Consider the following 54,607-nt stretch of genomic DNA (forward strand, 5'->3'; position numbering starts at 1 on the left):
AGTCTTGGTCCCGTAATCACGTTCATAAAATTGACTTCCTTGAATTTCTTCTAAGGTCCGTCACTAAGCACATCTCCGATTCCTTCAAACTGCTCGGCTGTTTCTCGAACTGCCGTTCCGACCGGTTCGCTTTCGTTTCTTTCGTTTCGGCTCTCTCGTTCGGAGGTGAGGCCAATTATAGAATTTTCGGGAGGAATGTCAAGGCATTTTCTCAAAAAAATTTCACTTTTTTTCACTTTTTCCGCAAAGAACTAAATTTACTCACTATAAAGCACATCTTATCAACATTCAATCCACAACTTTCTTTCTGCAGCCAGCCATATATTTTTCAAATAGCCGAGATTTTACTTCCCGCTTCGATTAAAAATTCGACTTTTTATCCTCTCCGCCAGGGATTTTAAGGCCTTTTTCTCGATTTTTCTGGTTTTCTCACGGGAGAAGCCGCATTTTTCTCCAATTTGCTCCAGAGATGGTCGTTTTTCCTGACCATAATGAAGCTGAAGGACCTTGCGGGAGTCTTCGTCCAGGTTATTGACGCACTGATTCAGGAAACGAATGGTTTCCCGATGGGCAAAATGTTGTTCTGGATTTTCTCGGTTGTCAGGAATCTCCAGGTCACAGACAAAATTCGGATTGCGCGATGCTGTATTGGAAAGGGTAAGTGTAGACGATTCCAGATCGTGCAACGTGCGGCGACGTTTCGCAAGACTGTCGGGAATGCGAACAACTTCACTATGGCATTCCACGCATTGACTCAAGTACTTCTGAATCCAGGGGCGAGCGTAGGCATCGAAGGGTACGCCACGATCCACCTCGTAACTATCGAGAGCACGCAGCATTCCCTTGGCTCCTTCCTGAATCAAGTCCGAAGAATCCTGATTGTGATGACCATATTTTCTCGCCATGCTTTTCACTAGAGGCATATACCGAGCGGCGATTACGTTACGAACGGATTCCCACTCGCTATAGGTTTTCTGCAGCTGACTCCACCAGCCATGACTAAGACCATGTTTCGCACAGGCTTCGTAAGTGAGGCTACGGACATTCCAGAGAAAGTCAAGCATCTGACGGTTCGTCCGGAACGATAATTGTGATCCGTCATCAACATTGTCTAGGCGGCAAAATACAGCTCCTAGATTAAAGATTTCACTACGCAGGCTAACCAGCCGTTCAAAAGATACACTCCGACCCATACTCCTAATATGGCAAAAACCTCCTGCCGATGGCAAGAGGTATTTTGTATAAAATAGTTGCTTTAATCCCCATTTCATAAAATAAGGTTACTAAACAAGTTTGCTAAAGCTCTTTAGTAACCTACTTTACAAACAAAGTAAATATAGAATTTAATTTTTTTGATAAACAAGGTTACCAAAATACACCCATAGGGAACTTTAGTAACCCGATTCTTAAAAAATATAGAAAGCTTACTGCACGGCCCTTACATCACCTGTAATTGATTTCGCAAAATCTTTTTCCAGAGAGTCCATTTCATTTTTCAAATTTTCCGATGCAACTTTGTTCAGGGAATCAAGTTCAGCTTTCATTTCGGGACTTATTTCGGGACTTTCAATTTTCATGGCCTTCTGAAGACCTTGAGTCGATCTTATTAGGGAATCTGCAGAGAGAACGGCTCGCGGCCTTTTCGTGAGTAAACGCCCTGTCGTCTCCGCCTTCATAATCGTCTTGAAATCGAGAATCCAGATTTCGGTGTCGGAACCTGCACGGACAGGAGGGCCCCAGGAATCTACACCGGAACTGACCAGCCAATGAGTTTCGCTTAAAGTACCTTCGCCATAAGCCAAAGGCCAAATCCATTTGATGAGAATGTTGCCCGGGAAGAATTGTCCATCGTGAGTGTGGCCGGAAAGAGCGAAGTCCGGACGGGACTTGCCATATTCATCTTCGATGCCCTTGGGCTGGTGGTCCAGAAGAATCCAGGGGACGTCATGTTCCTTGTTGGTCAAGCTTTCTGCCATAGGGCTACCCACCGCAAGTTCTTCCAGAGTTTTGCGAGGTTCGTTGAAGACGCGGGCCTTCTGGAAATCCCGACGTCCCGTAAAGCAGGCCGTCGGCTTTCTTGCCGGGAGACAGGCGGTAGAATCGTCCAGAACAATCCAGCCATTCCTGCGGAGGAAACCTGCTGGATCGGAACCGGAACGTTCCATGTACACTTCATGATTTCCCTCGATGGCAACTGCGGCAATCCTTGCAGTGGAGGCAAGCTTTTGAATCAGAGGGTCATAACCTTCTGCCGTCAGGACGGAATCATGAACGTCGGCGAAGTCACCTCCAAAAAGAATGAAGTCCGGCTTGATGGAATCGCACTGGGCGATAAGGCGTTCCAGCTTTTCCTTCTTGAAAAGCGGGTCAATGTGAAGATCGCTGAAGAACACCGCCTTGAAATTACGGAAACTGCTGGGAGCTACAAAACTTGGATGGAGCGTCACGGGAACTTCCAAAGTGCGGGTCTTGTAATCGTAGTGATTGGGAATGCCATAGGCGAGAAGACCTGCGGTCAACAGGACGGTAGCGGCAAGGATCGCACGGGAGCCGTTGCGGAAAAAATTCGTCCTGTATTGAGGGTGGCCTTTTTTCGCCCGAAGCTTCTTCCAGACGAAACGAACGCCAAAGAACAGGTCCCACAGAAGATACATCCAGAGAGCCTGACATAGCCAGATAACCATGAAGCATTGCACTGCTGCAAAAATTTGGGAATTGCTTCTAGCCAAAAAGAAACTGGCAAAAGTCAAAATGATGGGAAGTCCTGCAATCAACACACCCTTATTGCCTGTAGCAACTTTGCGGATGTTTAAGTACAGAACTAGAACAGCGGTAATGGGAAAAATCAAGAAAAACATTGTTTTCTTAATTTACTAAAATTTTTTGAAATGTTATACGCACTGACTGCAATATTGGTCGCCTTGATTGTTTATGGAATCGTTCGTGGGCATAGCCTGCGAGAAATTTCAGGAATGGCATGGTCCGGCGTTGGAGTGGCAAAGAACATTTTTATCGTCATGCTAATGGTAGGCGTCATGACTGCCCTATGGCGAGCCTCGGGTACAGTCGCCTATATTGTGAGCGTGACCTCGGGGGCATTGCAACCTGCATTTTTTCTCCCTGCGGCATTCGTGCTGAACTCCCTACTTTCCGCCCTGACGGGAACGTCTGTAGGAACTGCGGCTACCATGGGTTCTATCTGCATGAGCGTAGGATGTGCCATGGGAATCTCTCCGGCGGTATGTGGCGGTGCAATTCTCTCGGGAGCCTTTTTCGGAGATCGCTGTTCTCCCGTTTCCACAAGCGCTCTTTTGGTAGCACAGGTGACGGGAACGAACATCTATGACAATATCCGCGGGATGATCCGTACCTGCATTTTGCCTTTCGTCTTATCTCTTGGAATTTTTGCAGGAACAGGCTACTTGATGGAAAGTGCCTCTACCGCAACAAACGTGACGGATATTTTCAGCCAGTTCTACAATCTTCACTGGACATTACTTTTCCCTGCAGCAACCATTTTGATTCTCGCCTGCCTAAGGGTAAACATTAAGCTGAACATGGCCATCAGCATTTTACTATCTGCGATTCTGGCGTGGAGCATGCAAGGGATGGCTCCTGAAAAGATTTGCGAAACCATGATTTTTGGTTATTCCGCTCCTGAAGACATATCAGAAATGCTCTCGGGCGGTGGGCTTTTAGGAATGCTGAAAATGTGCGGGACTATCCTCATTTCCTTGACCTTTGTAGGACTTATCAAAGGCACTGGCATTCTTGAAAAAGTGAAAGTACTCATTTCCCGACTGAGCCACAGAATTTCCCCCTTCGGCTGCACGCTGTTCACAGCCATTCTTACTAGTATGACCAGCTGCAATCAAACCATGAGTATTGTACTCACTAACGAGATGTGCGAAAGTGTAGTAACCGACAAAAATAAAAGAGCCCTCTTTATAGAGAACTCTTCTGTAGTCGTAGCGGGAATTATTCCCTGGAGCATGGCAAGCCTTGTTCCTCTGGGAGCAATGGGCGCACCCACCAGTAGCGTACTGTTCGCAGCTTACCTGTATCTGATTTTCATTTTCCAGTGGATTACTGAAAAACGAAACTAGACTCCGTAACGATTGAAGGCATCGTTTTCATCTAGAATCTTGAAATTCACGATATACTGCTTCTTGGTGTTAGGATTGTTGTATTCCACCAGTTCAATCACCCACGCATTTTTTTCGCACTGGACCAAGAAACCGGTACGTTCCAATGTGCCGATAGTCTTGGAGCCCAACACCTGAAAATTAAACGGTTTACCATACTGACTGGACAAATTCTGGAAGACATTGGTGTACTGCATCTTCACATTTGCCACATTCACATTTCCGGCAATGAAGGGGCTGTTATCCAGAACAGCGTCAAAGGCTTCATTGAACTTTTCCACTTTCAGGAAGTCAACCATCTTCTTGACGCAATCGCTGGAATGGGGGCCAGCAAAAGCAAAAGAGCAGAGACAGAGAGATAAAAGAATAGATTTGATTTTCATAGTTCCTCCTTATTTTGCGTAAGCTTTAAAAATATCTTCTTCAGTGACGTAACGAATATCGCCAAAACGGTGCTTTCCGTCGTCGCCAACGTACTCATGAATTTCGAGCATCCATGCGGACTTTTCGCAGTTAATCTGGAAAACAATCTCTTCCATATTCTTGGCAAGGGTACGGGTACGCCATTTCGTGAAACCTAGAGGTTTTCCATGCTGGCGGGTAAATTCCTTCATCTTCCCAGCATAAAAAACAACTGCATTGTTCTTTGCCGCATCGGAATTTTCAAATGCATAAACATGATCCATCAAGGAAGATGTTGCATCCTCATACTTTTGTTTTTTTACAAAATCAACGAATTTTGCCATTTGCTTTTCAGCCAATTCCCCTGCGCAGGAAAATGCTGCAGCAAATAAAATGAAGTAAAGAATTTTTCTCATAAGACTCCTAACGTTTTCCATAATATATCAAAATTATTTGCTATTCAGGATGTAGTCCAGAAGACCATCGCAGCCTTCGTTCACATCACGCCAGGTAGCATCAAAATTTCCGGTATACCACGGGTCAGCCACATCGCCGGGGCGATTTGTCCAATCCATCATGAGAGAAATTTTCTTGCGGTCATGCTCAATGTTGGCAGATGTCGCAGTGACATCGCGGGAGGTTTCGTAAGCATAGTCTGCTGCACTGATATTCCAGCGGAGATTTCGTAGGTTGTTACGATCCATCAGGACGATGTAATCATAATAGTCATAATCCCGTTGAGTCATCTGACGGGCAGCGTGACCGCTGCAGTCAATACCTTTTGAGTTCAGCAGACGACGTGCAGGCGGATAAACCGGGTTGCCAATTTCTTCTGTGGAAGTGGCGGCAGAGGCGATTTCAAAATCCGCGGCAGTCAGACCGCAGCTCTTTCCGCTGGCGAGTTCTGTGCGGGCAGGTCCCGCGCAGCTCCTACCGGATGGGCCGAACATTTCTGCCACCTTGTGCTTCATGACGAATTCCGCCATAGGGCTTCTGCAGATGTTTCCGTGACACACAAAAAGAATCTTGACCATAACGTAAATTTAAAAATCGAAACTACAGTTCGATGGTTTCCTCATCGCTCTTGATGAAATTTTCAAGACGTTCCAGGACAAGGGCGGAATCCACACGGGCGTCTGCACGAAGGGAACATTCCCATATGACGGCAACCCGGATGCCCATCAGCGAAAGCTGGTGCTGCGTTTTTATATCTCGAACGATGTTGTTATCGAACTTATTATTCCAGAAATCGGAATTGGACTTGGGACGGCTGGTGAGCTTGCAGCCATGCTGATGCCAGAAGCAGCCGTTCACGAAAATAGCCACCCCATATCTCTGCACGAAAATATCCGGAGTACCGGGCAGATCTCGCCTGTGAAGGCGGTACCTAAATCCTGCGTGAAACAAGGACTTACGAACAATCACTTCCGGCTTCGTATTTTCCGAATGCACCGCCCCCATCATCTGGGAACGTGTCATAGGCTTTTTCTTTTTCACTCTTGCAGCCACTACATTTCCCGTTGATATTTCCAATAGTAGAACAGCGACCAGGCTGCCCAAAAAACGCACAGCACCATGCCCACATAGCCTATGGTATAGACCACACTTGCAATCGTATCGTACTTCAGCAACAAGCCTGTTTCTGACAAGATGAAATTCCAGTCATGAAAACCATAAGGGGCTTCCGCACCCGTGCCACCGCTAATAAGCATTAAACGCATGTGGAGAGCGTCATCAATGTAGGGAGCCACATCGATGAAATTTTCGAAGGCCCACCAAAGTCCCACAGAAGCACCCAACAAATCACGGGGCTTGATCCATAGTGCAAAACAAAAAACCATGGGCATGATAATCTGAAACAAGGATCCGCCGAGGGATGTGATAATTTCGTTCTTTAAGAAACCGAAAATGATATGGCCACTTTCGTGTACCGGCAAGTTCAGGCAGTGGAGATATTGCGCAATAGGAGCATCATACCCGCTGCGGAAAAGTTGCACCGTGAAGAAAATCATGGCAAGCCACAAAATGACGCGCAGGGTAAAGAACTGCTGACGCCCCAAAGGTCTCGGATAGAATAAAAACTGCAGGACTGCGGGCCAAGTATCAGAATCTCCGAGACGCATTTGCGAAAACCTGCTACGCTTTACCGTAACAAGATTCAATTGCACAGGATCCGTAGCTTTCTGCTTCATCACTAAAATAAAGATAAATCTTTTTTAATTTTTAGTTATGAAAGTTCAAGAACGTTTTTTAAAGTACGTCAGTTTTACAACCACCTCCGACGAAAATTCGGCAACCTGCCCCAGTACCGATTGCCAATTTGCGTTAGGAAAGTACCTTGCGCAGGAACTGGCAGAAATCGGTCTTCAGCAGGTGAAGATTGACGAGCACTGCTACGTGTACGGAATGCTTCCCGCAACCGCAGGCCACGAAGAGGATACGCCCATCGGTTTCATTAGCCACATGGATACTTCCCCGGATTTCTCCGGCGTAAATGTGAAGCCACAGATTATTGAAAATTACGAAGGCAACGATGTGGTTTTGGAAGGTGCAGGGCGCGACGAACAGGGGCTCGCCAAAATGGTGCTGAAAGTCGCAGACTTCCCCACTTTAAAAAATTTGAAGGGACGCACCCTCATCACCACCGACGGCACCACATTGCTGGGCGCCGACGACAAGGCGGGCATTACAGAAATCGTTACCGCCATGGAAGAGTTGGCAGAAACGGATCGCCACGCAGAAAGCCGCGGCTACGAGAATCTTTCTGGCCATGGCGACATCTGGGTTTGCTTTACGCCCGACGAAGAAATCGGCCGCGGCGCAGACCTTGTGGATTTGAACTACATGAAGGCAAAGTACGGCTACACTGTGGACGGCGGCTACGAAGGCGACATCGCTTACGAGAACTTCAACGCCTGCAGCGCCAAGTTTACCGTTCGCGGCAAGAGCGTGCATCCGGGCGAAGCCAAGGGCATCATGAAGAACGCAAGCCTCATGGCTACAGAAATCGCCATGGCCCTCCCCGCCGATGAAACTCCCGCCACTACCGAAGGCCACCAGGGTTTTTATCACCTGACAGACATGAAGGGCGATGTAGAAAACGCAACCCTCTGGTACATTGTCCGCGATCACGACAAGAAGCGCTTTGAAGAACGCCAGGAATTCTTGCGGAAAATTGCCGCGGAGTTCAACGAAAAATTCGGCGAGGGCTCGGTAACCCTCGAGCTAAAGCATTCCTACAGCAACATGCTGGAAGTCATCGAAAAGTGCCCCGAAGTTCTGGAACGCGCCCGCAATGCCATCGAAGCTGTTGGCGTTGAGCCCGTCAGCGAACCCGTCCGCGGCGGCACCGACGGAGCCAAGCTCAGTTTCATGGGGCTGCCCTGCCCGAACCTGGGTACCGGCGGCTACGGCTACCACGGTCCCTTTGAACACGTCACCGTGGAAGGCATGGAAGCTGTTGTGAAAATTATCAAGAAGATTGCATTGGGATAATCGCGAACTCTTCACTGGAAAACTACAGTCCAATGTCGTCCTTGAATTTCTGGGTGAAGATATCCTGAATCATTCTGTATGGAACGATTACAGAGACTCTGCCATCGGCATGGCATGTGCCAGGCAGCGCCCATGTGTCAAACACGAACTTTACCCCTGAAAGAGTCAAGGCGGGAGTAAAATTGCCTTGGAACTGGTTTGCGGTGGCTTCACGGACTGCATCGCGATCTATTTCACGCTTATTCGTTCCTCGCAAATAGAAATTATAGATTACGTTATCTGCAATCATTTCAACCAGTTTTTCTCTAAAGCCGGGAACAAAAACAGCGGTGTCCACTACATAGGGTTCATCTACTCTGACAATAGTATAATATTCTTCACCAGGTCCACCATTGCCACCACAGCGGGAGTCAACGATTTTTTGAAATGACATCCATCGTAAAGCCTTTGCGGTGGGCATGGCGTAAAAATATCCCGAGCACATCTCAACTTCATCGCGCCACTTTTTCCCGTATTCAGCTTTAGCCCGGGCCCACCAATCATGGGTCCTTTTTACCTCCCTGTTCATTATCTTTTCCAATGCCTTTTGTATGGATTTTCGATTCACCTTCTTAGGCGCATCCTCCCCGAAAAACATGGAAAACACAAGTCTGTCAAACTTGGAATCTTCCAACAAATCTTGTGGATAGATGAGAGGATAAACCAACTGGTAATTTCCCCAAAAAGAGGAATCCTTATATGATGCGTGGAAGTTTTCAGAAAACATCATCCACGATTCAAAACTGCGCATAAGCGCCGAGGAATCATTAAAGTACTGAGATTTTGATTCCGGTTCATTGGCTGTCGCAAATTCTGTTGCTGATTTTATCGTTGCGGAGGAATCCACCAGCGCATGATCATCGGCGGAAACAGATAATCTAACACCCCAAAAACCTATTAAAATAGATACAAAAAATATGGTAAAGAATGTGACTAATTTTTTCTTGCTCATACTAAAATACCTCTATAGATGAAAAGTTCTGCAAACTAGTATATCACCAATAGTATATCGTCAGCTTTTTGAAATTTGTCAAATCAAAAATTCAACATTTTTATATTTGAAATTCCATGCGAATCCTTCAGATCAACAAGCTCTTCAATATGCTGGGAAATTTCCAGACGAATCATCGTGCTGGGATTCTTATCGCGGTCATCCTCTTTACGCTTCTCGCAGGTGCGGGAATTTTACGCTTCGAGTTTTCCTTTACCAATGACGGCTGGTTCCTTGAGGGGGACGCCGCAAAAGTCAACGCAGAAAAGTTCCGTAAGCACTTCGGGAACGACGCCAGCGTGGTTATGCTGGTCACCGCGCCAAGCGTCCGCGACTCCGCCATCATGGAAATGCGGGACACCCTCTCCCGCTACATGCTCTCGAACATCCCGTTTGCAAAAGAAATCCACACCATCGAAAATTCCAAAGGTACCGAAGCCCTCCTCCACCTGAGTCTGGAACGCTACAGCGACCCTGCGAATGACGCTGCAAAAATCGGCCGCGCCGTAGCCGACCTTTTGGAACGTCCCGAGTTTCAATCTGATCGCTGGGACTTGAATGCCGGCGGCGAGCCCTATCTTGAAGTTTCGAAAAACGATTCCTCCATGCCTCAGGCCGCACGCTCCGTTGTCATCGGTGTGTTCATCATGATTTTCTGCCTGGCGTTCTTTACCCGTAACAAGTACGGCGTCATGATTCCCTTCATGGCCACCGCCTTCGCCATGGCATCCGTTTTCGGCATTTGCGGTTGGCTGGGCGTCAAGCCCAACTTTACCTTGTTCACATTACCCATGATGCTTGGCATGGCTTTAAGCGTTGGCTACTCCATCCATTACATCAACAGTTTCAAGCAGGCCTACCAACGACTGAACGATCGCAAGCCCGCTCTCGTCGAAGCTGTCACGGAAACGGGCTGGCCCATTTTCTTTACAGTGATGACTACCGTTGCCTCCATGCTTTCCTTCCTGTTCGTGGATATGCCGGTGCTGAAAATCGTAGGGTCTATTTGCGCCGCCATGGTTTTCGCCGTTTACCTATACGTGATTATTCTGGTGCCGATCCTTTATAGCTACGGTCCCCAAAGCCGCAAGACGCCGAAGCCCCGCGACGAACGCCTTGAAAATTTCCTGGAAAAGCTCGGCACCAAGGCTCTGAATTTCAAGTTCCCCATCGTCCTCATTTCCATCGTCATTGCAGTGGTCAGCGCCATCGGCTGCAAAGATCTTAAAGTGAACATGGATTATGTGGAAATGTTCGGCACCAAGTTGCCCTTCGTGGAACGCCTCGTGAAGCTTATGAATTCCGAACTGGCCAACGTCTATTCCTACAACATCATGGTGGACACCGGCGAGCCCGACGCCTTCAAGAATCCAGAAAACATGCTGGCCATGGATAGCGCTTCCGCAGACCTTTCCAGCCTTCCGCTGACAAAGATTTCCGAAGGCAAGGCCCGCGTCATGATTGGTGGCGTCACCGATGATTTCAGCATGGCCTACATTCATGTGGAACTGAAGGAATGGAATTCCAAGCAGGTGGACATCGACATCGATAGCGCACAAACTCTAGTCCGCAAATACTTCCCCAAGGCTGACGTTGGTGTAGAAGGTTATGCCGTGGAACAGTCCTCCATGAACAACAAACTGGTGGAAGGTGAAATCAAATCCGTGTGCATTTCCTTCGTGGTAATTGCGCTGCTTTTGATTGCCTCTTTCATGAGCATCAAAACAGGTCTTATCGGCATGATTCCCAACGTGGCTCCCATCCTCGTAATTGGCGGAGTCATGGGTGCCTGCGCCTTCAGCATGGACATGATGACCATGATGGTGATCCCCATGGCTATAGGCATTGCGGTGGACGACACCATCCATTTCGTGAACCATTCCAAACTCTGCTTTGAACGATGCGGCAACTACCGCGAATCCATTCTCGCCACCTTCAGAGACGTGGGCAAGAGCATGGTCAGCACCACCATCATTCTCTGCATGATGTTCCTCGCCTACATGGTCAGCCCCGTCACCATCTTCTTCAGAGTGGGCCTCATGGCAACCATCGGACTTGTCACCGCATTGGTGGCCGACTTCACCATCACACCAGTGCTGATTATGCTGACGAAACCGTTTGGAAAGGAAACTGCAAAATGAAAACTCTCGTCCTCTACATTCACGGAAAGGGCGGGAACATCGCAGAGGCAGAACATTACAAGCCTCTGTTTCCTGATTGTGAAGTCATGGGTTTTGATTACAAGGCAGAAACTCCTTGGGCTGCCAAGGACGAATTTATCAAATTCTTTGATTCCGTCTCCACAGGCTTTGATCAAGTCTATCTCATCGCTAACAGCATCGGCGCTTACTTTTCAATGACGTCTCTTGGCTCAGCCAATATCGCCAAGGCCTATTTCATTTCACCTATGGTGAATATGGAAAAGCTGATTTGCGATATGATGATGTGGGCTGGCGTTTCAGAAAATGAACTCCGCGAAAAGAAGAACATCGCAACGAATTTCGGAGAAACCCTTTCCTGGGAATACTTGAGCTACGTTCGCGAAAATCCCATCCAGTGGAATGTTCCCACCAAGATTCTTTACGGCTCCAAGGACAATCTTGTCTCCTTAGAAACCATCACCAAGTTTGCTAATAAAATCAATGCGCCTCTCACCGTTATGGAAGGCGGTGAGCATTGGTTCCACACCGACGAGCAAATGAAATTCTTAGATGAATGGATAAAGAACGGCAAATCATTTGCTTAGGATCATCCATGTTTTTTTATTCAACAAAAAATCATTTCCATTCAATGGAAATCTTTCTTTTCTTTGCAGCACAATCTGTCAGGTAAGAATCAATTAAAGTCTGATAAGGAATTCCCTGCTCCTTGGACATTTTCTTGAAATACTCAATAGTAGACGCATTCAAACGAATGGTAATCTGTTTTTTCAAGGCTGCAGCATAAGGATTCCTTACTGCCTTCATTTTTTCAAAGTCATATTCTTTTTTCATGGTTCATCTCCTTTGCGAGCATTCCAATAATATTGAAATTCCTTCTTTGTCGCTTTTCGAGCACTAATTATTCGATTTACAATTACGTCATTGTCAGCAATAACCCGTTCTGTGTAAACCACAACCAAAGTTCTCAACTCAGAAGATAGACCAATAAGAATTGAACGATCTTCATCTCTAGAATGCTCTACGTCAAAGAAAACTCTCGCATGTTCATCTTCAAAGCAGCTCTTTGCCTCTTCAAACGAAATGCCGTGTTTCTTTTGATTTATACCATTCTTTTTTTCGTCCCACTCGAAATCTATTTCCATAATAGACCTCGCTGTATAACTACAATATAATTACATTTTAATTTTAGAGCAAGCTCACAAGATAAAAAAGCCATAGCATATATCTCCTTTATGATGACCAGCCTATTTCCCTAAGGAACAGAATCAATTATTTCACCCTCTATTCTCAAATTTCTCCTGGATTTGCTTGACTTCGGGAATCCGCTGCTTACGGGCTACCGCCAGGACCTTCTCCTTGTCGGAGCTGAGGAGTAGACGCTCGTAAAGCTGCGAGTGAATCTGGCGTTCAAGTTCACGGCTAGTCCACGCATTGTTGATGGCCTCCAGCTCATAATACTCGCGCTTGTCTGGATCTTCTATCTGAATTAGATCGCGATATTGAGTCCAGTTCAATTGTGAACGCACTGCGTTCACAATTGGATAAAGGGTGTAAAACTTGCGACAAAAAGCCAATTGACGATACGAAAATCCACGCTGCGAACAGCGTTCTGACGGGACTGCTCAATAATTCCTCGAATTTCCTGGACAAACTTTTCGTTGACACGCGAAAACACGGCATCGCTGCCGGATACTCCATTCCTTATTTTCATGAGAGATGTTGAGGGAACCCCTTTGTTCCCAGCTCTACGTGCACAGTCAAGAGGCTCGCCTCCTCTCTCAGGTTCTGCGGAGATGTCCAATGCGACACGCTCCCACGACTTGCAGCAGAGAATTTATGATGCCCTACGTATAGGGATTAGCAATGTGCAAAATATAATCTATGCGTAAATCATTTGCAAGACACTGTCGTTATGCAGTCAACGATGCAATTGCGAACACACTGTATTCGCAATCAGTGAATTTGTTATATTCCTAAAAAACTGTAGGCTTAAATGAAATTCATTCTTTTTCTTATTGCACTAGCCTTGATTGCTTGCTCAAATTCAGGTATTCGAAAATACCCGAATGGTCAATTAGTACAGCAGGGTTTCAGAGAAAATGGTGTGGAAGGCGTTGATAAATTTTACCCATCCGGCGCCCTTATGGAGCACAATGAATTTCATGGGGCAGACCGTAGCAACTCAACTATCACTACCTACTACGAAAATGGTTCTATGGAATGCAAGGGTTCTTTCGCGAAGGGAATCCAACAAGGCGACTTTCTCTGCTATTTCCCATCGGGAGCATTGCACGTTTCTGTTAGTGAAGACGGTCATGTAAAGCAATTCTACGAATCAGGCATTCTACTTCAAGAATACTTTATAGAAAATGGCAAAGTGGAAGGAGACTTCATCAGCAATTATCCGGATGGTAGGTTACAATACAGATGCAAGTACAAAAATGACCACGAAATTTCCCGTGAGACTTTTTACAAAGATGGTCAGGTAAAAACCGAGTCAAAAGAAAGTAACGGCAGCAATCCGAATAATCAAAAGACAAGGCCAAATATTCATGTAAGCTACTCATTTCATTCTAATGGGATGCTGGCTCGAAAGGCAATTTTTATTGCAGGACGTTCCGTAGGAAAGGAGTTCAGTTATTCAACTGATGGTAAAATAAATGCCGAAAGGATTTTTGCCTTTAGTGTCCAACAAGGGTTTCAACGAGAATACTATCGCAATGGAAATCTTAGAAATGATTTTGTCATTTACCTTTCGGAATCAGGCAACCACTATGATACCTACTACCATAAATTATTTGACGAAGATGGAAATCTTAAATACTACAAGGATTCCTTGACCGAAAAATTTTTCTATGAAAACGGAAACCTAAAATCGCTAAAAGATTCCACAGGAGAATATTCATATAACGAGGATGGATCGCTAAAAAAAGAAATCGTAAATGGAATTGTACATTGGATAGACAGGGATTGGAACGATTCCTCCAAAATATGCGAATCCTGGAAAGACTCCCTGAACAACGAATACAAAGGCAAATGCACCAATGCAAAAGGCGCTATCATAAGCGAATTCTTTGAAAAAGGAAGAATCGATAACGCGACGGTACCCATTCAGAAAAAAAGAATCTATTCCGATAATGGCATCCTAATTTTTAGTTCTGAAAAACAAGATAGTCTGGTAAAGGAAACAGACTTTTACGAAAGCGGTAAACTTTGGATTCAAAAGGAATACTACCTAGAAGGATACAGGCGCAAACTGATTTACTTCAAGGAATATTCCGAAGATGAAATCACAATTCGCGATTACCAGGTTATCGAGGTAGACGGGGTGCGCAAGGCCATTTGTCACTTCAAGGACTTTGAGGGAAATGATGTTGAAGTTCCTCCACGTCGTCGTAACAGACCTTTTAGTATGCAGGACGAAGTGAATGGCTGCATTCGCAAGGAAAGACCGAAGTACGAATACGTGGACAAGTGCGAAGTTTATTAGGAAACATTAAAATGCAATGAAGCTACCGGGAAATTCTCGGTAGCTTTTTTACATCCGATGCTAGATCCTCGCCTGCGCGAGGATGACACAACGGGGCAAGGACTTTGCGAGTACTATCCCAACTGTCCGGGAAGTACTTTCTTTTCCTTGGGCGGGAACTGCTTATCGAATTCATCGGCGTCGGCTTCGTTCACGAAGTACGCTTCCGGATCGCGATAGCTTCCGCGGATGCCGTCCAGAAAACCGGGCGTCAATTCCTTGATGAGGAAGTAAGGCGCGTCTCCATCGGGGTCGTCTGCGTAGCGGATGCCTTTGGATGTTGCAGTCACAAAACCGCACTTGCCGTAGAACTGGATGTTACCGCACATGGCGATACATCCGGCACCCATTTGGCGGGCACGTTCCAGGGCGTAGTCCAACAGCATCTTGCCAAGGCCCTTGCGTTGCATATCCGGACGAACGCTGATTGGGCCGAACGTCATCATACGCAAATGCTCACCAGTGTCCACCAGAATTTCGCTCCAAGCAAACATCACATGGGCGAGAATTTCACCGTCTTTCTCCAGCACCAGGCTCAACTCCGGAATAAATCCAGGGTTACTCCTGTAGCAGTGCAGCACGTAATGCTCAAGACATCCGGGACGATAAACGTTCCAGAAAGCCTCGCGGGTTAAATTTTCGACAGCAGAGAAATCGGCAGGTTGTTCCTGTCGGATAGTATATTCAGAATTAATAGACATTGTTTATTTCCTTTTTTAGTGTGAAAGGATACGAGTCACGCCACCCGGCGCAACCCGCATTAAACAATGTCCCAGTTTTGGGTTCGACCGAAGTCGAAATTATGGATTAAGAACATCCAACTCCGTAATAAAGGTTCGGTTATAATATACTCATTTTTCAAGGGAGTGGTCACAATCCTGCCGTAATTTCTACATTATTCATAAACACAATCGGCAACTTCCAAGGCGCCACGAGAGGATTTTATGCAGACTAAGGAATTCAGAACCAGTGGCACCTGCGCCAAGCTCAGCTTCATGGGACTCCCCTGCCCCAACCTGGGTACCGGTGGCTACGGCTATCACGGCCCCTTCGAACACGTAACCGTCGAAGCCATGGAATCCGTGGTGAAAATCATCAAGAATATCGCATTGGATTAATAGCAAATTGACGGAAACTGTTGGTGGGATAATTTAGTGAATATGAAAAATTGTCTAGGCACCTGGATTTTGCTGGTTACTTTTTTGATTGCACTGTCCGCTTGTGGTGATGAAAAAAGTACCGCAGTTGAACCTGATGATTTTTTGGAAAGTTCTTCCAGCATTTCCGAAGTATTGTCATCCTCTGAAAAGACTCCGGAAAGTTCATCCTCTCAAATCAAATCGTCTTCATCTAGTAGCAAAGTGCAGGAAGAATCTTCATCAAGTGAAAAAGACATTGTTGAAGATGTTTTATCATCATCTAGTGCACTGGTGTGGACCAACGATTCTATTCAAACAGCCTTAACGGAAATAGGCGGCGAGTGCGAAGATTGGGGTATTGCAAAATATCGAATGTGGATGGATGAATACAAAACTTTCTACACCTGTTATAAAGGAGTTTGGTATGTGGGAAGTCTTGAAATAGACAAGTATCCTTGGGATATACCTAATGAATCATGGTTTAGTCCTAAGATAGAGTATGGACAGATGACGGACAGTCGTGATGGTCAAGTTTATAAAACCGTTGTAGTTGGCAATCAGACTTGGATGGCAGAAAACTTACGCTACGCCGATAGTGTTGCAACACCCAGTCTCAAGGGAAATAATTGGTGTTTAAAAGGCGATTGGGAATCCTGCGATATTGTGGGGCGTTTTTACTCCTGGTCCGCAGCTGTAGATTCTGTCAAATTAGTGAATGAAAACGAAAAAGCCCTGGATTGCGGAATGGGAAAAACTTGTGGTCTTAACGGATATGTCAAGGGAATTTGTGATGAAGGGTGGCACTTGCCGACTCTTGAAGAACTGGAGGATTTTTTAGCTAGTGCAAAAGTCATCGGCGGCGGATCCTTTAATGACTTTAAAGCATTGAGGAGCTCTGTTGGTTGGGACTATTGCCGTGGCGATAAAATGAGCGGTACGTCTTTTGGAGATGAAACCAATACAAATACTTCGGGATTCTCTGCACTGCCTACGGGTTTTCGATTTAACGACGGTAATTATGAAGGCACAGGATGCGGCGCATACTATTGGGCTTCATCCGAGATGAGTGAAAACTACGCTGTAAGTCTGTATATAACCAGTACTTTCAATAGTGCAGGGCGTGATCTCAAGTCAACAAAAAGCTGGGGTCTAAATGTTCGATGCGTGAAGGATCATTAAAAAAGGTTACCCCCACATTGTGCCGGGGTAACCTGATTTTTATTAGCGCTATTTCATGCTATCAGAGCAGCTGTCCTGGCAGTACCTTCTTTTCCTTGGGCGGGAACTGCTTATCGAATTCATCGGCAGCGGCTTCATCTACGAAGTAGGCCTCCGGATCGCGATAGCTTCCGCGGATGCCGTCCAGAAAACCGGGCGTCAATTCCTTGATGAGGAAGTAAGGCGCGTCTCCGTCGGGGTCGTCTGCATAGCGGATGCCTTTGGATGCTGCAGCCACAAAACCGCACTTGCCGTAGAACTGGATATTACCGCACATGGCGATACATCCGGCACCCATTTCGCGGGCACGTTCCAAGGCATAGTCCAGCAGCATCTTGCCGAGGCCCTTGCGCTGCATGTCCGGACGGACGCTGATGGGCCCGAAAGTCATCATGCGCAAATGCTCACCAGTGTCCACCAAAATTTCGCTCCAAGCAAACATCACATGGGCGAGAATTTCGCGACGCGGTTCTACTCCAGCGGCAGTCCCACAATCGCCAGGACCTTCCAGCACCAGGCTCAACTCCGGAATAAATCCAGGGTTACTCCTGTAGCAGTGCAGCACGTAATGCTCAAGACATCCGGGACGATAAACGTTCCAGAAAGCCTCGCGGGTTAAATTTTCGACAGCAGAGAAATCGGCAGGTTGTTCCTGTCGGATAGTATATTCAGAATTAATAGACATTGTTTATTTCCTTTTTTAGTGTGAAAGGATACGAGTCACGCCACCCGGCGTAACCCGCACTAAACAATGTCCCAGTTTTGAGTTCGGCCAAAGCCGAAATTATGGATTAAGAACATCCAACTCCGTAATAAAGGTTCAGTTATAATATACTCATTTTTTGAAGGTGTGGTCACAATCATGCTGCAATTTCTACATTATTCATAAACACATTCGGCGACTTTCAAGGCGCCACGAGAGGCTTTTATGCAGACTAAGGAATTCAGAACCAGTGGCACCTGCGCACAGCTCATCACTTTCGATTACGAAAACGGCAAGATGTACAACCTGAAGTTTTTGGGTGGCTGCAACGGCAACCTGAAGGCCATCGGCAAGCTCTGCGAAGGCAAGGACATGAAGGAAATCGCCGACATCCTGGAAGGCAACACCTGCAACGGCAAGTCCACTTCCTGCGCAGACCAGCTGGCAAAGGCTCTTCGCGAAGTCATCTAGTAAAAGTTCGCACTCGTCCAAAGGCTTGAAATGACTATCAGCAAGGATCTCTGGAAATGGACCCGCGAGCCTGCCGAATTTAAAATCGACGACGACAGAATCGAAATCGTCACGGCGCCCCACACGGATCTTTGGCAAAGGACCTACTATCATTTCAGAAATGATAACGCCCCTGTCCTGCAGATCAACACCGCAGACAAGTTCTTTTCCTTTACCGTAAAAACGGAGTTTCACAGCAAGCGTCGTTTTGACCAGTGCGGAGTGGTAGTTTACCTTGATAGCGAAAACTGGCTCAAGGCATCCATCGAGTACGAGAACGAAAGATTCCAGCATTTGGGCAGCGTGGTCACAAACATGGGTTACTCGGACTGGGCCACTACAGAGGTCAGTGCAGATATCAAGTCCATGTGGTACCGCCTCAGCCGCCGTGAAGACGATTTCTGCATCGAATGCTCCGAAGACGGCGTTAGGTTCAGGCAGATGCGCATCTGCCACATGCATAAGGCTGTTGCAGAAATCCAATTCGGGATCTACGCCTGCAGCCCTGAGGATTCCTCCTTCAAGGCAATCTTTACGGATATGGTAAAAAGCGAATGCAAGTGGCTCCCCCACAATGGTCAGCAACCGGACAAGATTTAATTTTATGGGACGATTCCTTTAAAACATTGTATATTAAAACCGAAATTCATTTTTTGCGTTATCGCAAGGAGACATAAAAATGGCAAACAAGTACGCTGGTACCCAGACCGAAAAGAACCTCGAAGCTGCATTCGCAGGCGAATCCCAGGCCCGTAACAAGTACACCTACTTTGCATCCAAGGCAAAGAAGGACGGTTTTGAACAGATCGCCGCAATGTTCCTGAAGACTGCAGAAAACGAAAAGGAACATGCCAAGATGTGGTTCAAGGAACTGAACGGCATCGGTGACACTGCAGAAAACCTGAAGGCCGCAGCCGACGGTGAAAACTACGAATGGACCGACATGTACGAAGAATTTGCAAAGACCGCCGAAGCCGAAGGCTTTGACGCCCTCGCAAAGAAGTTCCGCCTGGTAGGCGCCATCGAAAAGCATCACGAAGAACGTTACCGCGCACTCCTCAAGAACGTGGAAACTGCAGCTGTGTTCGAAAAGAGCGAAGTCAAGGTTTGGGAATGCCGCAACTGCGGTCATATCGTGGTCGGCACCAAGGCTCCCGAAGTCTGCCCCACCTGCGCTCATCCCCAGTCCTACTTCGAAGTCAACGCTGAGAATTACTAAGGTCGAGTGTCGCAGAAACAAGCTCGCTTGTTTCTATGACCGAGACCAGTAATTCGCCACGAAGTGGCAAAATTATTAGCAAGGCGAATGTCGCGACAATCGCGACTCCACCAAATTTAAAAGACCTGAGCAATCTCGCTCAGGCCTTTTTCAAAAAAAATATAGTTCTTTAAGGTTTACTTAAAGCCGAGACCGTCCAGAATGCGGTCCGCGATCAATTCGAAGCCTTGATCGTTAGGATGGGTAGCAGCGAAAGAATCCGTGATAATCCCCAATTCTCCAACGAAGTTCAGCTGCTTCGATTTAGGATTGTCGAAATGGTCCAGAATGAAGATAACCGTCTGGTATAGTTTGTCATCTTCCTTGAAGGCGACAAACAGAGTATCCTCACCATAGACACGATATTCTTCATAGCTAATACTTTGGGTACGGACATCCGGATATTGAATGATGTCTCCCACCTTAGCCTGATTTTCCCGTACGTTCAAGTCCGAGATATCGATCAACTGTACGCCATAATCCTCCGTCACCTCACGGAGGATTTTTTGTTTGCGGCTATTGGAATACCATTCCCCCACCCAGACTACCTTGGCGTTGGGAGCCTTGACACAGACCGTATCCATAATGGCGCCCACCGTCTTCTTCATACGGGTCACTTCCTCGCCAGTATCGATATTATCGCCCAATTGGATAATAACCAGATCATTGGAGTCAGAAAGGCTCGGCGAGATATTTTCCGAAATGGAAGCATACAGTTCATCATTACTCAGGGCATTTTCCGTATGCTTCGCCATCACCCGCCTACCTATGCAATCAGGGTTCAGACTACGAAAGGCAGAATCTATCCTGGAAAAATAATCCTTTGAGATTTCGCTGGCAGCAAGACCGAAACCCCCATTGCCAAGCAAGAGGGAATTTCCAAGAACGATATAATTCGAAGGAGGATTGGCACGATCGATGGTACGATCCCCACAAACCTTTGAAACGGGCTCCACAAAGTTCTGGCTAGATGAGTCATCCCCGCAAGCAACCAGCAACAGCAATAAAAGAACCGGCAATAATCTCTTATGATTCACACTCATTTTCCACCCATTCATTAATTTAACTCCAAATTCGGCGAGAACAAAGAAAAATATTTTTATATTTGTACACCCGAAGAAACATGCGAGAGTGGCGGAATTGGCAGACGCGCCAGACTTAGGATCTGGTACCTCGGTGTGTGGGTTCGACTCCCACCCCTCGCACGAAAAAAGGCTTCCCAGGATTTGCTGGGAAGCTTTTTTTAATGCGATTACGGAATCTGACGCAGGAACTTAACGTTCCGCGATGGCCTGCATCCTGCGGGCGAATGTACGCATGCGGTCCAGGTCGTTTTGGTCGGGATGCTTCTCGGCATCGGCCCAGCGCTTCTTGCAGGATTCCAGATCCTCGCCCCGATGACCGGGAACTTTACCTTCCAGGCGACGCTTGATAAGGGCGGGGTTAACAGCAGCCTGACAGCTGAATGTTCCTAGGATGGCATTGTCGGGGCCAAGCAAAGCGCCGGCTCGGGCAAAAGCGGTTACCGTATGTTCGCTACCTTCATAGGCGCCATGAGTCTGGAACAGGGCCACCTTCTTTCCGGAAATTTTCGGGAGAAGGATTGCAGCCCTCTGGTCGGGTGCGCCACGGCGCAGCCAGTAACCCATCAGGATGCAATCGTACTTGGACAACTTGGATGCAATTTCGCCAATCTTGCTTTCTTCCGCAACGGAAAGGGACTTGCACTTTCCATCGATACTGATGGAACCTTCTTCTTCAAGATATTCGGAAACCGCTTCCGTCTGATTTCTCGGTTCCAAACCAAGAATTTCATTTACGTTCAGAAGGTCTGCCCCTAAAGTTTCGGCAGCAACCTCAGCTAGCTTACGGGTATTTCCCGTAACCGAGGAATAACACACACACCATTTTACCATACTTTGAATTTTAGTAATATCTTGAGGGCAATTTCAACGATTTCTAAATTTTCTCCCACGTTTTTGATTTAGAACACAGTCATGCAATCCCTAATTACCGCACATATCTGTATTTTTCTTGCGGCAGCCAGCTGGGGCCTGATGGCACCCATCGGGAAAGACGCCATGATGCACGGCATTACGGGCCTGGACATGGTATTCTTCCGTGTGGCAGGGGCCGCAGTCAGCTTTTGGACTGCGTCCCTTGTACTGAAGGTTTTACGCAAGGAACCTAAGGCAAGGCCACCGAAAAAGGACATCCTGAAATTTGCAGGGGCAGGCCTTTTCGCCATCGTCTGCAACCAGTGCTGCTTTACCGTGGGGCTTTCCATTACCTCCCCCATCAACGCTTCCATCGTGGCTACAAGCCTCCCTATTTTCGCACTGATTTCCTCTGCCATCTTCCTGAAGGAAAGAATTACCCTCAAGAAAATTCTGGGCATTGGCCTTGGACTTTCTGGTGCCCTTATGCTAGTGCTGGGAAGCGTTTCTGCCAACAACGCCAAGGCGGGAAATATTGTGGGGGATTTACTTTGTATGACATCCCAGTGCAGTTTCGCAATTTACTTGGGACTATTCAAGAATCTCATTAGCAAGTATGATGTGATTACCTGCATGAAATGGATGTTCACGTTTTCCACCTTGATGGTGGCGCCCCTGACCTTAGGCGGTGTCACGGCCATTCCCTTTGCAGAGATCGCGCCCATGACCTGGGCGGAAACAGGCTTCGTTGTGTTTGGCGGAACCTTCATTGCCTACCTGCTCATGGCAAAAGCACAGAAGGCGTTGCGCCCTACGGTGGTGGCCATGTACAATTATGTTCAGCCCATTGTGTCTGCGGTTGTATCTGTCCTTGCAGGGCTTGCCTTGTTCGGATTCAGTCACGCCCTTGCCATCCTGCTGATCGTAGCGGGCGTGTACACGGTGAACAGCGCAAAAACGAAAACTTGATCCCTGCGGATTTTTTTTATTTTTTCGAATATGGAAAACGAACAGCTGGAACAGAGAATCGCTCTTTTTATTGACTGCGACAATGCAAGCGTCAAGGCCATTTATGGCATCATGGAAGAACTGGCCAAGTATGGTGAAACTGGTATTCGCCGCGCCTATGGCAACTGGACTGAAAAGAACCCCTGGGAAGAGGTTCTTCATGATTACGCTATTCAGCCTTTCCAGCAGTTCCCCTACACCAAGGGAAAGAACGCAACAGACATGGCAATGGCAATCGACGTGATGGACATTCTGTATTCCGAGGACATCGACATTTTCGCCATCGTCAGCAGCGATTCCGACTTTACGCCGCTAGCCATGAAGCTCCGCGCTAAATCCAAGATGGTCATCGGCTTCGGCGAAGAAAAGACTCCAAGCCCCTTCATTCACTCCTGCAATCTTTTTGTCTTTACAGATAAACTAGATGAAATGGGCGGCATGGATGACATCCCGGAAATGATCGAGCCCAAGGACGAAAAGAAGGACAAGAAGAAGCTCCGCAGCGATACCAAGCTCATGAATGCCATCCGTCAGGCTATTGCCGAATCCAAGGACGATGACGACTGGGCACTGGCCGCAAAGGTCTCCCAGCAGATCAGCCGCCGCACTTCCATGTCCCCCAAGAACTTCGGCTATTCCACCTGGCCCAAGCTGATTCACGCCACCGAATCTTTCGAAGAGCGCAAGAACGCCAAGGGTCATCAGGAATTCAAGCTGAAGGTAAAATCCAGTAAGTAACTATCTTCTGGAAACTTTCAGGCCCGCGCTTAAGGTGTAGGCGTTTTCATCAAACTCTCCCCCAGTGGAGCCTCCAAGCATAAAGGAGGTACCTACGCCCAGAAGCCAGTGGTTGGTCACGTACCATTCCTTTCCGGCTTCCAACTTAATGCCTAAACCACTCATGCTGATGCGGGAACTGAAATAATCGTCATCCCCCATCTTCAGCGAGGACGCGCCTATAGACACTCCGATAAAGGAGCCTCTCCAAAAAGAAGTGGAATCGAAATCGGGATAAACCGTAATACCCACAGAGACGAAGGCATAAGTCAAATCCACTTGTCCCTCCTTGTCCGTCTTATACCCATTGGAACGTTTTTTTACACGATGCCTATCCGCATCAATGAACGCCAAATCCACACCTACGTGAAAAGCCACGTTACTGGTGGTCATGCCGCCCACCTTAAAACCTCCACCAAAACCGCAGCCATCGGCATCGTCCGTAATATCATCATGATTCCAGTCCGAATAATCCGGATCCGAAGAGGCGCTATATCCAAGACACCTAAAATCGGCACTAAAATCAAGAAATAAATTTAAGTCCGGATACTGTCTCACTTGAGTCTTGGAAGAATCCTGGACTAAAGTGCTATCTGCATCCGCAAATGCAAAAGCCGCAAGGGCTAGCAGAACTATCAAAAATCTTTTCATATTTCCTCCTTATAAAATAATGTAGTAATAAACGGACGCAGAAACTTTCCGCCAGTAAACAAAAAAAATCTGCCAACTTCCCGACAGATTTTTAAACATTTGGATTGAATCGCTAAACTAAGCCAGTTTCGCCTTTACCAGCTTGATGAGATCCGCGAAGACTTCATCCGGAGTACGTTCGCCGTTAATGGCGGAAACGCAGTCACTGTAATCGCGGGCCGCAGCCAGATAGCCTTCACGAACCTTCTCAAAAAATTCAGCCTTCTCGCTTTCCAGGCGGTCGGGGGCTTCCCCACGTTTGGAGGTGCGCTCACGGCTGCATTTAACGCTAATGTCAATGACCACAGTCAGTTCCGGGAAGCAGTCACCACAGGTCAGTTCCGTAAGGCGCTGCACCTTGTCGGCACCAAGACCGCGGGCGTATCCCTGGTAGGCGAAAGTGCTCCACGCAAAGCGATCGGCGATGACCACCTTTCCAGCAGCAAGAGCGGGACGGATGATTTCGTGAATCACCTGGGCGCGTGCTGCGTTATACAGCAACAGCTCGGTGTCATTTCCCATGACGCCCTTGAAGGCAGGGTCCAGAAGGATGCCGCGAATCTGCTCGGAGATTTTTGCACCACCGGGTTCACGCAGACGCACTACCTGATAGCCTTCCGACTCAAGAGCGGACACCAGCATGTCGATCTGTGTCGACTTGCCGGAACCGTCAATACCTTCCAATGAAAAGAAACGCCTTGCAGTCTTCATAAGAGGTCGCTCAGTAGTTATAGAGACTAGAAATTAGAAACTAGAGGTTAGGGATTTGGTTGTAGGATCTAGGATTTAGCGGCTAGTGGTTAGAGATGTCGGGAATACTTCGTGAAGAAAAACAAAGATGTAATTATCTTGAACTCACAAACGCTTGCATCCTGCAGCACTAGACCCTAGAACCTAGCCCCTAGACCCTATTAATCTTCAGAATCGCCTTCACCCTTGCCGTGGCACTTCTTGTACTTGAGGCCGGAACCGCACCAGCACATGTCATTGCGGCCGATCTTGGGAGCGGACTGCTGGATGGCGCGGCGTGCGGCCTGGACCTTGGGATCCGTGAAGGTGCGACGTACGCGAGGTGCGCCTTCGGAAGATGCTTCGGCGGGAGCTTCGGCGGAGGATTCCGCCTGGGCAGCCTGGGCCTGCTGTTCCTCGCTAATGGCGTTGGATTCAGAAGAAGCGGCCTGGCCTGCGAGACCTGCAGCCTTTGCGCTTTCTTCTGCTGCGGGAGCCTGTTCGCCAGCGGCTTCGCGTGCGGCCTGTGCAGCCTTGGCAGCTTCGATTTCTTCCGGGGTGGGAAGCTTGATCTGGTCCGGAGAAACAGTCATACCGTTGGGCAGAGTGATGCGGATGTTCAGGATGCGCAGGGCGGTAAGAGTTGCAATCTTTTCCATGCAGCCTTCGAACATCTTGAAGCCTTCGCTCTTGTAAACCATCAGAGGATCCTTCTGGGCGTAACCGTGGAAGCGGATAGCGTCCTTCAGCTGGTCCATGGCATACAGATGTTCCTTCCAGACCTGGTCGATGGTCATGAGGAGGAAGCGACGTTCAATCTGACGGAAGTCCTGATCCGGAATGATCTTGGAGAGCTTGTCGTAACGGGCCTTGCACATGTCGATGATTTCCTGAAGGATGATTTCAGGAGTCTTGGTCACGGCGTCTTCGTTGGACAGGTTGTATTCCATGCTCATGGAGCGCTGCAGATCCGTATGGAGATCTTCCAGCTTCCATTCTTCCGGGAAGCTCTTGGCGGCGATGTACTGGGAAACCTTGATATCGCAAGCGTCTTCGATGCGGTTCATGATTTCTTCACGGATGTCTTCACCGTTCAGGATACGACGGCGCAGACCGTAAATCACCTTACGCTGTTCGTTCATCACGTTATCGTAGTCCAGCAAGTGCTTACGGATATCGAAGCTCTGACCTTCCACGCGGCGCTGTGCGCTACGGATGGAGCGGGAAACGATGGGATGAGTAATCACTTCGTCATCCTTCACGCCGAAACGGGTCATGAGGGACTTCACGTTGTTACCACCGAAGATACGCATCAGGTTGTCATCCAGGGACAGGAAGTACTGGCTGGAACCGTTATCGCCCTGACGGCCGGAACGACCGCGGAGCTGGTTATCGATACGGCGGGATTCGTGACGTTCAGTACCGAGCACATGGAGACCGCCCAGTTCGGTAACGCCTTCGCCCAGGGCAATATCGGTACCACGACCAGCCATGTTGGTAGCGATGGTCACCTTGCCCTTGTGGCCGGCGTACTGGATGATTTCAGCTTCACGGCCATGGTTCTTAGCATTCAGCACTTCGTGAGGAATGCCTTCCTTTTCCAGGAGGCCGTGGAGGTGTTCAGACTTTTCAATGGAAGCGGTACCAACCAGGAGGGGCTGACCCTTGGCGTGGCGTTCCTTAATTTCATTGACGATAGCCTTCCACTTTTCATCTTCGGTCTTGTACACCAGATCCTGCAGGTCCTGACGAACGCAGGGCTTGTTGGTGGGAATCACCCAGGTGTTCATGTTATAGATCTTGATGAATTCCGTTGCTTCCGTTTCGGCGGTACCGGTCATGCCGGACAGCTTGTTATACATGCGGAAGTAGTTCTGGAAGGTGATGGTAGCGAGAGTCTGGTTCTCGCGACGGATCTGCACATTTTCCTTGGCTTCGATAGCCTGGTGCATACCGTTGCTGTAACGGCGGCCTTCCATCAGACGGCCAGTGTTTTCGTCCACGATGATGATTTCGCCATCACGAACGATGTAGTCCACATCGCGAGTATAGATGTGCCATGCCTTGAGGGCCTGGTCAATGAAGTGAACCCAGTCAGCATGTTCGCCATAGAGGTTGGTGATCTGAAGGATTTCTTCGATATGGGCCACGCCCTTGGAGGTGAGCTGGATGACCTTGTCCTTTTCGTCCACGCCGAAGTCCTTGTTCTTCACAAGCTTCTTGGCGATTTCGTTTGCCTTGGCATACTTGTCAGTAGCGTCTTCGGCAGGACCGGAAATGATAAGCGGGGTACGTGCTTCGTCGATCAAGATGGAGTCCACTTCGTCAACGATACAGAAGTTCAGTTCGCGCTGCACCAGCTGACTCGGGTCAACAGCCATGTTGTCACGGAGGTAGTCGAAGCCGAATTCGTTGTTGGTACCGTAGGTCACGTCGGAGTTATAGCTTTCGCGACGCTGTGCAGGATCGAGGCCGTTTACGATCAGACCTACAGTGAGACCCAGGAACTTATAGACCATACCCATCTGCTTGGCGTCACGGCCAGCCAGGTAGTCGTTCACGGTCACCACATGGACACCCTTACCGGAAAGAGCATTCAGATAAACCGGGAGAGCTGCGGCAAGGGTCTTACCTTCACCCGTAGCCATTTCGGAGATAGCGCCTTCGTGAAGTACAAGGCCACCGATCATCTGGACATCGAAAGGCATCATACGGAAGGGCTTCACGGAGTTGGGATAAAGTTCACGTACCTTTGCGTAAACTGCAGCAGGCATGTAGACTTCCCATTCATTCTTGCCGGATTCCAGTTCGGCCTTGGCAGCGTCAGTATACTTCTGGAGGTCGCCCAGCTGGCTGAAATCGAAGTTGTTTTCCGGCTTGAAGATGTTGAAGATACCCAGACGGCGGTCGCAAGCTTCCTTACAGACTGCAAATGCTTCAACCTTGATATCGTCCAGAGTAGAACCGTTCTTCAGCTTTTCGCGGAGTTCGGCGCTCTTTGCTGCAAGGGCTGCGTCATCCAGGGATTCCAGGGATTCGCGAACCTTGTTGATTTCTGCAATCACCGGGCGTAGCTGCTTCACCTTACGTTCGTGGGGTGTACCGAAAACCTTATGCAAGACGGTATCAATAATGCTCATTTTGTTTCCTTTTTACGGCCGAAGGCAATGCCCGCGGTCTCTGTTAAATTTTTACGGGGATAAGATAGCAAATGATGTGCCAAGCTGGTTTTGTAACAAAGTGAAACAGGCACAATAAATAATACATCGCGGGCAAGGACTTCCGCAAACCAGGGAATTGACACTTTCGCCACCACGGAACGATAAAACAGGAAACACCGGGAGAGGAAACCCATATGCAAGAATACAGCTTCTTTTTCGACGAGGATATCCTAAGGGGCTTTTCAGCCCTGAGACTTGTGGAATGGTTCAGAATGTACCGCAACGTAAGACTGCAAATGATGGAAATCGTTTCCGCCGACATAGACAGCGGCGAGGCAACAAAGGCTAATTTCACAGCAGGACCAGGCTTTCCCAACTACCCCGACAGCGTCCTGCAGGGTGTTACCGGAATCCGCCTCGAGAGAAACAGGCTCAACGTCACCCTATGCGACCAGGACCTGCTAAAAGCCACAAGGCAACTCTGCAAGATCATGCAGGAGGCAAACTTTCACCACCGCTGTGTCATCAGGGGCCACGGACACAACGGGGACTGCACCTACGCCGTCCATTACAAAGACGCCACCTGCAACCGGGACAACGCCGAAAACCACCAAATTACAATTAAATTTTCGGACTCGCCGAAACCCATGGTAATAAAAATCTAGAACCTTCTCACCACGAGAATCTTGAAGGCGGCCACCAGCTTTTGTTCCCAATGGTGGTCGAACACCTCGGGCATGTATTCCATTTCCATCACCATATTCCAGGACCAGGTTTCGCCAATACTTCCCCAGGCCATCTTGGCGATCACTTCCGGGAGAAGCAGCGCCTCGCTGGCATCCTCGTCGCTACCGATGGCAATGCCCGCAATACCCCACAGGTTGATAAACATGCCGTTATCATAAACCCAACTGTAGGTGTATCCCAGATCCACCCAGGTGCTGTAGGTCTCACGGCTATGACTGTAGAAGGGAAGATACCCGCTATGATCCTTCGCCATGACGGACTGAAAGCGGCCACCCACAATCCAGCTGCCCGCCGACGTTTCCTGTTTCAGGTCCAGGAAATAGGCAGCCCGGGGAGTAAAGTACTCGTCGGCAGTGGCCATCCACAGAGCGGACAGATACATGTCACGCTGCCAGAGATCGACGAAAATGTATTCGGACTTGTCGCCATTTTCATCTATTTTTCCCCCAGCGGTAAATCCGCTATATCTACGATACTTTGTCTGTAACCACCAGTTGCCGGGGAAAAAATCCAGACCCGTTTCGAAGGCAACGGACTTGGAGCGGTCATGGCCTGTAGTGAAAGGCAGGGAATAGATAAAGTCGAAGTACAGATCCCTGTAGCCAAATCCAAGACCCACATCCACGGGGCGATTGGAACTCATGGCACCCTTGTTGAATTCGCTACTCCAGAAGGAGACGAAATTGTAGTTGCACAAAAATCGCAGGGGGAACTTTTTCTCGAATTCCGCGATAGCCCCAAAAGAAAGACTCGCCCCAATGGAAAGGGCAAAAATAAGGGCTGCTGAAAAACGGAAAAACATCAGGCCAAAACTAGAAAATTTATCTTTTCGCCAAAACGGGTATTCCATCATGTCTCTATTTTTCAGAAGTAAATCACCTGACCTGTCCAGGTCTATTTTCGCCCTTGGCTCAGCACTTGCAACGGCCGGCCTGACACTTTTCGCAATGGCCGCACCCCTGAAGGCCCAGACCTCCATGGAAGAACTGCGGGCCCATCCGGAATACACCGCCAGCAATTATCTTGTCTATCCAGAGCTGGACAAGAATGTCAAATATACCAAGGCGCCTGCAGGCTACAAGCCTTTCTATATCAGCCACTACGGACGTCACGGCAGTCGCTATCATCACAGCGCCGACGAGTACAACTACCTCTTCGAAACCCTCCGAAAGGCAGATTCCGCAAAGGCGCTCACCTTGGACGGCAAAAAAATCCTGGTTGCATCCCAGATCCTTGCGCTGAAGGCCGCCCCACGGGCAGGTGACCTGACTCAAGTAGGCGCCGCCCAGCACCAGGGAATTGCAAAGCGCATGGCAAGGAATTTCCCGGAACTTTTCAAGAGCAGAAAAATCAAGGGCAAGAAATTGAGACCCCATGTAGATGCATACGCAAGCACCTCGGGCCGCTGCATTGTCAGCATGTCCGCCTTTGTAGCAGGTCTCAGCGGCGCCGCCCCCGAAGTAGATATCCGCCTCGAATCAGGCAAGGACCTGATGGGCTTTATCTGCACCTACGATTGGAACGACATGGAATACACAAGGGCCAAGGCATACACCGACGAAAGCGACAAGCTGTGGGCAGCCATCAACCCCAAACCCCTCATGAAGAAACTGTTCAGCGACAGCGCCTATGTGGCAGCTAACATCGACGTAAACAATTTCTACAACAGGCTATTTGAAATCGCTAGCAGCATGCAAGGCATGGACGCTCCACTCAAGGAAGTTATCTCCGCTAATCTTTGTGATGTAAGGACGGGAAAGTGCGATAACCTCTTCGACAGCCTTTTCACTGTAGAAGAATCCATCACACGCTGGAAGGCCCAAAACGCATGGTGGTATAGCCTGCAGGGAACAAGTCCCCTACAGCAAACCACAAAAGGCATTGATTACGCCAAGGGAACTCTGAGGCATATCATCAGGGAGGCAAGCTACGCCATCAACCAGAACCTAATCATAGATGCAATCAACCAAGCAAAAGCAAGTGATGTGAAACTTTTCTCTTCTTCCGAGAAGGACGGAAGTTTCATATCCGCTACGCTGCGCTTTGGTCACGATGCAGGACTCCTGCCTCTTGCAGGTCTTATGCAACTCTCCGTCGCCAATGCAAAAGTAAGCGACCTCTCCAAGCTTCACGAAGAATGGAACGACTTCCGGGTCATCCCCATGGCGGCAAACCTGCAAATCGTTTTCTACAAGAAAACGGGCAGGAGCAGCCCTGCTAAAAAAGCCACGGACGCCAAGTCTTCCAAAAATGATATCCTGGTAAAATTCCTCTACAACGAGCGTGAAGTTACCGCCCCCATTCCCTGCGAGGAAAACTGCCCTGCAGCTCCCTACTACAAGTGGGACGATGTAAAGAATTTCTATAAGGGAATTCTCGCGCAGTAACTGGATCCTTCGCCCTTACGGGCTCAGGATGACAGAAACATTGTGGGTTCAGGATGACAGAGAGCGTTACAAGGACAGGATACGCTTTACTTCCCTGTCATTAGATGGAAGTTTAGGTACAGCGAGAACGTAAAGATCGTGCGGCTCATGGGCTCGAAAATATCCGAGGAATAGGCCGCCAGCTTCACATAGGAATCCAGGCGGTTGCCGATATCGATACGGTCCGTCAATTTATATTCTAGTGCGGTATTGTTCAGCAACAGGAAGTCCCATCCGCGGGCCCCGTAATGGGGCATGGATCCAGGAATCGTACGCATGGCATCCAGGATAACCTTGTTATAGAAACGCCACTTGTCCTTATACAGGAACTCCGTCATCAGGCTGTATTTCACGCCCATATTGTACTGGTAATTATTCTTGTCGGAAGTGTATTCCGGATGGACTTCCTGAATCAGGTCATCGTAGCCCATGTCGGCCGTCCCCAGTAGAATCCAGTACAGCTGATTCATAATTCGAAAACGCAAATTAGGCGTTACCCACAAGGCAAGATCCAGGGCGCCACCCAGGGAAATCGTACTGACCGTTGCCAGCTCCCCGTAGAAACTATCGAAGTCAAGATTGATGGCAAAGTCGAGCCAGTGGCCACGACCATGAATACCCACATTCTTCAGCTTTCCCATGACATCAAGCTGGAGCAGGTTCCCCTCGAATCCGCTTTCCCCAAAGACATCCACGGTAAAGTAATCAAAAGGCTGCCTCACGATGGTATAAGGCCTGCCGTATTCCAGATGAAGCCCCATCATGCCGTGATGATCGTTCCACTCCTCGTCCAGTTCATCGGCGCTCTGGCTACCGATACGGTAGTTACTGCCGAATCGGGACCCTGCACCCGCTGCGACAGCAAGTTCCATCGGAATCCAGCCCGTGTAGAAATCACGGTTCCCGAATGCTTTCCGCTGCAAATACCCGGCAGGTTCCAGCACGAATGCCACTAGCTGACGATACCAGGGAACATCGTACTTGTTGTAGGCCAGGCGGGAAAGCCTGTAAAGTACTTCGCCATATATGGAGCCGCCGATTGTCGTAGTGATCAGGTCATTAGGCGCAGGATATTCCGTCTCCGCAAACATTTCCCAGGTGTAGCTTCCCAGGGCCGTCCACACCATACTGCGATAGAATCCGTTACCGCCTGCGCGTGCGGACGCATAATACATGGATCCCTGATAAGGATGACCGTAGAAATTGATCGCCCAGTGATTATGATCCCACTTCCATCCTTCCTGGATGTTGCGTTTCCAATAGCTGGGACCAGTGTGGGCGTAATGCTTGTCCAGCACGTAATAGTCCCAGGCCCACACAAAAACATTCAGACCGAAAACCTCCGCGGCGGTCACGAAGGGAGAAACCACCTTCTGCGCGATACTGTCTTCGGGAAGCATTTCAGTGGAGGGAAACGTGTCAGGATTCCCGACAAGTTCCTGGCGTCGCTGCATCGCTTCCTGAATACTCAGGACGGAATCCCTGCTCATGGACTGGGACCATGAAACCTGCGTCAGGGCAAAAACAACAAGAATTACACTCCAAACTTTTTTCACGAAGGAAAAGCTAGCTATAAAAAGAGCGCTTTGGCCTTAAAATCCCGTATTTGCGGATAGAACGTATTTTTTCAGGATAAAAAAAAGGGCGGACAAAGTCCGCCGTTAAAATTCCAGTGCCTGACCCCATTAGTTTGCGGTCTTAACGCCAACGGATTCGAAAACCGCCTTGTTCTTTGGATCCGGAACTGCAACGGTAGTAATCCAGTTGTATTCTGCAACGCCATTGAGACCTACACGAGCGCACGCCTGGTCACGAGCCTCATTGTATGCATTGAGAATCTGGATCTTTTCGTCGTTAGGTGCCTTGTCGATGCGTTCGGACCAGCGGAAGCCCAATTCGACCAGGGCAGCGCTTGCCCTTGCGTAGAGCTTTGCCTTGTCGGCGGTAATCACGCTACTGTTAGGAGCGGTGAAAACGCCCACTTCCACAATGGGAACGCTACGGGGTGCCTGAACCTGAGACTGCATCTGGGGAACTACTTCATTCTCATCACCGCAGGCTACAAGATTTGCGGACACAAAAAAAGAGGCGACCGCCAAGAACGTGATTCCAAGGATTTTCTTTCCAAGAACTCGTTTCGACATATCTGCCTCTTTTTTATTTACTAGCGGCTTGTGGGCTCGAACCACAGACCTGCGGATTATGATTCCGACGCTCTACCAACTGAGCTAAGCCGCCAAAGGTTGAACAAAATTAGTTAATGTTCTGAATAATTTCAAGGGGTTATTTGAAATAAACTTCAGATTCTACAAAATCTTTTCCCCATTTAATGACCTGCCACCCAGGATTGGAGCTCTTGAGGCTGAAATACGGGGTACTTGGGTCAATCTGCATCTGGCTTGCAGGTGCCACATGAACCTTCTGACGTCCAAGGGACACTTCAAAGTGATCATGGTAGTGACCGGTGAAGATGTGGGTCAGGTTAGGGATGCCAGCGAGCACTTCCTGGACTTCCAACATGTTGCGCATGAAGAAGCGCAAATCCATAAAGCGATGGTTGCAGAAGCAGGGAGGATGATGCATAAAGACGATCACTTCGTCCTGTACCTTTGCAGCTTCCTCCTTGAGCCAGTCCAGCTGGTCGCGGGAAATGTCACCAACAGCACTATCCAGGAAGAAGATGGTCTTGCCCGCAATATCGTAGCGGTAATAGCATCTGCCATGATGGACTTTACCCTTGAGGTCGAAGAATTTTTCCATGACCTCGATACGGTCGTGGTTACCCGGGATGACGCAGCAGGGAATGGGCAAGCTATTGACAACTTCGGCCACATACTTGTAGGCGCCGGGTTCGGCATCTTCGTTTGCAAGATCACCAGAAAGAACCAACAAGTCTAAATCCTTCATGGACTCCGAATAGAGTGCGTTCATGAAGTTGGCACGTACATCAATGCCCTGAACCAGACTTTCGTCGTTACCGATATGGAGGTCGGAAATCTGGCCAATTTTTAGAAATGTTGAATTCATAGGGTAGCTTTAATATAGCTTAAAATTTTCTCACAAAACGAAAAATATTCCAATTTATGTGCTTTTTGTGACGTTTATCAAGAACCCTGGAGCATTTTCAACACCAGCTTCAACATTGTTCTGTGGAACATGTGTGAATAGGCATTGAAAACCAGGCTTCAACACTTGTCAACGTTGAAAAAAGTGAATAAGTTCACGATTTTCAACATTGGGAAGCTCCTGACTTAAGTGTAGAACTTTTTGAGACTCAACAAGTTACACTTTCGTATCCGGAAACTTGTCCACTATTCACTCAACCAATTACCATTACTATTTATATAAATACATAATAATAATTAGTAAGTGTGTGGAAAGTTAGAGGTCGAGCTTCTTTTCGGACTGGACAGGAGCAGCGGACTTCTGCTGAGCGGTGGGCTGCTGAACGCTAACACCCATCTGGCAGTTACCCTGGAACTGGGCACCTTCCTGGATGATCAGCTGCTTGGTCTTGATGTTGCCAACGAATTTGGAAGTGCTTTCGAGAATGAGCTTTTCGGTGCATTCGATGTTGCCCTTGATGGAACCTGCGATAACAGCAGTCTGGGACTTGACTTCGCCTTCAACGTAGCCCTGGCGTTCAACGATGATTTCACCTTCGATGTTTACGCTACCGATGATGTTGCCTGCAACGCGAACGTCGCTCTTACCGCTGATGTCACCTTTCAAAGTGACGCTATTGCCAATCTGGGTGATTTCCTGTTCACCTTTAGTTGCCATGTTTTCCTCGTTGTTAGAAGTTAAAGAATAGTTCTGGATCCAGCTCCTCCCCATTTCTGGAGATCGTGTAGTGGAGGTGAGGTCCGGTTGAGTTTCCTGTGGCACCTACTGTACCGATGACATCACCCTTGGAGACGTTGCGACCCTTGGAGGTACGGATGTCCTTCATGTGGGAGTAGGTTGTTATATATCCATTATGATGGTTGATAATGACCATGTTGCCCAGGTCATCCTTCTTGCCAGCAAATTCCACGGTGCCGCTGCCTGCTGCAAAAACCGGGTTCCCGGAAGTCGCTGCCAGGTCTACACCCATGTGGTTTGTTTCGACAGAGAACTTTTTGCTGACTACGCCCACCACAGGAACGACATTTGGCATTCTTTCCTGCTTCAGATGTTCCTCGGGCGGTTTCCATCCGTGAATTCCTTCAAAATCGATCTCGATTTTTTCGGAAGGCGTATGGGCGAACTTGTCCTTTTCAATCAAACTGTTGATTTTATTGGAATCGTTCTCCACGAATGTTTCAAAGATATTCTGAAGTCTTTCCTCCAGGACCCAAAGTGAGTCAATACGGGAGAAAAGTTCTTCGTAGTTTGCATTTTTCTTTGAAAGCTGAGCGTTTGCAATCTTCAGGCGCTCGTAATTTGTAAGAACGCTGGTACCTTTCTTGACGATGAAGACACCGGCAATGACGCCAATGAGGAAAACGACGGCAAAGATCTTTGCCAGCGTAAACCAGATGGCGTGAAGACGGTACTTCTTGATTCCCTGGGAATCTTCCGGAATGATCTGGAGTGTATAGTATTTACCTTTCAAGATGCATTCCCCGGGTTAACGGTTTTCCATCAGTTCCTGAATACGGGTCAGGTCATCCATGCTGTAGTAGTTGATAACGATGGTGCCCTTGGATTCGGTTGCGGCACTGGGGTTCAGCTGGACCTTGGTACCGAAGAAAGTTTCCAGGCGGTTTTCGAACTGCTTCAGGTCGGCGCTGAGTTCGCGCTTGACTGCAGGCTGTGCGGGAGGAGTCTGTGGGTCGGTCGGACTTTCAATATTCTGTTCACCAGAATCGTCGCCAGTGTGAACTTCCACTTCTGCAGAAGACGGAGTGTTGATATCTTCGCCGCGGGAAAGTGCTTCCAGCTGACGGACGTTCAGACCTTCCTCGATGGCACGACGGGCAATCTCTTCGGGATTGTCGATCTTGTCGGAGCAGAGTACGCGGGCTGCACCGGAAGAAATCTTGCCTTCCTGGATCCAGGCCAGAACCTGCATGGGGAGTTTCAGCAGACGAAGTGCGTTGGTAATGGCGGAGCGGGACTTACCAACAGTCTTGGCCAGATCGTCGTGAGTATAGCCGTGAAGATCGATCAACTGTTGATAGGATTGTGCAACTTCAACAGGGTTCAGGTCCACACGCTGGATATTTTCGATGAGTGCCCATTCGCCCATGATCTTGTCATCCAGGTTTTCGTAGACCTGTGCCTTGATGGTGGCGAGACCGGCCAGCTTTGTTGCGCGGGTACGACGTTCACCGCTGATGATCTGGTAGCGGTCGCCCACCTTGCGGACTGCGATGGGTTGGATCAGGCCATGCTTCTCGATGGTTTCCGCAAGTTCCACCAGTTCGTCGTCGTTGAAAGTCTTGCGGGGCTGGAACGGGTTGGGGTCCACCAGGTTCACGTCGATTTCAACAATTTTCTGCTGGCTGCTGTCTTCGGCGGCTGCATTGTTGATAGATTCGTTTTCTGCTGTGGGCTGTTCCTGGTTCACAGGAGTCTGTGCGGAGTGATCCTTCAGAATGTCGGCGAGACTGCGTCCCAGAGAGAAAGATTTCTTACCCATAAAATTTTTTCCTAGCGGTTTTAAATTCTCAACTTCTTTTTTAATACGAGCGGAACCGACCGGTCTTACTTATCCTTGTTCAGGATTTCTTCGGCCAGCTTCATGTATGCCTGGGCGCCACTGCTCTGCACATCGTAAAGGATGGCGGGCTTGCCGTGGGAAGGAGCTTCGCTCAACTTCACGTTACGGGGGATCATTGCCTGGAATACAGTATCGCTCAGGTTTTCACGGACTTCTTCCGCAACCTGCTTGGAGAGGCTGAGGCGGGAGTCGTACATGGTCAGGAGGGCGCCTTCGATTTTCAGGCTGGCGTTCAGATTCTTCTGGACTTCGCGGATGGTCTTGAAGAGTTCGGTCATACCCTGCAGTGCATAATATTCACACTGCACCGGAATCAGCACGCTGGTAGCGGCAGTCAGGACGTTAAGTGTTAATAAGTTCAGGCTGGGAGGTGCATCGATGATGATGTACTCGAAGGACTGTTTCAGGATGTTGATCACTCGTTCCAGACGGTGTTCACGACTCATGGCGTTCACCAGCTCGATTTCCATGACGGCCAGATCCGGACCGGAAGTGATGATCTTCAGGTAGTCCAGGGTGGTGTCCAGGATGGCGGGCTTCAGGTTTTCGTAGGTGACATTGTCCGGATTGACGGCCAGGTCCAGGATTTCGTGGGCGTCCACTTCCTGGGTTTCGTTGAAGCCGAGACCCTGGGATGCGTTACCCTGGGGGTCCATGTCGATGAGAAGGGTCTTCTTCTCAAGGGCGGCAAAACTGGCAGCCAGATTCACGGCGGTAGTAGTCTTACCTACGCCACCTTTCTGGTTGCATATAGCGATCACTTTACTCATTCGTTACCTCTTGTAACAAGGGCATATTCCTGTTCTTCCTGGGGCAGTGCATATTTATATATGTGTACTGCCGGATCGTTTTCCAGGTGAACGATATTGTTGTAACTCTTCAGGGTCACGAATTGGCCACCACGGGCCAGACCCGGCTGGGCGCGTTCCCAGTCATTTTCAAAAGTGGAGAGGGCGCGGCAGCTGACAAAGTCCAGATAGGCCAGGCCCGAAGTTTCGAAACGCTTGCCTACGACGGTCATGTTATTCAGGTGCAGCTGGTCCTTGACGAAGTTCATGAACTGCACACGCTTGTTGCGGGGTTCCACTGCGTAGAACTGAACATCCGGCATGGCGATTGCCAGCGGGAAGGAGGGACAACCTGCACCCGCTCCCATGTCTGCCCAACGCTTACCCTTCAGCTTGCTGAGGGTCTCTGCGCGAAAAGCTGCGGTGTCATCCTGAGGCGCAGCCGAAGGATCCACCAACTTACCTATATATATATAAGGCACCAGGGAGTCGGCGATATGTCGGGACAAGAACTTCTGGGAATCCTTCTCAGAAATCAGGTTGCCATATTCCTTGGTATCCACTACTAGGTCGGCAAACTTATAAAGTTTATTCAATGTTTCTGAAGACAGTTCAACACCATTAGAGGCCAGGAACTGGTTCAAAAGATTCTTCTGTTCTTCGTTATTTTTATATGTCATCTTGTCCTTTTTGCGAATGTTGGCGCACTGCGTGCGCAACACCCTTCGCCTCGGACATGAAAATAAACAAGTTTATTTTCGCGTCACTCGGCTCGCATGTGTTTCACGTGAAACACATGCGCAAATTGCACCTTGAATATCGTTCCTAAAATTTAAATATCCCAAAAAATAAAATCAACAAAACTAGGGTTCGGCCTTTTATTTAATTAAAATATCTGTGGATATTTTTTTAATTGATGTTAGGTTGTTGTGGATAGAAAATTTTAGGAAAGGCCAACTCGTTTAATCAAAAAGAATTATGTTTTAGAAGAATTGTTATTTTCTTTGTGAATCATCTTAAAAATAGGTGCGATTTTATGGTAGAAATTGAAGTTGTCCAGGGTGACATTACCAAGCTGAAAGTGGATGTCATTGTGAATGCTGCCAACAGATCCTTGCTGGGTGGCGGAGGTGTGGATGGTGCCATCCATCGTGCAGCTGGCAGAGAGTTGGTGGAAGCGTGTCGGGTGTTTGGAGGTTGCGAAACTGGCGAAGCTCGAATTACTCCCGGGTTCAAGTTGCCGGCAAAGTTCGTGATTCACACCCCCGGACCCATCTATAACGATGGCCTTCATGGGGAGCCGGAACTGCTTCGGTCCTGCTACGAAAACTCCATGAAACTGGCTGAAGAAAATGGTTGCGAGACTGTGGCCTTCTCGGCAATCTCCACCGGAGTCTATGGCTATCCGAAAAAGGAAGCTACTGAAATTGCCATTCGAACTGTCCGCGAATTCACATGCAGTTCTGTGAAGAAAGTAATCTTCTGTTGCTTTGGTGAAGATATGTTGAAGATTTATCAGGAAGTTCTGAAGATGATGGCGCCTTGAACCGCCTGGAAGTAAGAAAAATATTTGAAGAAAATCTGTGCCAAACAAGCCTTCCTTTGCTAGATTTTTTTTGCAACAGGAAGGCATTTATGATTTCTGAAATTGCCCCTATTCTTGAAAAGTTGAGGGGTACTGAAGAATACGACATCCTGGTCGAGATGGATGCTGTTTATTCCCGGATTGAAGAAAAGCAACGGGAATGGTTTGAAAAGTCCAGGTTCACCTGTCCTCATGGCTGTGGCAAATGCTGTGAACATTTTGAGCCTGACTTGCTGGAAAGTGAAGCTCTTTACATGGCCGCCTGGCTATTGTGCAATCAGCCTGACGTAGCCCAGAATGTTGCCGAAGGGAAGTTTCCTTTGATAAATGTTTCACGTGAAACTTTTGCAACATTCCAACATTGCCCCTTCTTTCGGGAGGATATTTCGGGGACGGATCTTCCGGGACATTGCACTATTTATGGTGGCCGGGCATCCATTTGCCGTCTCTTCGGAGCTGCCGGATCTCGGGATAAGCATGGCAATGAAGTCTGGAAACCCTGCAAGTTTTACCCCGCAGAAGAACTTGCTGCAGTCAAGACTCTATCTGGTGAACCGATCCTTCATCGGCAATATACTGCAGAAGAAGTAAAGAATCTCTTTGGCATCCTACCTCCTGTCATGAGCGACATGATGGAGCAGGAAGAGACATTTACCCCCGACGATGATTCTTCAACATTAATCCACGATATCCTGCCTAAGTACATCCAGCGGTTAATGTGGATTGTGGATTTGAATTCTGGGAAAGGTTCCATATAAGAAAAAGCCTCCGCAAGATTTACTCAAAAAATGATTTTTCTTTTGACAATTCCTTTAGAAGAGCCGATATAATAAGTGAGGGTTGGTTACCCTCCCGTACTAGTCATACGGTTCTCCTTTGTTAATGGTTGGAAATCCCCGGGGCGAAAGCTCCGGGGATTTTTTTGCAGGTACAATCTCGCTAAATTATAGAAGGTTGATGAAGACAATTTCAGGTCGGTTGAATATTCTGGGAAGTCTTGTACTTTCCTTCGCAAGACCTCGACTTACAATCATGAGGGTCTCTTTCTTTTGGTGAATACCGCCCGTGTATTTTGGAAAGAATCCCTGATCTGGTGCATAAAATCCATCTTCGAGGAGAAGCGGTAGTCTCCATTGCCCACCGTGAGCATGGCCTGCGGTTACCAAGTCGAATCCGTATTCAGCGTATATATCCACAAGTTCAGGTCGGTGGGCTAGCAAAATGTTGTATTTACCCTTGTCCAGAAATTTCATTGTTGATTCGAGTTGAACTTTTAGGGAATCTAATCCGATGTATGTAGGATCGTCGATGCCGCATATATTGACGAGTTCATTGGACTTCTTGAGCTGTAAACAGTTTCCTTCTAAGACTGTCGCGCCGGCTTTTGTTGTTACTTCTTTTATGAAGTCCATTTGGCTGCTCCAGTATTCGTGATTTCCGGAGACGTAGAATGAGGGATACTTTTGGGAGACTGCCTGAATGAAATTAGCGGCAGTTTCTATGGGGAGATCGTCATCATAGATATCGCCACCTAGCAAAACAATGTCGGGCTGTTCGGCATCAATAAGCTCTAGAATAGGTTTTTCGTTCTCCCCATATTTGCAGGAGTGGAAATCAGTTATAAGGGCGATTCTTATAGGTGAATGAATTTTGCCTGTTTCTACGTTGTAGTTGGTGACTTGAATTCGATAGCTAAGAAAGAAAAATAATAGAAAAGCCAAAAAGAGTATGATGGCTATGATGAAAAGTTTTCGAATTCGCTTGGAGGTAAACATAAACCCAATATACAAAAAACGGGATGTTGGAGCACTTCGTGCGCTACATGCACATGTTCGGTCATGCCGGTGAGCAAGCTCCCTACCGCGACATTCGGCATTGGTTGGCATGCTTCGCATGCTACACTCTACGCCTCGGCAGTAAAAATACACAAGTGTATTTTTGTTGCTCTCGGCTTGATTGTGTTTCACGTGAAACCTTATGAGGCGAGAGAAGCAGAAAATTATTTATACGGTCAGTTCTACTAGATTGCCTTCGGGATCTTGAACCACACTTTCGTAGTATCCGTCTCCAGTGGTGCGAGGCTGTCCAACGACAGTGACTCCTTCAGCTTCCATCTTGGCGGTCAACTTATCCACCATTTCCTTGGACCCTAGGGACATTGCCATATGACACCATCCTAATTGTGTATTGGATATTGAAGATGCGATGTCGGTTCGGTGCATCACTTCAATGCGGGCTCCCCCATCAAAAGTAAGGAACCTGCTGGTGAAACCCTTGGCAGGGTTATGGTATTCCGGATGAACCGTAGCTTCCAGATACTTTTCATAGAAGGCGCAAACCTTCTCCATATCTTTGACCCAAATGGCAACGTGATCTATTTTCATAGGGTTAATATATAAATAATAGGGTGCTTCGGATTGGTTAAACTCCCCTGGCGTCGGGGTTCCAAATGATCTTGTGGAGCTGCACCTGGAACCTAACGTTGTTCCTTTTCATGGTCGCATTATGAAGAATCCAGTTGACCATGTCTTCGTATTTCATTGTCCCGAAGATGGGAGAAACATAGAAGGTAGGGAGCTTCAAACCGTCTCTGGCATATTCCGCTTCCATGGCCCCGATGACCCGGGCGGCATCCTGAAGATCTTCGTCGGAACCTACCACGAACTTCAAAACATCCTTCCCCCTGAGGGTCATCATGTTCTCTAGTTTCATCTTGGGCTGCATCCCGCTGGAGATACTTTTCCAATCCATGGTGCAAATGAGCTTTCTGATACCCTTTGGTTTGGGTTGGGTCCCATTGGTCTCGATATTGATTTCGTAGCCGGAATCATCCAATATTTTCAATAAAACTTTCACATCCTTGTGAATAAGTGGCTCCCCTCCTGTCAGGGTGACGAACTGGGTGTTGAAAGATTTGACCTTTTCCAACACTTCTTGGGGAGTCATATTCTGGAAGTCGTCCCCCTCCACGGCATACATGGAGTCACAATATTTGCATCGGAGATTACAACCGAACAGACGGATGAAGACGGCAGGGGCGCCTGTGCGGATACCCTCCCCCTCGATACTCAGGAAGATTTCAGAGATTTTCATAATGTACTACGGACAGTTTTAATCGATTTCGTATTCGGCAATATTGCCTTCGCTTTCCTGGACCGTCACCTTGTAGCAGTTGGGAATCTGGTCGCAGATCCACTTGGCCAAGTTTTCGGCGGTGGGATTGAAGTCCACCACGTCATTGATGTACTTGTGATCCAGCTGCTGGGAGATGATTTCCTTGGCGGCCTTGAAATCGATGACCATACCGTTGGCGTCCAAGGTCTTGGACTGGCAATATACGGTAATGATCCAGTTATGTCCGTGAAGATTCTGGCACTTGCTTTCGTAGTTCAGTGCCAGCTTGTGTGCGCCCGATACTTCAAAGCGCTTCATTATTCTGTACATGAGATACCTAGTTTTGTTTATAGACAGGATGGTTTTTCGAACTGTCCCGCGACTAAAGTGAGTGTCGCAGTGAATTGATGTTGAAAATATAGTAAATGTTTGCGTGTTGGCATGCTTCGCATGCTACACCCTGCGGTTTGGCTATAAAAACAAGCAAGCTTGTTTTTGCATCCAAACCTTGTGCGTGTTTGCTCCTTCGGAGCCAACTTGCTGCACCTCAGATATGCCGGTGAGCAAGCTCCCCGTCGCATCTTCGGTTTGCGTGTTGGCACTTGCAAGGTCCAAATATGCTCGTCGGGAGCAAGTGCTACATTCTTGGGTTCGGTCATGCCGGTGAGCAAGCTCCCCGTCGCGACTCTCACCCTGCGAATGTTTCACGTGAAACACAGCAAGGCGAAGCCCGCCAACAAAGAATACTACATTCCCCAAAAATTGAAGCGGATGTCGTAGTGTTTGGACAATGTAAAAGGAATGGTTTCGCCTTTCCATTGGATAGTTGCGGGTATTTCCCCATCTACGACATTGCCTTCTTCAGAAAGAAAATAGGCACATAAGTGGTCATATTTCCAATATGAACCCTTGTATTTTCCAAGAGAAGTAGTCAATACAGGACATTCATTGTCCTCTGTATCAGGCACTTTTATTTCAAGTGTAAATCCAGAGTTATGGAACCACGTCGGAATTATTGGTATGATAATGCCAGCTAGACCAATTCCCGAGTTGTATCTTTTTTCGTCAACATTCAGGTTTTCGGTGATTGTCCCATTTTCAGGTCTCCAGGATGTAGAGACATAAAGATGCGCACAAGAACAGAACTCAAAGCAAAATGCAATAATCAATAGTCGTAAAATAGTCTTCATATACATTCCTACTCATTATTTGCATTAGGCATCAGGATACCAAAATGGATGATAACCCCACCACTGTCTCTTTACAAAGAGGTATCGTTTTTCTTCCCCTTTGTGTTTTATAGTATATACTTGCTGCTTATCGATGGGTAACTTTCCATAATGACATAGGTCGTAGTGATTATTAATCCCGGTAATATCTTCCGGCTCGTTTTCCAAAATCTTTCCATAAAAAAGATCGTCGTTGGCGTATACCACAGGACATTCCTCACCTTTTTTAGCCCATATTACAAAGTCCCCTGTGTGGCGATCAGGATGTGGACCCTGATAATTTTCTCCCAAGGGAATAAATGGGATAAAAAAAATGAACCATGAGTTAGCAGTAGTTTTGGTGTAGTAATCCCAGATTTCGTAGTCGGTATTTAGTGATTTTGGATTACCTTCAAATGTACTTTCAGGTGGAATCACCTTACCATTATCATCCAATAAGTTGGGTTCGTACCAGATGAAGTTATGGTAAAGGGAGCAACCTTCCTGGCAAAACATACCTAGAAGCAAAATGAGAATGGTGAAAAATGAAGAGAAGGAAAATGCAGTGCGTTGCATAAAGTGGTCCCCCGATAACCACTAGTAATATATAAAAATTCCAGGAGGCTGATTCGTTCCTGGGACTTTTTAATCTCCTGAGGCCTGTGATGATTATATACTCGAGCCTTGAACCTCTACAGTTCCATAAAGAAGATCACGGCATCCACGAAACCCAGTTTCTTGTGGTTGAAAGCTCCGGGCAGTCGGCAAAGTTCCTTGAAGCCCAGGCTCTTCCACAGGTGCATGGCCGGCTCGTTGGTGCTGATGACGAAGTTGAACTGGATCGACTTGAATCCCATTTCGCGGGCGACCTTGATACAATCCTCGCCCATCTTGCGGCCGACACCCTTTCCACGGGTTTCACGTGAAACCATAAAGGAGGCGTTTGCCACATGGCTGCCTCGCCCACGGTGGTTCTGGATGATTTTGTAGAATCCCAGAATTTTGGAACCTGCGCTATCCTTGCCTGCGTCCGAGACGGTTTCTTCCATTACAAAGCTGGTGACGCCCTTTCCGAACCAGTAGTCGTATGCGTCCTGGTCGCTGGCGGTCTCCTCGAAATCGTATGTATCGCCGCCCTGAATCACTTCGCGGAAAATGGGCAGCATCTGGGGAAAATCATCAGGAGTAGCTTTACGAATTTGCATGATTAGTAGTTAGTAGGAAGTAGGCAGTGGTTGATCGCTTGCGCTCCCTTTGAACTATATAGTGGCGCTTCGCGCTTTTTATGTTATATAATATAGTAAGTGATATGCGTGCGAATGCAAAAAAGAATGTGTTTGTTAAATAATGTGTTCTAAAAACTCCATTATATATATATTAGTGTGGTCAAATGCCAAAAGACTGGATTCTTCGACTCCACTACGTTCCGCTCAGAATGACACTAGGGGTAGAACGCTAAGTATTTCAAACCTCAATGCATCCGCAGGATGCGACCTCTCACCTCAAACCTCAAAGGCCACAAAGTGGCCGACCTAAAAATATGGAAGAAGTAGTAAAGTTTCTCAAGGAATGTGGCGCCTATTTCCTGGCAACCGTAGACGGAGATCAGCCCAAGGTTCGTCCCTTCGGTACCGCTGAAATCTTCGAAGGCAAGCTGTATATTCAGACTGGCAAGTCCAAGAACGTTTCCCAGCAAATCGCTGCAAATCCCAAGGTCCAGATTTGCGCCATGAACAAGACCGGCGACCAGTGGCTCCGTCTCAGCGGCACCCTGGTGGAAGATGATCGCCTGGAACCCAAGGTTCACATGCTGGATGCCTACCCCAGCCTCAAGGCCATGTACAAGGCTGAAGATCCCAACACCCAGGTTCTCTACTTCAAGGACGCCGAGGCCACCTTCTGCAGTTTCACGGCTGCTCCCCGCACGGTGAAGTTCTAAAAGTGGATGTTGACGCCGAGTTTTCGGCATGGCGTAGTGTTGATAGATTATCCACTAGTAATTAACAATTTTGTTGTTTTATCCACGTTCAGAGATGAATGTGGATATTTTTATTAACAAATCATCTATTCACAGCCTTCTGTTATGAGTCCTCATTTTTATACAGATTGTGAATAGATTTGGTGAAAAAATTGAGATTTAATGCTGCGTTCTTTAAAAACTCGTTGAAAATCAAAAAGTTAGCGAAGTGTTTCACGTGGAACATTTATGCGTGTCTGTTGTTGATTTGTTGATAGTTTTTAAAACAGTCGTCAAAAGTCAAAAAATCTGCATGTTGATAAAATGTTTAATTTGTTGTTAAAAGACGGGGATAGATTATTCTTGTGAACACTCTATTCACATACCCCCAAAATACCCTGTTTATTAGTATATTTAGGTCATGGAAAAGATTCTTGATAATTCTGTCCGCGGTGGCCGCACGATTTTCTGGCTGAAAGTCATGCTGGGTGCATTTTTCGTAGTGTGCGCCCTTATGTTTGCGCTGGTGCGCGCTGGCGTGGCGGCAGTACCTGGAGACATGGACAGTACGTTGCCCATGACAATTTTAGTTCTGCTGCTGGGAACTTTTGCGGCAGGCCTTGCCCTGCTGGTGATTTTTGCTATCCAGGGGTGCTATTGGGTCGCCTGGATGTATCGCTCCGTGACGAACCTTCGAACTCTGGGTGCGACTAAACTTCATCCCTTGCTGGCGGTCATTCTCAGTGTCATCCCCTATGTGGGCATGCTGATCCATTCCCTAGTGTTCCGTGAGATGGTCCGGAAACTGGACGGCAAGCTGACGGAACTGGGTGTGGAACATCCAGAGGTTTCCATGAACAAGGTGGGCGCCTTTGCCGGACTTTACCTGATGAGCATTATTGCGCCCCTGGTGAATGATGGCCATGTCACTACGGCAATCGCCCTGGTGGTGGGCGTTGCGTCCATGGTCTGCTATATTTCCGCTTTGACCGTCTATGTCCAGCAGGAAAAATTACTGCAGGCGGCTGGCCAGGAAGAAATCATCCGCCGCAAGGTGGACGAGGTCCTGAAGCAGCGCGAGGCTACTTCAGGTAATTAGAATCTCGTCAACGGTAAATTTCGGGATTCTTGCTGCGGAAGCGGCGGTGGGTCCAGCCGTACCACAATGCGGGATTTTCTTGGATCCGTTCTTCCAGCCAGTTGCGGTAGGCGCCATCGATGATTGAACCATGGGCATTCTCCGGATGATTATGGTCATGCTGACGCAGGTCGGCATCGGCTGCACTTATTACGGAATCTTGTGGGTTCGTCTCGGATTCCAAGGCGTGCAGGATTTTACGGCTCCCCCGCTCCTCGATCCAGCAGAAAAATACGGGAGTGTCCGGGCGGTGTTTCAGCAGGAAGTCGGGAACGGGATTATGGCGGACTTTGCAGCCCAGGAAAGTTCCGTCAAGAGCGCTCCCGATTCTGCTATCCTGATCGGCCAGCAGGCAGAACAGCTGTTTTTGGCCGTTGCAGTCAGGTGCGTTACCATCCAGTAGGTTCAGAAATTCCCGAGGCGTCTTGGCGTCGATGGAATAAGGCCGCCCGCGGACGCATCTCACTTTTTCGTAGACGTAGCGGTTCAGCCATGCGGGCTTCAGCGGGATGAAACTTGCCTTCAGCGGGACGCCGAGGGCACATAGCCAGGCGCCGCTAGCTTCGTAGTTTCCGTAGTGTGCCGTCAGGAAGATTCCGCCCCTACGCATCTTCCCGATGGTGGTTGCCGCACCCTCCGCAAGTTCAAAACTTTTACCGCCGACTTTGCAGGGATACTGGTCGCAATTCTCAGGCAGCTTCTTATAGGTGTCGAAACAGAACAGCAACTCCCCCACATGGCGGGTCAAGTTCTTCAGCATCCTTTTGTAGAGATTGCGATTCTGCTGCGGGTCATGCTGAACTTGTTTCAGCATGACGTCCTGTACATACTTCAGATTCGCTTCCACCGTCTTTTTCTTCCAGCCGCAAGTGAGCAGAACCGCGTAGGCGGCACTTGCAAAAATACGGGCTGAAATTTGACCGAGGAGGCTCATTAGTTCTTCTGTATTTCCAATTTTCTGAAACTCTCGTAGTGGTCCGCAGTATAATATATAACGCAGCCGCTCTGGTAAATCAATCTCTTTGTCCCGCGACTTGCCATGTTACCATAGTCCACATCGGCTTCGTGGTATTTGCCCTCGGGTAACAGTTTTTCATTGTTACTAAAATTGTCTCCCCCGATCATGACGCCCAGGGTTTTCCAGGGGTTGAAATTCCACTTGCTGAAGGTGTTCCCCGTGGAACTTTCGTAGAGTTTTTGCCCTTCCCCTTTATTTACATAGTTTTGCGGGAGCTTGTCGAATCTGCAGAGATATGCCGCCACGGAATCTCGTGCGGTGTATTTGCCTGATTCCTCTACAGCATCATAGATATTTTGGGATGTTTCGCTTGGGGAACCGGGTTCCTCGTCTTCTGTAATCGTATTTTCAGTAGGCGTGCTACATCCGACAAAAAAGCTGTTGACAAACAGGCTTGCAAGTATGATATAGATGTATGCGGTTCTCATATCGCAGAATATAGCATTTGAAATACTGAATGGTCTTTTCTATCTTTCGCACCAAGGAGATCATTATGGCAAAAAGAGAAAGGCTGGTTATTGCCGGCAACGCCAAGGGCTCCGCGAAAGCCGCCTGCGATTCCGCGAAGGAATCCACGGCCATGCGCGCCCTACGAATCGATGGCTCCTGTAACGGACGAACCCTCCGTACCAGAGTCATCAGGAACAAGAAACTCTACAACCGGAACTTTAAGCACAAGAAGTCCTTCGCCGATGCGGGGGACTTCCCTTTTTTATGGACTTTTTTTCCAGGACGAAGGATTTATGGCTCTCAAAACAAACTTTTGTTACTATTATTTAGCACAAATTTTTTTTACGGCTTGTGATTATTAGTTTATCTTCAAGTGGTAATTTTAGGAAAGGAGAAAACAATGGCTACATCTACAAAACCTAAGGCAAAGCTTGTTATCGCAGTTTCTGGCGGTGGCGCTCTGGGCATTGGCCCTCTGCAGTTCATGCGCCGTCTGGAAAAGGATCTGGGCAAGCAGCTGGGTGATATTTCTGTCGCATTTGCCGGTACCTCCACCGGTTCCATTATCGCTGGCGCCCTGTGCCGCGGCCTGGATGCCGAAACGGTCTACGGTCTCTACCGCGAAAAGCTCCCCAAGATCTTCAAGAAGAAGAAGAACCTGGGCGTGCTTTCCTCTGACTACGTGAAGTACGAAAACGCTGGCCTCAAGGAATCCCTGTACGAAATCTTCGGTAACAAGAAGATGAACGAATTCCCCAAGCCCATCTACATTCCCACTACCTTCATGAACGGCGAAAGTGTGGAAAAGGTCTGGGACCGTAACGACTCCTGGATGGACCAGGCTTTTGCCATCATGTCCAGCTGCTCTGCTCCCACTTATTTTGATTCCCTGTCCATCAAGCAGGGTAGCAAGACCTGCTACTACTGCGATGGCGGCATGTGGGCGAACGACCCCATCATGGCCCTGGAAGCAGGTATGAAGAAGTCCGGCGAAGTGGAAAACTTCAAGATCCTTTCTTTCAACACAGGTATGCTCGTCCCCAACAACAAGCCCAAGAACTTTACCGCGGTGGGCTGGCTTTCCTACATCATGGATAACTGGATTGCCCGTACCGGTAACGCCAACCTGTTCGAAGCCCGTGCAAACCTGGGCAAGGAAAACATTTTCCGCTGCGAACCCAAGGTGGAAAAGTCCTACCCCATGGATGACCTGAAGAAACTGGACGAAGTTTCCAATATTTGGGACGAATACTACGAATCCGTGAAGGCCGACGTCATCAAGTTCGTGAAATCTACCCTCTAATTTTGCTGTATACGCAGAATGTCTACAAATCCCTCGCTTTGGCGGGGGATTTTTCTGTCCTGTCCAGATTTAACTATATTTGCACCCATGGCTTTATGCATAGAAGATAATCATCTAGAAGCGGTCCAGCGTATTCTCAGCCTTCATTTCGAGGATATGGAAGTCTGGGCCCACGGATCCCGTGTCACAGGCGTCGATCTTACGCCCGATACGGAGCTGGAACTGGTGGCGATTTCCGAAAGACCTCTTTCCGTCGAAGTCATGACTGCGGTGGAAAAGGCATTCGTGGATAGCGGACTTCCCTTCCGCGTCGACATCATGGACTGGGCCAAATTGCCTGAATCCATCCAGAAGCAAATCAAGAAAGAACACGTTGTGATTCAGTCCGCAACGGAACAGTAGCCCTATGAAAATTCTCTTTCCCCTGATTCTTGTCGCGACACTTGCGACTACCCTCTTTGCCCAGGACGAAGTTTCCAAGGCCAAGGATTTTATTAGAAACGGTGACTGTGATGGTGCAGTGAACGTCCTGCAGAAGGTCTACAAGTCCAGCTTCAGCAAGTCCGCCGGCGAAAAGGCCGCCGTGATGCTCACCGAATGCTACATGCGCGACCACAAGCGCGACGAAGCCAAGCAGATTACCTCCAAGTTCCTGGAATACTACGTTTCCTCCGACTACCGTGAACGTATGGAACTGGCAAACGCCATCGTGACTGTGGAACAGGGCGCCCCCTATGATGGTGTGGAAGCCATGCTTCGTATCCTGGCTTACTCCAAGAATCCTGCTGCCCGCTCCCGCACCAAGGACGTGGTGATCAAGGTCCTTGCCGCTTCCCTCCTGAATGCCGACCAGCTTCAGTCCCTCGTCGAAAAGTATCCGGTGGACAAGGAAGTCGTCGGCTGGATCCAGCTGCAGATTGGCCGCGAATGCCAGAACGCCAAGCGCTACCGTGGCGCCCGCTACTGGTACAAGAAGGTGGCTGGCAACGAATCTTCCGAACTGGCGGAAACCGCAAAGCGCGGTCTTGAATCCCTGGAAGGCCAGAATGCCGGCACTCCCACCATCCTGGTTCTTGCTCCCCTTTCCGGTGACTTTGCCGAATTCGGTGCCGAAGCGATCCAGGGCGTTCTGCTGGCTTACGAACAGGCCGGCCTCAAGGGCAAGGTCAACATCCGTACTGCGGACTCCCGTGCAGACGCCTCCCAGGCATTGCTCCGTACCCAGCAGGCTATTCACCAGGATAGCGTCATTGCCATTATCGGTCCCATCATGAGCGGTCCGGCTGCTGCCGTTGCCGCCTGGCTTGGCACCAACCATCAGTACATCCCCATGCTCACTCCTACCGCTACCGATGACGGTATCGCCAAGATGGGCCCCAATATTTTCCAGGTCAACGTGACCATGGACTACCTGGCCCAGAGCATCGCTGACTTTGCGACCAAGTGCCTGAACATCCGTGAATTCGGTATCATGAGCCCGCTGGGTGACTACGGTGCTTCCGTGTCCCGCAGCTTTACCCAGGCAGTGGAACGCCGTGGCGGTGACGTGGTCGCCTTCCGTAACTACGAAGAAGGCCGACCGGACTACAAGACCGAATTTGACATGCTCCGCGATGTCCGCTTCAAGCAGCTGAACCGCCGCCTGAACATCAAGCGCGGCGCATCCGACCTGAACGCTCCCAACGCCAAGTTCAACAAGAAGGAAAGCGATGTGGACTTCCCGGGTCTCCTGATTGCCGCTACCAACCCCAGCGATGCAGGCCTCATGGCTAGCCAGTCCGCATTCTACCAGATCTCCGGCACTCTCCTGGGTACTTCCGGCTGGTATGGTCGTGACTTGCTGGTAACCGGCAAGAACCTGGTGGAAGGCGCCTACTTCAGCGTGCCTTCCCTGGACATGGACGATTCCAAGGATGCCTTCAAGGCATTCGCCAAGAGCTTCAAGGAACGTTGGGGTGCAGAACCTGCCGACGACAAGGTCAGTGGCCTGAGCTACGATGCGGCAAACATCATCTTCAAGTCCATGAACTCTGACATGAGCCTGACCAAGACCTTGAACAACAACAACGAGTTCAAGGGCGTGTATGGCAACATCAAGTTTAGACGTGGCGCCAACGTGAACACCAAGATCGTGACCGTCACCAAGGGCAAGTTCGAAGTTCTGAACGGCTGCCCGGAAAAGACTGACAAGAAGTAATCGACTTCTACTGACTGGAGTGTAAGAAGAGACCCCGCGGCTAACCGTCGCGGGGCTCTTTGTTTCTAGGAGGAGAGAAGTTCGTTTGGGCTAGTCTTCGTAGCCGCAGCCGATGGAAGCCGCGACAAAGTCCGGGGACTCGCCGTTTCTGTACAGGACGTGGAGCGTATCGTCGTCCACCACGTCGTCCAGGTTAACGCCGCTGGTGGCGCTCAGTTCTTCAGCGATCCTGGTCTTAAAATTCTGGAAACCAGTATGGATCATGTAGAACGACAGTGCGGATGTTCTATGGAGCAGTTTCATAAGACCTCCGTTAGAAATCAAGACAGAATGTCAACAAAACTAAACACAATGGTTTGTGAATTGTTGATACGTTGTGAAATCCTTGATAATAGTATAGGTTTTTATAACCGAAATTCCAGAAAAAAAGGAAAATGTAAGTAACTGGCCTAAGAAACGCAAACGGGATCCGCCTGCAATTTTTCGGTACAAATGAATGGGTACTGCATTTTAACCCGTTGAAATACAACGACTTATCGAATTCGGACCCGGCTAAATCGGCATTTTGCACCACAGGGGGAACCTATTCTATTTTGGAATAGAAACAGGCCTGAAAAGTCCCGGATTTTACCCACAGGAGCAATCCGTTATTTGTGAATAAACTGTTTAAAAGAAAAAATAGGCACAACTTATCAACAATCCGGACGGAAGTCTTCCCTATTCTGTAAAGGCTAAAACTTTTGTAAATTTGGGAGACGATGAAAAGAGCAATCGCCCTCGTACTGATGGTCCTTACGATGGTCTTCGCCGAAGAAGCGAAGCCCTCCCTGGCGTTATCCGAAAGCCAGATGGCCTTGTGGGACAAGGTTACTTCCCTCACCGTGTCCTTAAAGTATGGAGAGGCCATGGAAGCCGCCAAGCAGTTCCGCAAGGTGGACGATGGCGCCGGCTGCGTTCTGGAAAACGTAGTACGCATCAGCATGTATGACGACAAGGGTGACACCACCGCCCTACTCAAGGCGGGCAGGCAGCTGGAATCCTGCAAGGCGGAAGGCCTGTGGGAGGCTCTCCGCAAGTTCGAGTTCGGCTACGTCCAGACGGAGACCGGACATTCCGTGAAGGGCGCCATGACTACACGCTCCGCCGCCAAGATGTTCGAGGAATCCGACGAGCTGGACGCCAAGGCATTCTTCGCCATCTACGCCTACTATATTGACCAGAGCTTTAGCTGGCTTCCCTTCAAGTCGGATAACCGTGCGGCCTATCTCAAGACCCTGGACGAAGCCTCCCTCAAGTCCACCCGCTTCTGGCTGCTGTTCCTGACACCCCTTGTGTGGATGTATTACGACAAGGAAGATTTCGCCACAGGTCTCAAGCTTTGCGACCGCGGGCTGTCCAAGGCCCCGAACCATCCGGTACTCCTCCAGATGAAGGCCGACATGCTCTACCGCATGAAGCGTTACAATGACGCCGCCAGCATATACGAGGCAAGTGCCGTAAGCTACGAGAAACGCACCGGCAAGTCTATCCGCTACTGGTGTGCGGTGCTGAACCTGATCCGCATCTATCACGACGGTGGCAACCCGGAAAAGTCCGGCGCCTGGAAAAATAAGCTGGACGATCCTTCCTACAAGGCCCTGGAAAACTGGATGCCCGGCTCCCTCATGAGTGACCTGAAGAAGCGCGACCTTCTCTAGCCACTTCACTTGTTAAAATAATTTATCAAAAATAGTCCGTACAAACGGGTGTATCACAACGTGTTATAGGTATAAACTTAACACGGAGTTAGTATGCCGCAAAAAGCGCTACGGATTGGATTCTTTCTGGATGGTTATACACTTAAGAAGGTGAACGAATATTACAGGGTTCACCACAGGTACCATTCCAATGTGGATTTCAGGGGATTGAAGAGCTGGCTGGAAATGCACCTGAGCAAGGTGTTTGCCGATGGCGGCCGCCCCATCGAGATGGAATGCCATTATTATCACCCTCACAGGAATCCCCATATCTACGGTAGTTCCGTCAGCGGGGTGCTGAAGCTGGAACACGAACTTTGCACTGCCGGATTCCAGGTCCATTACAGCAACATGACCGAGGACAACGGCATGATGGGACCGAATCTGGGCTTGATGGAGGACGCGCTCCTTATCGCCTCCTATCACAAGATGGACATTGTGGTACTGCTCAGTACCCAGGGCCAGTATGCGCCGCTTCCCGATAGGCTCCGTATGATGGGGGTGCCTACGGTGCTTCTGGGATGGGACTTCGTGTATCCCAAGGGCAAGAGCGCCGTCCGCTGGAAGACGGATTCCTGCCTTAGGGAGTATTGCGCCCACTACGTGGCCATGGAGAAGGTGATGGATATGGACCCGAAGTCGGACCAGCCGCCCCGTGGCTTCTTCTTTCAGAAGGAAAGGAACTTTGACCGCAAGCGGGATCCCATGTGGCGCGATACTGTTACAAAACTCAGGCGGCAGTTTCCGTCCTGTGCCAAGCAGGCCTAAAACGACAAAAAAATCCCGCCTTGGAGGGCGGGATTTTGAAGACCGGTGTAAGCTTCGGCTAAAGCTTGTCCATCTGCTTCCTCTGCCAGTCGCTGAGGAAAGTCCAGGTGACGCGCAGGCCGATGCAGAAGGTGTCGCCATCGTTGTCCGTATCGTACTTGCGGTTGCCCAGGTCGTCGGACAGCAGCACGCCTTCCACATCCAGTTCGTTGTAACGGATGTAGCGGTAACCGGCGTAGAGGCCGATTGCGATGGGATCCAGTTCCAGGCGGAGTTCCAGTTCTGCAGCGAAGGTGCTTGCGAAAGTGCTGTAGTAGCGGTCACGAGCATCGGCGGTGTTGCTTCCGTCGGTAACGGTATAGTCGGATGCAAAGTGGAAGTTGATCAGGTTGAATCCGATGCCGACTGCGGGAATCAGGTTGATGAAGGTGGATTCGCCAAAGAGCTTCCAGCCGAACATCCAGTCAACGCCATAGGAGAACCACTTGACGTCGTACAGGGGGAACTTTACGGCGTCGCCAGAAGAGCTTTCGTCCAGCGGGGTTGCGCTATAGCTTGAAGCCGGGCGTTCG

General features: G+C 48.6%; 60 protein-coding genes, 2 tRNA genes and 3 pseudogenes (1 of these 65 cut by a window edge). 25 read left to right on the top strand and 40 right to left on the bottom strand.

From position 1 onward, the window contains the following. Positions 1 to 344: 344 nt before the first annotated feature. Both BGX12_RS08605 and BGX12_RS08610 read right to left on the bottom strand, forming a co-directional pair. The gene (locus tag BGX12_RS08605) at positions 345 to 1,193 is read right to left on the bottom strand and encodes a sigma-70 family RNA polymerase sigma factor (RefSeq protein ID WP_158278207.1); all 849 of its coding nucleotides are present in this window, start codon (positions 1,191 to 1,193) and stop codon (positions 345 to 347) included. A gap of 231 nt (positions 1,194 to 1,424) precedes the next feature. Beyond that, positions 1,425 to 2,858: a metallophosphoesterase gene (locus tag BGX12_RS08610; protein WP_109735668.1), complete on the bottom strand. Its 1,434-nt coding sequence runs from the start codon at positions 2,856 to 2,858 to the stop codon at positions 1,425 to 1,427. A 30-nt stretch (positions 2,859 to 2,888) separates the two neighbouring features. Here BGX12_RS08610 and BGX12_RS08615 point away from each other — a divergent pair, with 30 nt between their 5' ends. Continuing rightward, entirely contained in the window at positions 2,889 to 4,106 is a 1,218-nt protein-coding gene (locus tag BGX12_RS08615; protein ID WP_109735669.1) for a Na+/H+ antiporter NhaC family protein, read from the top strand. On the opposite strand, the gene BGX12_RS08620 is transcribed toward BGX12_RS08615, so the two are convergent. Genes BGX12_RS08620 through BGX12_RS08640 form a run of 5 tightly spaced genes read right to left on the bottom strand, consistent with a single transcriptional unit; the run spans position 4,103 to position 6,739 of the window. Next, on the bottom strand, positions 4,103 to 4,528 hold the full coding sequence (locus tag BGX12_RS08620) for a hypothetical protein (protein WP_109735670.1): 426 nt from the start codon (positions 4,526 to 4,528) through the stop codon (positions 4,103 to 4,105). The genes BGX12_RS08615 and BGX12_RS08620 overlap by 4 nt on opposite strands. Positions 4,529 to 4,537: 9 nt before the next feature. Then, entirely contained in the window at positions 4,538 to 4,963 is a 426-nt protein-coding gene (locus BGX12_RS08625) for a hypothetical protein (RefSeq protein WP_109735671.1), read from the bottom strand. A 33-nt stretch (positions 4,964 to 4,996) separates the two neighbouring features. Beyond that, complete coding sequence (locus tag BGX12_RS08630) at positions 4,997 to 5,581, bottom strand: low molecular weight protein-tyrosine-phosphatase (RefSeq protein ID WP_109735672.1); 585 nt, start codon at positions 5,579 to 5,581, stop codon at positions 4,997 to 4,999. Between the two features lie 22 nt (positions 5,582 to 5,603). Further along, positions 5,604 to 6,026 (bottom strand): very short patch repair endonuclease, encoded by a 423-nt coding sequence (locus tag BGX12_RS08635; RefSeq protein WP_109735743.1) that lies wholly within the window; start codon positions 6,024 to 6,026, stop codon positions 5,604 to 5,606. A gap of 29 nt (positions 6,027 to 6,055) precedes the next feature. Continuing rightward, positions 6,056 to 6,739 (bottom strand): hypothetical protein, encoded by a 684-nt coding sequence (locus BGX12_RS08640; protein ID WP_233246334.1) that lies wholly within the window; start codon positions 6,737 to 6,739, stop codon positions 6,056 to 6,058. 37 nt (positions 6,740 to 6,776) lie between these two features. Between BGX12_RS08640 and pepT the strand changes: the two genes are divergently transcribed. After that, the gene (gene pepT, locus BGX12_RS08645) at positions 6,777 to 8,042 is read left to right on the top strand and encodes a peptidase T (protein ID WP_109735673.1); all 1,266 of its coding nucleotides are present in this window, start codon (positions 6,777 to 6,779) and stop codon (positions 8,040 to 8,042) included. 22 nt (positions 8,043 to 8,064) lie between these two features. On the opposite strand, the gene BGX12_RS08650 is transcribed toward pepT, so the two are convergent. Next, complete coding sequence (locus BGX12_RS08650; RefSeq protein ID WP_109735674.1) at positions 8,065 to 9,033, bottom strand: hypothetical protein; 969 nt, start codon at positions 9,031 to 9,033, stop codon at positions 8,065 to 8,067. 116 nt (positions 9,034 to 9,149) lie between these two features. Between BGX12_RS08650 and BGX12_RS08655 the strand changes: the two genes are divergently transcribed. Further along, on the top strand, positions 9,150 to 11,213 hold the full coding sequence (locus BGX12_RS08655; protein WP_109735675.1) for an RND family transporter: 2,064 nt from the start codon (positions 9,150 to 9,152) through the stop codon (positions 11,211 to 11,213). Next, a complete protein-coding gene (locus tag BGX12_RS08660) occupies positions 11,210 to 11,818 on the top strand; it encodes a carboxylesterase (protein ID WP_109735676.1) in 609 nt (202 codons plus the stop codon). The genes BGX12_RS08655 and BGX12_RS08660 overlap by 4 nt, the downstream gene beginning before the upstream one ends. Before the next feature lie 31 nt (positions 11,819 to 11,849). On the opposite strand, the gene BGX12_RS08665 is transcribed toward BGX12_RS08660, so the two are convergent. From BGX12_RS08665 to BGX12_RS08675, 3 genes and pseudogenes are all read right to left on the bottom strand, one after another. Then, complete coding sequence (locus BGX12_RS08665; RefSeq protein WP_109735677.1) at positions 11,850 to 12,065, bottom strand: BrnA antitoxin family protein; 216 nt, start codon at positions 12,063 to 12,065, stop codon at positions 11,850 to 11,852. Then, entirely contained in the window at positions 12,062 to 12,379 is a 318-nt protein-coding gene (locus BGX12_RS08670; RefSeq protein WP_109735678.1) for a BrnT family toxin, read from the bottom strand. Before BGX12_RS08670 ends, BGX12_RS08665 begins: the two co-directional genes overlap by 4 nt. A 168-nt stretch (positions 12,380 to 12,547) precedes the next feature. Next, positions 12,548 to 12,826, bottom strand: a pseudogene (locus BGX12_RS08675) (DUF1016 N-terminal domain-containing protein); the annotation flags it as partial. A 401-nt stretch (positions 12,827 to 13,227) separates the two neighbouring features. On the opposite strand from BGX12_RS08675, the gene BGX12_RS08680 reads away from it, so the two are divergent. Next, positions 13,228 to 14,724, top strand: a complete 1,497-nt coding sequence (locus BGX12_RS08680) for a toxin-antitoxin system YwqK family antitoxin (RefSeq protein ID WP_109735680.1) — start codon at positions 13,228 to 13,230, stop codon at positions 14,722 to 14,724. Between the two features lie 113 nt (positions 14,725 to 14,837). On the opposite strand, the gene BGX12_RS08685 is transcribed toward BGX12_RS08680, so the two are convergent. Then, entirely contained in the window at positions 14,838 to 15,464 is a 627-nt protein-coding gene (locus BGX12_RS08685; RefSeq protein WP_109735681.1) for a GNAT family N-acetyltransferase, read from the bottom strand. Positions 15,465 to 15,743: 279 nt separating this feature from the next. On the opposite strand from BGX12_RS08685, the pseudogene BGX12_RS15520 reads away from it, so the two are divergent. Together BGX12_RS15520 and BGX12_RS08690 are read left to right on the top strand one after the other, a co-directional pair. Beyond that, a pseudogene (locus BGX12_RS15520) lies at positions 15,744 to 15,881 on the top strand (peptidase T); the annotation flags it as partial. Between the two features lie 42 nt (positions 15,882 to 15,923). Then, on the top strand, positions 15,924 to 17,081 hold the full coding sequence (locus BGX12_RS08690) for an FISUMP domain-containing protein (protein ID WP_109735682.1): 1,158 nt from the start codon (positions 15,924 to 15,926) through the stop codon (positions 17,079 to 17,081). A gap of 61 nt (positions 17,082 to 17,142) precedes the next feature. Here the strand turns inward: BGX12_RS08690 and BGX12_RS08695 are convergent, their stop codons facing one another. Next, positions 17,143 to 17,805, bottom strand: coding sequence for a GNAT family N-acetyltransferase (locus BGX12_RS08695; protein WP_109735683.1), 663 nt, complete (start codon positions 17,803 to 17,805; stop codon positions 17,143 to 17,145). 243 nt (positions 17,806 to 18,048) lie between these two features. Between BGX12_RS08695 and BGX12_RS08700 the strand changes: the two genes are divergently transcribed. The 3 genes from BGX12_RS08700 (at position 18,049) to rbr (ending at position 19,552) form a co-directional block, all read left to right on the top strand. After that, entirely contained in the window at positions 18,049 to 18,294 is a 246-nt protein-coding gene (locus BGX12_RS08700; RefSeq protein WP_109735684.1) for a TIGR03905 family TSCPD domain-containing protein, read from the top strand. 30 nt (positions 18,295 to 18,324) lie between these two features. After that, positions 18,325 to 18,933 carry a DUF1349 domain-containing protein gene (locus BGX12_RS08705; RefSeq protein WP_109735685.1) on the top strand — a complete coding sequence of 203 codons (609 nt, stop codon included), beginning with the start codon at positions 18,325 to 18,327 and terminating at the stop codon, positions 18,931 to 18,933. A 79-nt stretch (positions 18,934 to 19,012) separates the two neighbouring features. Next, positions 19,013 to 19,552: a rubrerythrin gene (gene rbr, locus BGX12_RS08710; protein WP_109735686.1), complete on the top strand. Its 540-nt coding sequence runs from the start codon at positions 19,013 to 19,015 to the stop codon at positions 19,550 to 19,552. A 176-nt stretch (positions 19,553 to 19,728) separates the two neighbouring features. Here rbr and BGX12_RS08715 read toward each other — a convergent pair whose 3' ends face one another. Further along, the gene (locus BGX12_RS08715) at positions 19,729 to 20,649 is read right to left on the bottom strand and encodes an SGNH/GDSL hydrolase family protein (protein WP_146196293.1); all 921 of its coding nucleotides are present in this window, start codon (positions 20,647 to 20,649) and stop codon (positions 19,729 to 19,731) included. 67 nt (positions 20,650 to 20,716) lie between these two features. On the opposite strand from BGX12_RS08715, the gene BGX12_RS08720 reads away from it, so the two are divergent. Further along, positions 20,717 to 20,796 (top strand) — tRNA-Leu (locus BGX12_RS08720). 69 nt (positions 20,797 to 20,865) lie between these two features. On the opposite strand, the gene BGX12_RS15645 is transcribed toward BGX12_RS08720, so the two are convergent. After that, complete coding sequence (locus BGX12_RS15645) at positions 20,866 to 21,507, bottom strand: flavodoxin family protein (protein ID WP_199220752.1); 642 nt, start codon at positions 21,505 to 21,507, stop codon at positions 20,866 to 20,868. Positions 21,508 to 21,588: 81 nt separating this feature from the next. Here BGX12_RS15645 and BGX12_RS08730 point away from each other — a divergent pair, with 81 nt between their 5' ends. Further along, on the top strand, positions 21,589 to 22,497 hold the full coding sequence (locus BGX12_RS08730) for a DMT family transporter (protein ID WP_109735688.1): 909 nt from the start codon (positions 21,589 to 21,591) through the stop codon (positions 22,495 to 22,497). Positions 22,498 to 22,527: 30 nt separating this feature from the next. After that, positions 22,528 to 23,274, top strand: coding sequence for an NYN domain-containing protein (locus BGX12_RS08735; protein ID WP_109735689.1), 747 nt, complete (start codon positions 22,528 to 22,530; stop codon positions 23,272 to 23,274). Here the strand turns inward: BGX12_RS08735 and BGX12_RS08740 are convergent, their stop codons facing one another. The 4 genes from BGX12_RS08740 to BGX12_RS08755 all read right to left on the bottom strand — a co-directional run bounded on the left by BGX12_RS08740 (position 23,275) and on the right by BGX12_RS08755 (position 28,087). Continuing rightward, positions 23,275 to 23,964 (bottom strand): hypothetical protein, encoded by a 690-nt coding sequence (locus BGX12_RS08740; RefSeq protein ID WP_109735690.1) that lies wholly within the window; start codon positions 23,962 to 23,964, stop codon positions 23,275 to 23,277. A 117-nt stretch (positions 23,965 to 24,081) separates the two neighbouring features. After that, a complete protein-coding gene (tmk, locus tag BGX12_RS08745) occupies positions 24,082 to 24,714 on the bottom strand; it encodes a dTMP kinase (protein ID WP_109735691.1) in 633 nt (210 codons plus the stop codon). A 200-nt stretch (positions 24,715 to 24,914) separates the two neighbouring features. Further along, positions 24,915 to 27,872 (bottom strand): preprotein translocase subunit SecA, encoded by a 2,958-nt coding sequence (secA, locus tag BGX12_RS08750; protein ID WP_109735692.1) that lies wholly within the window; start codon positions 27,870 to 27,872, stop codon positions 24,915 to 24,917. Then, positions 27,869 to 28,087, bottom strand: coding sequence for a hypothetical protein (locus tag BGX12_RS08755; protein ID WP_109735693.1), 219 nt, complete (start codon positions 28,085 to 28,087; stop codon positions 27,869 to 27,871). Before BGX12_RS08755 ends, secA begins: the two co-directional genes overlap by 4 nt. Here BGX12_RS08755 and BGX12_RS08760 point away from each other — a divergent pair, their 5' ends adjacent. After that, on the top strand, positions 28,088 to 28,558 hold the full coding sequence (locus tag BGX12_RS08760; RefSeq protein ID WP_109735694.1) for a hypothetical protein: 471 nt from the start codon (positions 28,088 to 28,090) through the stop codon (positions 28,556 to 28,558). Here the strand turns inward: BGX12_RS08760 and BGX12_RS08765 are convergent. Beyond that, positions 28,555 to 29,442 (bottom strand): DUF4421 family protein, encoded by an 888-nt coding sequence (locus tag BGX12_RS08765; protein ID WP_158278209.1) that lies wholly within the window; start codon positions 29,440 to 29,442, stop codon positions 28,555 to 28,557. The genes BGX12_RS08760 and BGX12_RS08765 overlap by 4 nt on opposite strands. Before the next feature lie 145 nt (positions 29,443 to 29,587). On the opposite strand from BGX12_RS08765, the gene BGX12_RS08770 reads away from it, so the two are divergent. Then, the gene (locus tag BGX12_RS08770) at positions 29,588 to 31,027 is read left to right on the top strand and encodes a histidine-type phosphatase (RefSeq protein WP_233246330.1); all 1,440 of its coding nucleotides are present in this window, start codon (positions 29,588 to 29,590) and stop codon (positions 31,025 to 31,027) included. Positions 31,028 to 31,113: 86 nt separating this feature from the next. On the opposite strand, the gene BGX12_RS08775 is transcribed toward BGX12_RS08770, so the two are convergent. From BGX12_RS08775 to BGX12_RS08815, 9 genes are all read right to left on the bottom strand, one after another. After that, on the bottom strand, positions 31,114 to 32,622 hold the full coding sequence (locus tag BGX12_RS08775; protein WP_233246331.1) for a DUF3943 domain-containing protein: 1,509 nt from the start codon (positions 32,620 to 32,622) through the stop codon (positions 31,114 to 31,116). 129 nt (positions 32,623 to 32,751) lie between these two features. Beyond that, positions 32,752 to 33,210, bottom strand: a complete 459-nt coding sequence (locus BGX12_RS08780; RefSeq protein ID WP_109735697.1) for a hypothetical protein — start codon at positions 33,208 to 33,210, stop codon at positions 32,752 to 32,754. Between the two features lie 21 nt (positions 33,211 to 33,231). Continuing rightward, positions 33,232 to 33,304 (bottom strand) — tRNA-Met (locus BGX12_RS08785). A 45-nt stretch (positions 33,305 to 33,349) separates the two neighbouring features. Next, the gene (locus BGX12_RS08790) at positions 33,350 to 34,093 is read right to left on the bottom strand and encodes a metallophosphoesterase (protein ID WP_109735698.1); all 744 of its coding nucleotides are present in this window, start codon (positions 34,091 to 34,093) and stop codon (positions 33,350 to 33,352) included. Positions 34,094 to 34,447: 354 nt separating this feature from the next. After that, complete coding sequence (locus BGX12_RS08795) at positions 34,448 to 34,849, bottom strand: polymer-forming cytoskeletal protein (protein ID WP_109735699.1); 402 nt, start codon at positions 34,847 to 34,849, stop codon at positions 34,448 to 34,450. A 13-nt stretch (positions 34,850 to 34,862) separates the two neighbouring features. After that, entirely contained in the window at positions 34,863 to 35,663 is an 801-nt protein-coding gene (locus BGX12_RS08800; RefSeq protein WP_109735700.1) for a M23 family metallopeptidase, read from the bottom strand. Between the two features lie 15 nt (positions 35,664 to 35,678). Then, positions 35,679 to 36,692 (bottom strand): ParB/RepB/Spo0J family partition protein, encoded by a 1,014-nt coding sequence (locus BGX12_RS08805; RefSeq protein ID WP_109735701.1) that lies wholly within the window; start codon positions 36,690 to 36,692, stop codon positions 35,679 to 35,681. A gap of 65 nt (positions 36,693 to 36,757) precedes the next feature. Continuing rightward, a complete protein-coding gene (locus BGX12_RS08810) occupies positions 36,758 to 37,543 on the bottom strand; it encodes a ParA family protein (RefSeq protein ID WP_109735702.1) in 786 nt (261 codons plus the stop codon). Further along, positions 37,540 to 38,241 carry a 16S rRNA (guanine(527)-N(7))-methyltransferase RsmG gene (locus BGX12_RS08815; RefSeq protein ID WP_146196294.1) on the bottom strand — a complete coding sequence of 234 codons (702 nt, stop codon included), beginning with the start codon at positions 38,239 to 38,241 and terminating at the stop codon, positions 37,540 to 37,542. The genes BGX12_RS08810 and BGX12_RS08815 overlap by 4 nt, the downstream gene beginning before the upstream one ends. Before the next feature lie 356 nt (positions 38,242 to 38,597). Between BGX12_RS08815 and BGX12_RS08820 the strand changes: the two genes are divergently transcribed. After that, positions 38,598 to 39,107, top strand: coding sequence for an O-acetyl-ADP-ribose deacetylase (locus BGX12_RS08820; RefSeq protein ID WP_109735704.1), 510 nt, complete (start codon positions 38,598 to 38,600; stop codon positions 39,105 to 39,107). Between the two features lie 89 nt (positions 39,108 to 39,196). Next, positions 39,197 to 39,904 (top strand): YkgJ family cysteine cluster protein, encoded by a 708-nt coding sequence (locus tag BGX12_RS08825; protein ID WP_109735705.1) that lies wholly within the window; start codon positions 39,197 to 39,199, stop codon positions 39,902 to 39,904. Positions 39,905 to 40,090: 186 nt separating this feature from the next. Here the strand turns inward: BGX12_RS08825 and BGX12_RS08830 are convergent, their stop codons facing one another. The 7 genes from BGX12_RS08830 to BGX12_RS08860 form a co-directional block, all read right to left on the bottom strand. Further along, positions 40,091 to 40,921, bottom strand: coding sequence for a metallophosphoesterase (locus tag BGX12_RS08830; RefSeq protein WP_158278210.1), 831 nt, complete (start codon positions 40,919 to 40,921; stop codon positions 40,091 to 40,093). A gap of 228 nt (positions 40,922 to 41,149) precedes the next feature. Then, complete coding sequence (locus tag BGX12_RS08835) at positions 41,150 to 41,530, bottom strand: VOC family protein (RefSeq protein WP_109735707.1); 381 nt, start codon at positions 41,528 to 41,530, stop codon at positions 41,150 to 41,152. Between the two features lie 37 nt (positions 41,531 to 41,567). Continuing rightward, entirely contained in the window at positions 41,568 to 42,239 is a 672-nt protein-coding gene (locus tag BGX12_RS08840; protein WP_109735708.1) for a radical SAM protein, read from the bottom strand. 18 nt (positions 42,240 to 42,257) lie between these two features. After that, positions 42,258 to 42,590, bottom strand: a complete 333-nt coding sequence (gene queD / locus BGX12_RS08845) for a 6-carboxytetrahydropterin synthase QueD (RefSeq protein ID WP_109735709.1) — start codon at positions 42,588 to 42,590, stop codon at positions 42,258 to 42,260. Positions 42,591 to 43,006: 416 nt separating this feature from the next. Further along, the gene (locus tag BGX12_RS08850) at positions 43,007 to 43,450 is read right to left on the bottom strand and encodes a hypothetical protein (protein ID WP_109735710.1); all 444 of its coding nucleotides are present in this window, start codon (positions 43,448 to 43,450) and stop codon (positions 43,007 to 43,009) included. A gap of 24 nt (positions 43,451 to 43,474) precedes the next feature. Next, complete coding sequence (locus BGX12_RS08855; RefSeq protein ID WP_109735711.1) at positions 43,475 to 44,044, bottom strand: hypothetical protein; 570 nt, start codon at positions 44,042 to 44,044, stop codon at positions 43,475 to 43,477. A gap of 116 nt (positions 44,045 to 44,160) precedes the next feature. Continuing rightward, entirely contained in the window at positions 44,161 to 44,673 is a 513-nt protein-coding gene (locus BGX12_RS08860) for a GNAT family N-acetyltransferase (protein ID WP_109735712.1), read from the bottom strand. 335 nt (positions 44,674 to 45,008) lie between these two features. Between BGX12_RS08860 and BGX12_RS08865 the strand changes: the two genes are divergently transcribed. Both BGX12_RS08865 and BGX12_RS08870 read left to right on the top strand, forming a co-directional pair. Continuing rightward, entirely contained in the window at positions 45,009 to 45,407 is a 399-nt protein-coding gene (locus BGX12_RS08865; protein ID WP_109735713.1) for a pyridoxamine 5'-phosphate oxidase family protein, read from the top strand. A gap of 439 nt (positions 45,408 to 45,846) precedes the next feature. After that, a complete protein-coding gene (locus BGX12_RS08870) occupies positions 45,847 to 46,524 on the top strand; it encodes a hypothetical protein (RefSeq protein ID WP_109735714.1) in 678 nt (225 codons plus the stop codon). Positions 46,525 to 46,531: 7 nt separating this feature from the next. Here BGX12_RS08870 and BGX12_RS08875 read toward each other — a convergent pair whose 3' ends face one another. Next, complete coding sequence (locus BGX12_RS08875; RefSeq protein WP_109735715.1) at positions 46,532 to 47,497, bottom strand: lysophospholipid acyltransferase family protein; 966 nt, start codon at positions 47,495 to 47,497, stop codon at positions 46,532 to 46,534. Next, the gene (locus tag BGX12_RS08880) at positions 47,497 to 48,009 is read right to left on the bottom strand and encodes a ribonuclease domain-containing protein (RefSeq protein WP_109735716.1); all 513 of its coding nucleotides are present in this window, start codon (positions 48,007 to 48,009) and stop codon (positions 47,497 to 47,499) included. Before BGX12_RS08880 ends, BGX12_RS08875 begins: the two co-directional genes overlap by 1 nt. Positions 48,010 to 48,074: 65 nt before the next feature. Between BGX12_RS08880 and BGX12_RS08885 the strand changes: the two genes are divergently transcribed. From BGX12_RS08885 to BGX12_RS08900, 4 genes and pseudogenes are all read left to right on the top strand, one after another. After that, the gene (locus BGX12_RS08885; protein ID WP_146196295.1) at positions 48,075 to 48,386 is read left to right on the top strand and encodes a hypothetical protein; all 312 of its coding nucleotides are present in this window, start codon (positions 48,075 to 48,077) and stop codon (positions 48,384 to 48,386) included. Positions 48,387 to 48,431: 45 nt separating this feature from the next. After that, positions 48,432 to 48,986 (top strand): annotated as a pseudogene (locus tag BGX12_RS16110) (patatin-like phospholipase family protein); the annotation flags it as partial. A 435-nt stretch (positions 48,987 to 49,421) separates the two neighbouring features. Continuing rightward, positions 49,422 to 49,736, top strand: a complete 315-nt coding sequence (locus BGX12_RS08895; RefSeq protein WP_109735719.1) for a nucleotidyltransferase domain-containing protein — start codon at positions 49,422 to 49,424, stop codon at positions 49,734 to 49,736. Positions 49,737 to 49,740: 4 nt separating this feature from the next. After that, positions 49,741 to 51,531 carry a penicillin-binding protein activator gene (locus BGX12_RS08900; RefSeq protein ID WP_109735720.1) on the top strand — a complete coding sequence of 597 codons (1,791 nt, stop codon included), beginning with the start codon at positions 49,741 to 49,743 and terminating at the stop codon, positions 51,529 to 51,531. A gap of 90 nt (positions 51,532 to 51,621) precedes the next feature. Here the strand turns inward: BGX12_RS08900 and BGX12_RS08905 are convergent, their stop codons facing one another. Next, the gene (locus BGX12_RS08905) at positions 51,622 to 51,834 is read right to left on the bottom strand and encodes a hypothetical protein (RefSeq protein WP_109735721.1); all 213 of its coding nucleotides are present in this window, start codon (positions 51,832 to 51,834) and stop codon (positions 51,622 to 51,624) included. A 455-nt stretch (positions 51,835 to 52,289) separates the two neighbouring features. Here BGX12_RS08905 and BGX12_RS08910 point away from each other — a divergent pair, with 455 nt between their 5' ends. Next, positions 52,290 to 53,228, top strand: a complete 939-nt coding sequence (locus BGX12_RS08910) for a hypothetical protein (RefSeq protein WP_233246332.1) — start codon at positions 52,290 to 52,292, stop codon at positions 53,226 to 53,228. A gap of 93 nt (positions 53,229 to 53,321) precedes the next feature. Beyond that, complete coding sequence (locus tag BGX12_RS08915; protein WP_109735722.1) at positions 53,322 to 54,035, top strand: NYN domain-containing protein; 714 nt, start codon at positions 53,322 to 53,324, stop codon at positions 54,033 to 54,035. A 58-nt stretch (positions 54,036 to 54,093) separates the two neighbouring features. Here BGX12_RS08915 and BGX12_RS08920 read toward each other — a convergent pair whose 3' ends face one another. After that, on the bottom strand, positions 54,094 to 54,607 hold the 3' portion of the coding sequence (locus tag BGX12_RS08920) for a hypothetical protein (RefSeq protein WP_109735723.1). 374 nt of this gene lie beyond the right edge of the window; the window shows 514 of its 888 coding nt (coding positions 375-888); its start codon lies off the right edge, out of view — the gene reads right to left on this strand; the stop codon is at positions 54,094 to 54,096.

The sequence above is a fragment of the Fibrobacter sp. UWR4 genome (assembly GCF_003149045.1).
Classification (GTDB): Bacteria; Fibrobacterota; Fibrobacteria; order Fibrobacterales; family Fibrobacteraceae; genus Fibrobacter.

Bases quoted from the DNA above. Each gene is read 5' to 3' on its own strand.
- BGX12_RS08875 (WP_109735715.1), bottom strand. From the start codon at position 47,497: ATGAGCCTCCTCGGTCAAATTTCAGCCCGTATTTTTGCAAGTGCCGCC.
- BGX12_RS08910 (WP_233246332.1), top strand. From the start codon at position 52,290: ATGAAAAGAGCAATCGCCCTCGTACTGATGGTCCTTACGATGGTCTTC.
- BGX12_RS08860 (WP_109735712.1), bottom strand. From the start codon at position 44,673: ATGCAAATTCGTAAAGCTACTCCTGATGATTTTCCCCAGATGCTGCCC.
- BGX12_RS08830 (WP_158278210.1), bottom strand. From the start codon at position 40,921: ATGTTTACCTCCAAGCGAATTCGAAAACTTTTCATCATAGCCATCATA.
- BGX12_RS08695 (WP_109735683.1), bottom strand. From the start codon at position 17,805: ATGTCTATTAATTCTGAATATACTATCCGACAGGAACAACCTGCCGAT.
- BGX12_RS08885 (WP_146196295.1), top strand. From the start codon at position 48,075: ATGGCAAAAAGAGAAAGGCTGGTTATTGCCGGCAACGCCAAGGGCTCC.
- BGX12_RS08685 (WP_109735681.1), bottom strand. From the start codon at position 15,464: ATGTCTATTAATTCTGAATATACTATCCGACAGGAACAACCTGCCGAT.
- BGX12_RS08625 (WP_109735671.1), bottom strand. From the start codon at position 4,963: ATGAGAAAAATTCTTTACTTCATTTTATTTGCTGCAGCATTTTCCTGC.
- BGX12_RS08820 (WP_109735704.1), top strand. From the start codon at position 38,598: ATGGTAGAAATTGAAGTTGTCCAGGGTGACATTACCAAGCTGAAAGTG.
- BGX12_RS08835 (WP_109735707.1), bottom strand. From the start codon at position 41,530: ATGAAAATAGATCACGTTGCCATTTGGGTCAAAGATATGGAGAAGGTT.
- BGX12_RS08700 (WP_109735684.1), top strand. From the start codon at position 18,049: ATGCAGACTAAGGAATTCAGAACCAGTGGCACCTGCGCACAGCTCATC.
- rbr (WP_109735686.1), top strand. From the start codon at position 19,013: ATGGCAAACAAGTACGCTGGTACCCAGACCGAAAAGAACCTCGAAGCT.
- BGX12_RS08855 (WP_109735711.1), bottom strand. From the start codon at position 44,044: ATGCAACGCACTGCATTTTCCTTCTCTTCATTTTTCACCATTCTCATT.
- BGX12_RS08850 (WP_109735710.1), bottom strand. From the start codon at position 43,450: ATGAAGACTATTTTACGACTATTGATTATTGCATTTTGCTTTGAGTTC.
- queD (WP_109735709.1), bottom strand. From the start codon at position 42,590: ATGTACAGAATAATGAAGCGCTTTGAAGTATCGGGCGCACACAAGCTG.
- BGX12_RS08680 (WP_109735680.1), top strand. From the start codon at position 13,228: ATGAAATTCATTCTTTTTCTTATTGCACTAGCCTTGATTGCTTGCTCA.
- BGX12_RS08635 (WP_109735743.1), bottom strand. From the start codon at position 6,026: ATGACACGTTCCCAGATGATGGGGGCGGTGCATTCGGAAAATACGAAG.
- BGX12_RS08895 (WP_109735719.1), top strand. From the start codon at position 49,422: ATGGCTTTATGCATAGAAGATAATCATCTAGAAGCGGTCCAGCGTATT.
- BGX12_RS08690 (WP_109735682.1), top strand. From the start codon at position 15,924: ATGAAAAATTGTCTAGGCACCTGGATTTTGCTGGTTACTTTTTTGATT.
- BGX12_RS08805 (WP_109735701.1), bottom strand. From the start codon at position 36,692: ATGGGTAAGAAATCTTTCTCTCTGGGACGCAGTCTCGCCGACATTCTG.
- BGX12_RS15645 (WP_199220752.1), bottom strand. From the start codon at position 21,507: ATGGTAAAATGGTGTGTGTGTTATTCCTCGGTTACGGGAAATACCCGT.
- BGX12_RS08880 (WP_109735716.1), bottom strand. From the start codon at position 48,009: ATGAGAACCGCATACATCTATATCATACTTGCAAGCCTGTTTGTCAAC.
- tmk (WP_109735691.1), bottom strand. From the start codon at position 24,714: ATGAAGACTGCAAGGCGTTTCTTTTCATTGGAAGGTATTGACGGTTCC.
- BGX12_RS08655 (WP_109735675.1), top strand. From the start codon at position 9,150: ATGCGAATCCTTCAGATCAACAAGCTCTTCAATATGCTGGGAAATTTC.
- BGX12_RS08660 (WP_109735676.1), top strand. From the start codon at position 11,210: ATGAAAACTCTCGTCCTCTACATTCACGGAAAGGGCGGGAACATCGCA.
- BGX12_RS08790 (WP_109735698.1), bottom strand. From the start codon at position 34,093: ATGAATTCAACATTTCTAAAAATTGGCCAGATTTCCGACCTCCATATC.
- BGX12_RS08780 (WP_109735697.1), bottom strand. From the start codon at position 33,210: ATGTCGAAACGAGTTCTTGGAAAGAAAATCCTTGGAATCACGTTCTTG.
- BGX12_RS08715 (WP_146196293.1), bottom strand. From the start codon at position 20,649: ATGAATGGGTGGAAAATGAGTGTGAATCATAAGAGATTATTGCCGGTT.
- BGX12_RS08705 (WP_109735685.1), top strand. From the start codon at position 18,325: ATGACTATCAGCAAGGATCTCTGGAAATGGACCCGCGAGCCTGCCGAA.
- BGX12_RS08795 (WP_109735699.1), bottom strand. From the start codon at position 34,849: ATGGCAACTAAAGGTGAACAGGAAATCACCCAGATTGGCAATAGCGTC.
- BGX12_RS08665 (WP_109735677.1), bottom strand. From the start codon at position 12,065: ATGAAAAAAGAATATGACTTTGAAAAAATGAAGGCAGTAAGGAATCCT.
- BGX12_RS08810 (WP_109735702.1), bottom strand. From the start codon at position 37,543: ATGAGTAAAGTGATCGCTATATGCAACCAGAAAGGTGGCGTAGGTAAG.
- pepT (WP_109735673.1), top strand. From the start codon at position 6,777: ATGAAAGTTCAAGAACGTTTTTTAAAGTACGTCAGTTTTACAACCACC.
- BGX12_RS08760 (WP_109735694.1), top strand. From the start codon at position 28,088: ATGCAAGAATACAGCTTCTTTTTCGACGAGGATATCCTAAGGGGCTTT.
- BGX12_RS08740 (WP_109735690.1), bottom strand. From the start codon at position 23,964: ATGAAAAGATTTTTGATAGTTCTGCTAGCCCTTGCGGCTTTTGCATTT.
- BGX12_RS08615 (WP_109735669.1), top strand. From the start codon at position 2,889: ATGTTATACGCACTGACTGCAATATTGGTCGCCTTGATTGTTTATGGA.
- BGX12_RS08815 (WP_146196294.1), bottom strand. From the start codon at position 38,241: ATGACATATAAAAATAACGAAGAACAGAAGAATCTTTTGAACCAGTTC.
- BGX12_RS08865 (WP_109735713.1), top strand. From the start codon at position 45,009: ATGGAAGAAGTAGTAAAGTTTCTCAAGGAATGTGGCGCCTATTTCCTG.
- BGX12_RS08840 (WP_109735708.1), bottom strand. From the start codon at position 42,239: ATGAAAATCTCTGAAATCTTCCTGAGTATCGAGGGGGAGGGTATCCGC.
- BGX12_RS08905 (WP_109735721.1), bottom strand. From the start codon at position 51,834: ATGAAACTGCTCCATAGAACATCCGCACTGTCGTTCTACATGATCCAT.
- BGX12_RS08605 (WP_158278207.1), bottom strand. From the start codon at position 1,193: ATGGGTCGGAGTGTATCTTTTGAACGGCTGGTTAGCCTGCGTAGTGAA.
- BGX12_RS08870 (WP_109735714.1), top strand. From the start codon at position 45,847: ATGGAAAAGATTCTTGATAATTCTGTCCGCGGTGGCCGCACGATTTTC.
- BGX12_RS08735 (WP_109735689.1), top strand. From the start codon at position 22,528: ATGGAAAACGAACAGCTGGAACAGAGAATCGCTCTTTTTATTGACTGC.
- BGX12_RS08610 (WP_109735668.1), bottom strand. From the start codon at position 2,858: ATGTTTTTCTTGATTTTTCCCATTACCGCTGTTCTAGTTCTGTACTTA.
- BGX12_RS08900 (WP_109735720.1), top strand. From the start codon at position 49,741: ATGAAAATTCTCTTTCCCCTGATTCTTGTCGCGACACTTGCGACTACC.
- BGX12_RS08915 (WP_109735722.1), top strand. From the start codon at position 53,322: ATGCCGCAAAAAGCGCTACGGATTGGATTCTTTCTGGATGGTTATACA.
- BGX12_RS08640 (WP_233246334.1), bottom strand. From the start codon at position 6,739: ATGAAGCAGAAAGCTACGGATCCTGTGCAATTGAATCTTGTTACGGTA.
- BGX12_RS08620 (WP_109735670.1), bottom strand. From the start codon at position 4,528: ATGAAAATCAAATCTATTCTTTTATCTCTCTGTCTCTGCTCTTTTGCT.
- BGX12_RS08730 (WP_109735688.1), top strand. From the start codon at position 21,589: ATGCAATCCCTAATTACCGCACATATCTGTATTTTTCTTGCGGCAGCC.
- BGX12_RS08765 (WP_158278209.1), bottom strand. From the start codon at position 29,442: ATGTTTTTCCGTTTTTCAGCAGCCCTTATTTTTGCCCTTTCCATTGGG.
- BGX12_RS08755 (WP_109735693.1), bottom strand. From the start codon at position 28,087: ATGGGTTTCCTCTCCCGGTGTTTCCTGTTTTATCGTTCCGTGGTGGCG.
- BGX12_RS08630 (WP_109735672.1), bottom strand. From the start codon at position 5,581: ATGGTCAAGATTCTTTTTGTGTGTCACGGAAACATCTGCAGAAGCCCT.
- secA (WP_109735692.1), bottom strand. From the start codon at position 27,872: ATGAGCATTATTGATACCGTCTTGCATAAGGTTTTCGGTACACCCCAC.
- BGX12_RS08825 (WP_109735705.1), top strand. From the start codon at position 39,197: ATGATTTCTGAAATTGCCCCTATTCTTGAAAAGTTGAGGGGTACTGAA.
- BGX12_RS08650 (WP_109735674.1), bottom strand. From the start codon at position 9,033: ATGAGCAAGAAAAAATTAGTCACATTCTTTACCATATTTTTTGTATCT.
- BGX12_RS08770 (WP_233246330.1), top strand. From the start codon at position 29,588: ATGGCCGCACCCCTGAAGGCCCAGACCTCCATGGAAGAACTGCGGGCC.